Here is a 57671-nt window from a genome sequence, read left to right as displayed (position 1 = left end):
TGTACACGCTGGACTACTACCTCGAACTGGCCCAGAAGATCGTCGACGCCGGCGCCCACATCCTGGCGATCAAGGACATGGCCGGCCTGCTGCGGCCCGCCGCGGCCGCCAAGCTGGTGGCCGCGCTCCGCGAACGCTTCGACCTTCCCGTCCACCTGCACACCCACGACACGGCGGGCGGCCAGCTGGCGACCCTGCTCGCTGCCGTGGATGCCGGCGTGGACGCCGTGGACGTGGCTTCGGCCTCCCTGGCCGGCACCACCAGCCAGGTATCGGCATCGGCACTGGTGGCAGCACTGGCGCACACGCCCCGCGAGACCGGTCTCAGCCTGGACGCCGTCAGCTCCCTGGAACCGTACTGGGAAGCAGTCCGCCGGGTGTACGCACCCTTCGAATCGGGCCTGCCGGGCCCCACCGGCCGGGTGTACAAGCACGAGATTCCCGGTGGCCAGCTTTCCAACCTCCGCCAGCAGGCCATTGCGCTGGGCTTGGGGGAGCGGTTCGAAGCCATCGAGGACATGTACACGGCAGCCGACCGGATCCTGGGCCACCTGGTCAAGGTCACCCCGTCCTCCAAGGTGGTGGGCGACCTCGCCCTGCACCTGGTGGGCCTCAACGCCGATCCTGCGGACTTCAATGAGAACCCGCAGAACTACGACATCCCCGATTCTGTGATCGGGTTCCTGTCCGGCGAACTCGGCGACCCTCCCGGAGGATGGCCTGAGCCCTTCCGCACCAAGGCACTCCAGGGACGCAGCATCAAGGTCCGCGACGCCGAGCTCAGCGCCGAGGACAGCGCCGCGCTCAAGTCCGATTCCAAGACGCGCCAGCACACGCTGAACCGGCTGCTCTTCGACGGTCCCACCAAGGACTACCTGAAGAGCGTGGAGACCTACGGCAACATCTCCGTCCTCGACACCCGCGACTACCTCTACGGTTTCCAGCGCGGGGCCGAGCACGAAATCGAACTGGAACGCGGTGTCCGGCTGATCGCTTCCCTGGAAGCCGTCTCGGAACCCGACGAAAAGGGCATGCGTACTGTCATGTGCACGCTGAACGGCCAGTCCCGGCCGGTGGTGGTGCGTGACCGTTCGGTGGTCAGCAACGTCAAGGCCGCCGAGAAGGCGGACCCGGCACAGCCCGGCCACGTTGCCGCTCCGTTCGCAGGCGCCGTCACGATCACTGTGAAGGCCGGTGACACCGTGAACCCCGGCGATACCGTTGCCACGATCGAGGCGATGAAGATGGAAGCATCCATTACGACGCCGGTGGGCGGCAAGGTGGGCAGGCTCGCCATCTCCGCGGTGGAGCAGGTGCAGGGCGGGGACCTGCTCCTGGTTGTGGAGCAGTAGCCCGGTCCAGCAGTTAAGGCAATGAAAAGGTCCTCCCGGCAGCAGCCGGGAGGACCTTTTCGTCGTTAGTGCAGCAGTGCTTGGGTCAGGAGCGGGGCGCCGAGTACATCTCCTCGATGATGGTCTCGAAGTCCTTCATCACCTGTGCCCGCTTTACCTTCATGGACGGCGTCAGGTGTCCGGACGCCTCGGTGAAGTCGGCCGGAACGATCCTGAACGACTTGATGGCCTCGGCCTGGGACACAGACCCGTTGGCGGCGGTGATCAGGTCCTGCACCGCTGCCTTGACCACAGGATTGTCCCCTGCCTCCTCAAGGGAGGTGCCGGCCGGAAGTCCGTGCCGCTGGAGCCAGCCCGGCAGCGCCTCCTGGTCAAGGGTGACCAGGGCGCCGATGAACGGGCGGTTGTCACCCACAACCAGGACCTGCGAGACCAGGGCGTCGGCCCGGATCTGGTCCTCCAGCAGGGCGGGGATGACGTTCTTGCCGCCGGCCGTCACGATGATCTCCTTCTTGCGGCCGGTGATCCAGACAAAGCCCTCCTCGTCGAGCCGGCCGATGTCCCCGGTACGGAACCAGCCGTCGTCGAACGTGTCCGCGGTGAGGTCATCGCGCTTGTAGTAGCCGCGCATTACGCAGACGCCCTGGGTGAGGATTTCGCCGTCCTCAGCGATCTTTACGGCGTTGCCGGGCAGCGGCTTGCCTACGGACCCGATCTTGATCCGGGACGGGGTGTTGACCGAGATGGGGGCTGTGGTTTCGGTCAGGCCGTAGCCCTCGAGTACCTGCATGCCGATGCCCTGGAAGAAGTGGCCCAGGCGTTCGCCGAGCGGGCCGCCGCCGGACACGGCGTGGGCCACGTGGCCGCCCATCGCGGCGCGCAGCTTGCCGTACACCAGCTTGTCGAACAGCGCATGGCGGAGCTTGAGGCCCAGTCCGATGCGGCCTTCCTGGCGTGCTTTGGAGTACGCGATGGCGGTATCGGCGGCCCGGTGGAAGATGGGGCCCTTTCCGCCGTCCTCTGCCTTGGTCATGGCCGAGTTGTAGACCTTCTCGAAAACCCGTGGCACGGCCAGGATGAACGTGGGCTCGTAGCTCTGCAGGTCCGCGAGCAGGTTCTTGATGTCCGGCGTGTGCGCCACCGTGGTCCCGGCAGCCATGGCCAGGACGGAAATGAACCGTGCGAAGACGTGTGCCAGCGGAAGGAACATGATGGTCTTGGCGTCCTCGTGGACGATTTCGCCGATGATGGCCAGGGCGTTGTCCGAGAGCTCCACGAAGTTCCCGTGCGTCAGTTCGCAACCCTTGGGCCGCCCGGTGGTGCCGGACGTGTAGATGATGGTGGCGGTGTCAGCGAGGCCGGCAGCACTCCGCCGCGACTCGAGTTCGTCGTCGCTGACGCCGCGCCCGGCTTCGCGGAGTGCATCCAGGCCGTTGCCTTCAAGCTGCCAGACGTGCTGCAAGTCGGTGAGGCCTTCGGCGGTAACGGCCTGCAGGATGATGTTTTCGTGGTGAGCGGATTCGCCGAATGCGGCAACGGCTCCGGAATCGCCGAGGTTCCAGGCCACCTGGGACGGGGACGAAGTTTCATAGATCGGAACCGAGATGGCGCCCGCAAACCAAATGGCGAAGTCCACCAGGGACCATTCGTAACGGGTCCGGGACATGATTCCCACCCGGTCGCCGGCGCCCACGCCGCTGGCCATCAGACCCTTCGCGAGGGCATTGACGTCGGCCAGGAAGTCGGTGGCGGACACGTTCTGCCAGGAGCCTGATGCGTCAAGGCGGGAAAACAGCGCCGGGTTGCTGGCCTTCTCGGCCTGCCGCAGCAGCAGGTCTGTGATGTTGGTCTCCGGTGGAACAACAACAAGGGGCGGAACACTGAATTGGCGCACTATAGCTCCTTTGATATCCGTCGTCCCGCAGGGGGCATGCCACAAGCCTAGTATGCCGCCGCAGGACAGTGCTGTATCTAAAGTTACTGGCCAGTAACTTAGCCGTCAATGCGGGAGGGGCGTATCCGGAGCCAGCGTGCCCCGGCTCCGGGGGTGCGGCCGCGAGCCTAGAATTGGGGACTATGTACGCACCGCCCTCCGGCGACCAGGCCGGCCACCTCCGTCGATCCGCGCCGTGGAAGCGGCGGTCCGCCCCGTACCGCGCCACTTCAGGGCAGGGTAAAGGTTCCCGGGGGCGGGCACGCCTGGGCCGCCGCGGACTGGCGATCGGCATCGACATCGGCGGCACCAAGGTGGCTGCAGGTGTGGTGGATGAGGAAGGCCGGATCCTCAGCGAAGCCCGCCGCAGCACGCCCGGGACTGATCCCCGGGCTGTGGAACGGGTCATCGTGGAACTGGTCGAAGAGCTCGGCAGCGGGCGGCGGATCCGGTCGGTGGGCATTGGGGCCGCCGGCTGGATGGACCTCGACGGCGGCACCGTCCTTTTCAGCCCCCACCTCGCCTGGCGGAACGAGCCCCTGCGCGCCAACCTCCAGCAGCTCCTGCGGCGCCCGGTGCTGCTGGCCAACGACGCCGACGCCGCCGCGTGGGCCGAGTGGCGGTTCGGCGCCGGGCAAGGGGAAAGCCGCCTGGTATGCATCACCCTCGGCACCGGAATCGGTGGGGCCATGGTGATGGACGGCCGGGTGGAACGGGGCCGCTTCGGCGTGGCCGGCGAGTTCGGCCACCAGGTCATCATGCCCGGAGGCCACCGCTGCGAATGCGGCAACCGCGGATGCTGGGAACAGTATGCCTCCGGCAACGCCCTCGGCCGCGAAGCGAGGATCCTTGCCAGCAGCAACTCGCCCATGGCCCAGGACCTTCTGGCTGCCGTCGGTGGCCGCGCGGAGACCATTACCGGTGCCATCGTCACCGAACTCGCCCTGGCCGGAGATACGGCATCGCGCGAACTGATCGAAGAGGTGGGGGAGTGGCTCGGCCTGGGGCTTGCCAACCTCGCAGCGGCCCTCGACCCGGGACTGTTCGTCATCGGCGGAGGACTGTGTTCAGCAGGCGATCTCCTGGTGGAGCCCGCCAGGAAGGCATTTGCCAGGAACCTGACCGGCCGTGGCTTCCGGCCCGCCGCCGGTATCCAGTTGGCCCACCTGGGGCCCAACGCCGGCCTCATCGGTGCCGCCGACCTCTCCCGCGTTAGTAGCAGGGTCCGCAGCTGACCGCTCAGACCCGGGCGCCGTCGTCGTCCTCGTCCTTCTCCTGCGGGAGCTTCATGATGAGGTACACCGTCCCGGCAACAAATGCAGCAACAATGCCCCATATGGCCAACACGGGCGCGGACCGCCAGAACATCGCGGAAAGCAGCAGCGCAATGGGCCCGCCCACTGCGGCCAGCCAGGCCAGCATGGTCAGGGGGTCTGTCCCGGAAAGGCTGGGGGGCTCTTCCGGCACGAAGTCGCCTCCCTCATCCTCAACGCCGTAGTCGCGCGGGCCGGCCGGAGGCGCCTCCGGCGTTTCGTCATCCCCGGACCCTCCGCGTTGGCTGTCCCCGCGCTCGGCAGCCGAACGTTCCTCGGGTGCGGCACCGGACAGATTGAGCGGATCAAAATCGCGGAAGGACGCCGGCCCGGCCGGTTTGGCAACAGAATCCGGCAGGTTGCGCTCCGGCGGCTGCGTGTCAGCCTCCAGCCGTGCCACCAGGTCGAGCCAGACGGCGTCGTCCTGGTTGGCACCCTGGTCCGCGGATCCGGAATCAGGCCTGTTCATTTCCGGCCTCCCCGGACCCCGGTACGGGAGCCGGCACGCCGGGCGCCAACGCAGCAAGCGTTGCCCGGATGAAGTCCACCGAACCCTGGAATATCTGTTCGGCGTCGTTGTCCATGGTGGCCACGTGGTAGCTGTTCTCCAGACGGACCAGCTCCAGGGGTGCATGGGTCAGGCCGCGGCGCAGGACGGAGATACTGCTGTCCGACACCACATGGTCCACGGCGGACCGGTAGACCTGGACCGGTGCCGTGATGCGGGGGAGCAGCCTGGCGGTGTCCTTGAACATCTTGTTCAGTTCGTGTGCAGCGGCGACGGGAGTGCGCGGATAGGCACCTTCATCGATGCCCGCCTTCAGGATGTCGTTGGCGATGGCCGGGGTGCTCTTCATGACCAGCTTCAGGATCCCTGCCAACGGAGCGCGGGGGTCATCAATCACCAGCCCGGGGTTCACCAGGACCACGCCGGCCACCGGCCGCGTGGCGGCGACCCGCAGCGCAAGGGCGCCGCCCATGCTCAGCCCGGCAGCGAAAACGTGCTCGCATTCGGCATCGAGTTCCAGAAACGCATCATCCAGGGCGCCGTGCCATTGTTGCCACCGCGTGCGCGACAGGTCCTGCCAGCTGGTGCCATGGCCCGGCAGGAGCGGCATCCGCACCGCGAAGCCGGCCCCGGCAAGCGCCTTCGCCCAGCTGCGCAGGCTGTGCGGGCTGCCCGTGAACCCATGGGACAGCACTACACCGGCGCGTGGCCCGGTGCCGCTGCTGGCACTGCTGAAGGGACTGTGGTCCGGGCCGGCAGTCATGGGGTCTCCGAAGGGCTGGATTGGCGGGCGTGGTCACGGAAGAACTCGCTGGACCGGGCGAAGATTTCCGGCGCGTCAACGTCCAGCGTAGCCACGTGTCCGCTGCCCGCAAGTTCAACCACCTCCGTCACCCTGTCGCGCAGCCGTGCCCTCAGCAGTTCCAGGGAGGTGGGCGGTACCACCTCATCGGTCACGGATTTGAAGACCTGCACCGGTGCCGTGACCGCAGGCAGTTCCCGGAGTGTTGCGTTGAACAGCTTCTTGAGCTCGTGCACTGCCGCCAGGGGCGTCCTCGAGTAGTCGCCGTCTTCAGTGGCGGGCGCCGTTGAATGTTCCTCCGGAATGGGAATGGTGGTGCGCTGGAAGAACTTCAGCAGTCCGATCACCCGGACGCGCCGGTCATAAAAACTCAGGCCGGGGTTGACGATGCTCACGCCGGCTGTCTTATGCCTGGCGGCGGTCAGCAGGGCCACTGCACCGCCCATGGACAGGCCTGCTACGAAGCAGGTGGAGGTCCTGGCGGAGAGATCGAGGTAGGCCGCCTCGAAACTGCCGAACCAATCGCGCCACCCCGTTTGGGCGAGTTCCCGCCAGTGCGTTCCATGGCCGGGCAGCAGGGGGACGGTCACCGCGTAGCCCTGGGCTGCGAGATGCTCCGCCCACGGCAGCACGCTGAGCGGGCTGCCCGTGAAGCCGTGGCAAATGGCGATGCCGATGTCCGCATTGGGACCATGGCCGGGATAACTGAACGCGACGGGGCGAGGCGGTGTGCTGCTTTCAGTCATGCCTACATCGTGTCACTGTTCCGGATAAATCTCACTAGAGTAGGGTTGCATCTGAACTGCTGAAACAGGCCCGGAGCGGAGCCTGGGGCCGACCTTCCGAGAGGTTCACCGCGTGTTTTATTGGGTCATGAAGAGGATTTTCCTCGGTCCTGTTCTGAAGCTTCTTTTCCGCCCCTGGGTCAAGGGCCTGGACAACATTCCGGCCGAGGGCGCGGCGATCATCGCCTCGAACCACCTGTCGTTTTCCGACTCGATCTTCATGCCACTGATGGTCCGCCGCCCGGTGGTCTTCCTGGCCAAGTCCGAATACTTCACCGGCACCGGAATCAAGGGCCGCCTGACAGCGCTCTTCTTCCGGCTCACCAACCAGTTGCCCATGGACAGGTCCGGCGGCGCAGCCTCTGCTGCCTCCCTCAGCGCCGGCATGGACGTACTGACCAGCGGCGGCCTGCTGGGGATCTACCCGGAAGGGACCAGGAGCCCCGATTCCAAGCTGTACCGGGGCAAGGTGGGTGTCGCCAGGCTGGCCCTCCAGGCAGGGGTCCCCGTCATCCCCGTGGCGATGATCGGCACTGACAAGGTGCAGCCCATCGGAAAACGGCTCCCCAACATCCGGCGGATCGGAATGATTTTCGGTGAACCGCTCGACTTCAGCAGCTACCAGGACCAGGCCGAGGACCGTGGCACCCAGCGGACGGTAGCGGACCGCATCATGCTGGAACTGCAGCGGCTGTCCGGGCAGGAATACGTGGACGAATACGCTGCCGTGGTGAAGCTGCGCCTGGCCGGCAAGCCCGGCGAGCCGGCCGCCGCAGCGGAGCCCCTGGCGTCGCCGCCGGCTGGCGGAGACGACTCCGGCGGGGAGCCGGCGGCACACTGACCGGGTGCCCGGCGGATGGGTGTCCCGGCGCCGCCCATCCGTTGTGACGCAAGGGCCGGGAACCGTGACGGCACGGTGTCCAGCCGTCCTGCTCGGACGCTAGTCTTAGATGGTGACTCAGCTATCTGCAAACCCAGCCTTTCCCCTGTCCGGCAACTCCCAAAGCGGCGCCGCCACCTATCCCGGACTTGACGACTGGCGCGGGCTGCCCATCTCGCAGCAGCCCAGCTGGCAGGACACGGAGGTGTTCGATGCCTCCGTGAAGGAGCTTTCGGTGCTCCCGCCACTGGTTTTCGCCGGCGAAGTGGATGTCCTCCGGGAGCGCCTGGCCGCAGCAGCGCAAGGCAAGGCATTCCTCCTGCAGGGCGGCGACTGCGCGGAGACCTTCGAGGCAGCCACGGCAGACAAGATCAGCGCCCGCGTCAAGACCATTCTCCAGATGGCGGTGGTGCTGACCTACGGCGCGGCCATGCCCGTGATCAAAATGGGCCGGATGGCAGGACAGTTCGCCAAGCCCCGTTCCTCCAACGACGAAACCCGGGACGGCGTGACCCTTCCGGCCTACCGGGGCGACATCGTCAACGGATACGAATTCACCCCCGAGTCCCGCGGACATGACGCGTCCCGGATGCTGCGGGCCTACCACACCTCCGCGTCAACGCTGAACCTCATTCGGGCCTTCACACAGGGCGGTTTCGCCGACCTCCGGTCCGTCCACCAGTGGAACAAGGGCTTCACCGAGAACCCCGCGCACGCCCGCTACGAATCACTGGCGCGCGACATCGACCGCGCCATCAAGTTCATGGACTCCTGCGGCGCGGACTTCGAGGCACTCAAGCGAGTGGAATTCTTCGCCAGCCACGAAGCGCTGCTGCTCGATTACGAACGCGCACTGACCCGGATCGACTCGCGGACCGGCTTCCCCTACGACACGTCGGCCCACTTCCTGTGGATCGGGGAGCGGACCCGCGAACTCGACCACGCCCACGTCGACTTCCTGTCGCGGGTGCGCAACCCCATCGGCGTGAAGCTCGGCCCGTCCACCACCGGCGACGACGCCCTGCGGCTCATCGACAAGCTGGACCCGGAACGCGAACCGGGCCGCCTGACCTTCATCACCCGCATGGGAGCCGGCAACATCCGTGAAAAGCTGCCCGCCGTCGTCGAAAAGGTCACGGCGTCCGGCGCCCAGGTCCTGTGGGTCACCGACCCCATGCACGGCAACACGGTCACCTCACCTAACGGGTACAAGACCCGCAACTTCGACGACGTCATCGACGAAGTGCGCGGCTTCTTCGAGGTGCACCACGCACTGGGCACGGTACCGGGCGGCCTGCACGCTGAGATGACCGGCGACGACGTTGCGGAGTGCCTGGGCGGCGCGGACCCGATCGACCAGGACGCGTTCCTGGACCGCTACGAGTCTGTCTGCGATCCCCGCCTGAACCACATGCAGTCACTCGAAATGGCCTTCCTGGTGGCCGGGGCACTCGCCAAGAACTGACCGGAACACCCGTCGCAGCGCGTTCTCCGCGCTGCGACGGCGGTGTGGGCAGAGGCGCCGCGAAGCGCCCCTGCCCACAGCGGCCTACACCACTGTCAAGGTGATGACGGACCCTTCCGGAACTTCCGTGTCCACCGGATCCTGGTCCCTTACGGTGCCGAAGAATCCACCCAGGACCTTGTTAAGCCGGACCTCAAATCCAAGCTTCCGCAATGCTTGTTCGGCTTCCCCCGCCTGCTTGCCGATAAAGCTTGGGACCTCCACCATCCGGGGACCCTTCGAAATGGTCAAGGTGACCGTTCCGCCGCGGGTCAGCGTCCCGTTGGCAGGACTCTGGCTGACCACGGCGCCCTCCGGGACCTTCCTGTCGAAGACCTCGTCCTTGGCTACCTCCGCCTTCAGGCCCGCTGCCTCGATGGCGTCGACCGCCTGGTTTTCCGCCTTCCCCACCACAGAGGGAACGGCAATGGGCTCGGGGCCCTTGGAGACCACCATTGCCACTGCGGTGCCCCGCCGGGCAGGAGTACCGGCTGCAGGATCCTGGGCGAGCACAGTCCCCGCCGATGCCCCTTCGTCAAACTGTTCGGTAACTTTGCCCAGCGCCATTCCAGCGGCGTTGAGGGCGTTTTTGGCCTCGTCGAGGGTGCCGGCCGTCAGTTGCGGCAGGGGGTAAAGCTGGGGGCCCTTCGATACGCGCAGTGAAACCGGCTGGAACTTGCGGATCTCCGCTCCGGCCTGCGGGTCGCTGCCTACCACCCGGCCGCTGGGAACGGCATCGTCGAAGACGTCGCTGGTGGTCGAACGGAATCCTGCATCGCTCAGCAGTTGCTGGGCCTCCGCTACGGTCCTGTTGGCCACCGCCGGTATTGCTGCCGCCGCACCCGGACCCATCCCGAAGAACCAGCCCGCTCCGGTGGCAAGCAGCGCGGCAATAACCAGGACGATGATCCACAGAATGCCCCTCCGCCGTGGGTTGCCTTCGCGCAGGCTTCGAGCCGGTGTGGCGGCAGCCCGTGCGCGGGCCTTCTCATCGTCCTTTTCCGCCTTGCGCTGGGCCCGCTTGCTCAGTGCCGGGGGAGCCGGGGCCCAGGCCGGACTCTCGTCCTCGCCGGGCGGGGTGAGGGCGTGGCCGGGGCGCGGTGCCGGCACTGGGTTGCGGGCGGCCGTGGCAGGGCCTGCCGGCTGGTAGGGAGGCGGCACCGGACGGCCGGCGGGCATGACGGACGTCTGATTGCTGATGTGCGGGATGAACTCGGTATGGCTGGGCCCGGCGGAGGGATCCGCTGCGCCCGGCAGTCCCGTGGTCCCGGGAATTCCGTGAAGGGAAGCTCCCAGAGCTGCCGGTGGCTGCAGGTCGAGTTCGGAATCGGTCAGGTTGGTGCGGATGTGGCGGAGTTCCTGCAGCAGCGCGCTTCCGTCAACCGGGCGGTTCTCGGGATCGTTCGCAGTGCACCACTGCACGAGTTCATCCACTTCAGCTGCGAGGCCCGGAACGAGCGCGGACGGCGGACCCACCGTGCTGTTGACGTGCTGGTAGGCCACCTGGATGGGAACGTCGCCGCCAAAGGGCTGTTTGCCGGTCAGCATTTCGTAAAGCATGATGCCGACGGAGTAAACGTCACTGCGGGCATCGGCGGGCCGGCCCAAGACCAGCTCAGGGGAGAGGTAGGCAACCGTTCCAATCAGCGCGCCGCTGCTGGTGGACGTTGTCACGGCCCGGGCAAGGCCGAAGTCGCCCACCTTGATCCGGCCGTCGTCGGCGATGAGGACATTCTCGGGTTTGACGTCCCGGTGGATGAAGCCGGCGGCGTGCGCTGCCGCAAGGCCTTCCACCACCGGGTCGATCAGGGCCAATGCCAGCCGTGGCGGCAGGGCGCCCTTGTCAGTGATGACGTCCCGCAGGGTGTGTCCCTTGATGTACTCCATCACCAGGTACGTCGTGTGGCCGTCGTTGCCCTGGTCCAGGACCCCCACCACATGGGGATGGGACAGCTTCGCGGCGGCCTTGGCTTCACGGCCCAGCCTGCCCAGGAAACTTTCGTCCGCGGAGAAGTGCGGATGCAGCACTTTCAGGGCCACATCGCGTTCCAGCCGCTGGTCCTCGGCAAGGTACACAGTGGACATGCCGCCCCGCGCCAGCTTGGACCTGATGGCGTAGCGGTTATCCACCAGCGTTCCTACAAGGGGGTCAGACACGTTTTCCTGCACCCTCCGATCCTAGTTGCAATGGAACGGGTCCGGGCCGATAACCGGCCCGAACCCGTTCCATCAGCGGCTGCCGGCCCCGTGAAACCGGGCCGGCCAAGGCTTTAGCCGAAGTTCTTCTGGTGTGCCTTGATGGCTGCCACATAGGTTTTGGTGTCGTCGTACATCCCGTACTTACTGACCGAGTACTGGCCCTGGTAGTAGCCTGCGATGGCGGTGTCCCGGTCCTTGCTGGTAGCAAGCAGCTGGCGGATGATGGCAACTCCTGCGGTGGCGTTGTCATAGGGATCGAGCAGGTTCAGTTTGCGGCCCACCAGGTCCGAGGCCCATTGGCCGGAGCTGGGAATGACCTGCATGGTCCCGATGGCGTTGGCAGGGGAGACTGCGCGCTGGTTGAAACCGGACTCCTGGTAGGCGAACGCCAGGGCCAGTGACGGCTCGACACCCATGCGGCGGGCGGTGTCTGCCACGATGTTCTGCATCTCTGCCCGGGACGGGACCGGGGAAGCATTCAGCAGTGCTTTGTTTTCATTGGCGGAGTTCACCACCGCCGGCGGGTACGTGAACCCAAGGAAGGAACTGGGTACCAGCGGGGCGGCGGGCGCTGCCGGCTGCGCAGCAGCAGGCTGCGAGCCTGAGCCTGGGACATTCAGTTTGTTGCCCGGGTAAATGATGGAGCCGAGGTTCAGCCCATTAGCCGAAAGGAGCTCGGGCAGCTTCACCCCATGGCGCGATGCGATGGCGGACAGGGTGTCGCCCGCCTTGACGGTGTAGGAGCCGGCCGCCGGAGCCTGCGGGGCTGACGTGTTGGCGAGTGGGGCCGCCGGTGCCGCTGCGGCCGCGGGGGCAGCAGGTGCCTGCGAACTGGCGCCCACCTTGATCTTCTGGCCGGGATAGATGATGGACCTCATGTTGAGGTTGTTCCAGCTGAAGACATCCCCCAGGCTGACGTTGTGCCGGGCGGCAATGGCGCCCAATGTGTCACCGGACTTGACGGTGTAGGTGGCGCCAGCGACCGAAGCGGGTGCAGCGGCCGGCGCGGCGGGGGCCGGGGCTGCTGCGGCAGGACTGCCGGACAGCTTAATCTTTTGCCCCGGGTAAATGATGGTGTTCGCCTGGAGATTGTTCAGCCTGAGCACTTCCCCGGTGTTCAGGTTAAATTTTCCTGCGATAGCGCTGATGGTGTCTCCGCGGGCGACAGTGTATTCGGCAGGCGCAGAATTCTGTGCGGGTTTAAAGGCCGCCGGAATCATGGTGGAAACGGATGAGGCCGGAATGACCGTTGCCGTGGCCTTGGCTGCTGCCTGCGCGTTCATCGCCGCGGTCAGGGTCGCGGGGAGTGGTTTGGCCGGCTGCTGGGCAGTGGCCGGCTGTGCGAGGGCCAGGGACGACAGGACAACCGCCGGCAGTGCCGCCGTCGTCGCAGCAATCATCGGCAAGCTCGGCCTGGGGGGTTGCTTCGGCGAGCGGGACATCGTCATGTAAGGGATCCTCTTCTCAACTGCGGGTGCGGACGGGGGTGCCGCATTAGTGCTTGATACTACTGTTACTCGAGTGATCTTTGTTACGAGTGTGAACAGTGAGAATCTCTCATGAATTCGCGGTTAGCACAAGAATTCGCGCTTTTGCCGTAAGGAAGAATTTCGGAGTGTCCGCAGGCCGGGAGTATTGGGCCGATGCATCGACTAGGCGCCGGGCCGCGCACCGTGGCAACCTTGATCCGTGAGTAACGTAGAAAACCTCGTGGGCGAATGGTTGCCCCTCCCCGATGTCGCCCAATTGCTGAATGTTTCCATTACCAGGGTCCATGGCCTGATTGATGAGCGCGCCCTCGTGGCTGCGCGTGTGGGCGAACGGAAGATCCGCTCGGTACCGGCAGAATTCCTCCAGGACGGCCAGGTGGTGGACAGCCTTAAAGGCACCATTGTTGTCTTGGCCGACGCCGGCTATTCCGACGAAGACCTGATCATATGGCTGTTCACTCCGGACGAGTCGCTTCGCGGCCGGCCCATTGACGCCTTGCGTGAGGGACGAAAGACCGAGATCCGGCGCCGGGCGCAGACCCTGGCCTGGTAAGTGCTGTCCTCAGGAGGCCCGGCTGACAGTAGCCTCGGCCAGCCTCCTGAGTGCGGTCTTGGGCAGCTCATCCAGCTGGAGCGCCTCCAGGGCCTCGTAGGCCGCATTGCCGTATTCCCCAATCAGCACTTCGGTGGCCTGCAGCGCTCCTGAGTCTTCGATGATCCGGCGGATTTCCTGGACGTCCCCGTCATCCAGCTGCGGGCTCCCCAGCCTGGAGTCGATGAAGGCGGACTCCGCCGGCGAAGCCTGGTCCAGGGCCAGCGCCACCAGCACGGTGCGCTTGCCTTCACGCAAGTCATCTCCGGCCGGTTTGCCCGTGGTGAGGGGGTCCCCGAAAACTCCCAGGACGTCGTCGCGAAGCTGGAATGCCTCACCCAAGGGAAGGGCGAAGGCTGAATAGCCGCGCAGCAGGTCGTTGGTGGCGCCGGCCAGGGCGCCGCCCAGGGCCAGGGGGTGCTCCGTGGAGTACTTGGCGCTCTTGAACCTGATGATCGACTGCGCCCGGCTGACGGCGCCCGCGCGGTCGCGGACCGGGCCGGCCACCTCTTCCAGGATATCCAGGTACTGCCCCGCCATGACTTCGGCCCTCATAAGGTTGAAGATCAACCGTGCCCGGCTTCCCGACGCCGCCCGTTCGCCGATATCCGTGAATGCCTCTTCACTGAAGGAAAGGCACAGGTCGCCGGCGAGGATGGCTGCTGCCTGCCCGAACCGCCCGCTGTCCAGGGCCCAGCCCTGGGCCTCGTGCAGTTGGCTGAACCTGCGGTGGACGCTGGGGCCGCCACGGCGGGTATCCGAGCGGTCAATGATGTCGTCATGGATCAGGGCGGCGGCCTGGAAGAGTTCGAGGGCGGCTCCTGCCGTCACCACCTCAGCGGCGCCGGGGTCTCCACCCGCCCCGCGCCAGCCCCAGTAGCACATCAGGGCGCGCAGCCGCTTGCCGCCGGTGACGAGGTTCGAGATTGAACCCATGATGGGATCGATGTCCGGGGAGATGCCGGACATGATCCCCTGGCGGGACGTGAGGAAGCCCGTCAATTCCCCGGCCACCGAGGCCACAAAGTCGGCCTGTTCGTTCCTTAACTGCTCGGCGCCAGTCACTTGGCGGACTCAGCAGCCACGTTGGCACCGATGGTGAAGGTTGCCACTCCGGATGCCTCAACCACCGAAAGGTTGACGGTCTCGCTGTCACCGCGGACAAAGTCCTTGGAGGCCACGGCCCCCACGGAGTCCCCGGGCACCGCCTTGAAACCCTGCGCTTCCAGCGCCTTCGTGTAGAAGTCGACGACGGCGGACGTGGGTCCGGTGACAGTCGCCACCAGCGCGGCGGTTGCGGGCGCGGACGACTTGTCAAAGCTGCTGGATACGACAGTCGCGTTCGGCATCAGTGGGAGGAGCTGCTGCGGGAAGCCGTCAACAAGCGCCCCCACAGTTGCCGAAGTGCTGGGGGAGGCGCTGGGGCTGGCCGACGCAGTAGTGGTTGCATGTGCTGTCGCGGGCACAGTGGCGGGGGAGGACGGTGACGGCTGTGCCGGTGACGGGGTCGGGCTGCAGGCTGCCAGGGCCAGTGCCGCGCCTGCGGCAAGAACGGCCAGGCCAGCCGGTTTGAAGTTTCCAATGACCGTCACAGGGACTTTCCTCCTGGTGTTGATGCCGGATTCAGCCTCCAGTTTAGTCAGTACCTACGGATAGGATTGCAGCCGTGGGGCCCGACGCTAGAAACCAACCAGCCGCAGCACGCCTTCCGGGCGGCAGGCGCAAGTGCATCATGCACGTGGACATGGACGCCTTCTTCGTCTCGGTCGAACTCCGGACACGCCCCGAACTTCGCGGCAAGCCAGTGATCGTCGGCTTTCCGGGGGAGCGCTCAGTGGTCCTGTCCGGCTCCTATGAGGCGCGCGCCTTTGGCGTTAAATCAGCCATGCCCATGGCCGTCGCTGCCAGGATGTGCCCGCAGGCCGTCATCATCGAACCGCGGCACAAGCTGTACTACGAAGTCTCGGCGCAGCTGATGGCCATATTCGAATCCGTGACTGAACTGGTGGAGCCGCTCAGCGTAGATGAAGCCTTCCTTGACGTCACCGGAGCAATTCGCAGGCTGGGGCCCCCGAGGGACATAGGTGAACTCATTCGGCGCCGGGTCGCCTCGGAGCTCGGCATCACGGCATCTGTGGGCATCGCCGAATCGAAGTTCGTGGCGAAGATCGCCTCCACCCGCTGTAAACCGGACGGCCTGCTGCTCATCGGCCCCGATCAAACCGTGCCGTACCTGCACAGCCTGCCGGTGGGGGCGCTGTGGGGTGTCGGGGCAAAGACAGCTGAAGTCCTGGCACGGATGGGAATCCGGACGGTGGCGGATGTGGCCGCCACTCCCGTTTCCACTCTCCGCCGGATGCTCGGCGCCGGCGGTGAGCACGTGCACCGGCTGTCCTGGGGTATCGACCCCAGGGCGGTTACGCCCGTGCGGCTGGAAAAGAGCATCGGAGCGGAAGAGACTTTTGCCGTTGACACATCCGATGACGCCCTCCTCCACCGCGAACTCCTTCGGCTGTCCCACCGCACGGCCGGACGCCTGCGAAGCTCCGGCATGGTGGCGAGGACCGTGGCCTTGAAACTGCGCTTTGCGGACTTTTCCACCATCACCCGCAGCCGCACCCTGCAGGCTCCCGTGGACAGTGCACAGCTGATCTATGCGGTGGCGGTCCAGTTGCTGGAGTCAGTCGGGCCCCGTGCCATGTCCGTCCGGCTGGTGGGAGTGCGTGCCGAGCAGCTGGAGGACACGGCAACAACCTCAGTGCAGCTAACCATCGACCGGCGGGATGAGAATTGGCGCGCCGCGGAACAGGTCCTGGACGAGGTCACCCGAAAATTCGGTTCCAAATCGGTGCTTCCTGCCCGCCTCATGGAACCCGGAAGCGGTGCGGGTTAAAACGGACCAAAAGACGGCCGTCCCCGTGTTTCGGAAGAAATCGCCGTCTTTCAGAACGGACCGCAACAAACTATCCTTAGAGATACATAGTTTTTGAGTGATTGGACTACTGCCGGACCGTTTTGGACATGCTTCCGCTCCGGCGGCTTTGCGCCCGGTTCAACTTCCTGCCCAGGCGGGAAGATGGGAACCGAACAGGTGCACCAGCCGTTAAGGGTGCAGGAGTAATTTCTGGGACCAGCCCGGACGTTGGCCTACGAAGGAGGTCGTGATGCCGCTGTCGGAGCACGAACAAAAGCTGCTTGAGCAGTTGGAGAAGCAGCTTCACGAGGACGACCCGAAGTTTGCGAACTCCATGGGGTCGGACCCCGGGCGTTCGTGGTCAACCAGGCATGTGGTGATCGGCGTCCTTGGTGCCTTGGCAGGCGTGTTCCTGCTGCTGGTTGGCGTCACGCTGCAGAGCATCTTCGTCGGTGTCCTTGGCTTTATCGTCATGGGTGGCGGCGTGTATTTTGCGACGATGCGCAGTTCTTCGGCAGCCAAGGATGGCGCCAAGGGCAGTACCGGCAAGCCGGGCAAACCGCGGAGTTCCTTCATGAGCAACCTCGAGGAGCGTTGGGACGAACGCCGGCGCGGTGAGCCCTAGGTCCTGCCGGTAACCGGGCCCCACCCGGAGCCTCCACTTCGCTCCCCGGCAGGGGAGCCAACAACAGAAAGACCCGCTGCGGCGGGTCTTTTCCTTTAACGCTGTTTGCTGCCAATTCAGGCAGTTGCCCGGTTCCCTGATTCCCGCTATGCCCTGGAAAACCACTCCACTTCCCACCACCGGTTGAAAATGGCGCCATTCCGCGGCCGGTATCCCAATTTCCTGGCCCACCACACCCCATTTTGCGTTGACTGTGGGGGAAAGTGGAGTAATGTGGAGGGCATAAGAGGGTGGTTGCAACATAGGGGATGTGCATTTCCTGATATCGGACAGGCGGTGGGCCAGTGTTTCTGGGCACTCACTCGCCGCGCCTGGACGAGAAGGGACGGATCATTCTCCCTGCGAAGTTCCGTGAGGAGCTTGCAAGCGGGCTGGTGCTCACAAGGGGCCAGGAACGTTGCATCTACGTCTTCAGTGAGAAGGAATTTGCGCGGGTCCACGAGCAGATGCGGGAGGCACCAATCTCCTCCAAGCAGGCACGTGACTATATCCGTGTCTTTCTCTCTGGGGCCTCTGACGAGGTACCTGACAAGCAGGGGCGCGTGACAATTCCTCCCGCGCTCCGGGAGTACGCAGGACTCGGAAGGGAACTGGCCGTCATTGGCGCAGGCTCCCGTGCCGAGATCTGGGACGCCCAAGCCTGGAATGAATACCTCGCGGAGAAGGAAACAGCCTTCTCTGAAACGGACGATCCCATTCCGGGCATTCTCTGAATCCCGGAGCGGTAAGCAGGAGTTTCACGCAGGAAGTTTCCTGGATGAGATCTCCAGCCGGCCGATCGGCCAGCCAACCTGACTCACTTCCCCGGAGCCAGGCAGGCGGGACGGTAGGTGCGGATGGGGATCTGATCCCGGAAGCGGAACCAGCGACCACAACGGCGAGAAGGGACGAGGCATGAACGAACAACCGAAGCCAACGTCCGAACGCCATGTGCCGGTCCTTCGGGACCGGTGCATCAATTTGTTGGCCCCAGGATTCGATGCCGCACGGCAGCAGGGCAACGCCCCGATCGTCATCGACGCCACGCTGGGGATGGGCGGGCACTCCGAAGCCATGCTCCAGCGTTTCCCGGACCTCCACCTGATCGGCATTGACCGTGACGAGGAAGCGCTCGCCCTTGCGGGGGAGCGGCTTGCGCCATTCAGCGCACGGACGGACCTGGTCCACGCCGTTTACGACGAAATCCCCGAAGTCCTCGCGGACCTTGGCGTCACCGAAATCTCCGGTATCCTGATGGACCTTGGGGTCTCGTCGCTCCAGCTCGACGAGCGGGAGCGCGGCTTCGCCTACTCCTTCGACGCTCCCCTGGACATGCGGATGGACACCAGCCGCGGCCAGACCGCTGCGGACGTCGTCAACACGTACAGCGAGGACGAGCTGGTCCGGATCATCCGGAAGTGGGGCGAGGAGAAGTTCGCGGGCCGCATCGCGAACCGGATCGTCGCTGCACGTGGCGAGAAGCCATTCACCACCACCGGAGAGCTGGTGGAGCAGATCCGTTCGGTCGTCCCTGCCGGAGCAGCCAAGTCCGGTGGGCATCCGGCCAAGCGGACCTTTCAGGCGTTGCGAATCGAAGTCAACGAGGAGCTCGACGTCCTGGAGCGCGCCGTCCCGGCCGCCGTGGAGGCGCTGGCAATGGGGGGACGAATCGTGGTCATGTCCTACCACTCCCTGGAGGACAAGATCGTCAAGGGCGTCCTCCAGGGCCGCTCCAAGTCTTCCGCCCCGCTCGGGTTCCCGGTGGAACTGGAAGAGCATAAACCCGAACTCAAAATCCTGACCAAGGGCACCGAGGTGCCCACCGCCGTCGAAATCGCCGAGAACCCCCGTGCCGCCTCAGCCAGGCTCCGCGCGGCGGAACGAATCAGAGCCAGGAGAGCTGCATGAGCACCGCTGCCGTCAAGAACTTTCCCGCCGCTCCCGGCAATCCGGCGCAGCGCGAGGAACGGAAGAGCCGTACCCCGCTGTCCGTGGTGCGCAGCATGCCCCGCAAGAGGCGTGCTCCTTTCGTCGTGCTCTGCTTCGCGATGCTTGCAGTAGCCCTGGTGGCAGTCCTGGTCCTGAATATCTCGGTATCCACTGCGCAGTACCAGCTGGTGGAACTGCGCGGCAAGCAGAGCACGCTGACCAAGCAGAACCAGGACCTCACCCAGCAGGTGCAGAACTTCGAGGCCCCGCAGAATCTTGCGGCCAAGGCCAAGGACCTGGGAATGGTGGCTTCAACCGTCAAGGGCCAAATCGACCTCTCCACCCTTTCCGTCACCGGCAAGGCGACGCCGGCTGTTAAGGGTGCCACCGAAGGTGCCGTCATTCCGGCCCCCGCCGTCCCGGGGCAGCTGATCGTGGTGCCGCCGGCTTCAACGGGTGAACCTCTGGCAAGCCGCAAGCCGGCAGCAGAAACCCCGTCCGCCGCCGCGGCTCCCGCCGCTGGGGCGCCCGCAGCGGCAGCACCGGCCCGCCAGGCCTCCGCGGCCGAGCTCAACGGCGGCACAGTTCCCGCACCGCAGCAAAAGGTGCCCGGACAGTAACAGCGGTACTGGCAGGCACGAGGGACGAACAGCAAGGAAGATCAGTGGCGCAGAGGACCGGTAAGGCAGTGAACGGCAAAGCGCCCAACCCCACCAAACGGTTGCGCCTGGGCCTGGGCATCATGCTTTCCCTCCTGCTGGTGGTTGGCGGAAAGCTGTTCCTGGTCCAGGGCCTGGACGTCGGTGGCATGGCTGAGGCTGCCCTCAACAAGCGAATGACCGAAACGGTCCTGCCTGCGGAGCGCGGCAGCATCCTGGACGCCAACGGCACGGTCCTGGCCAACAGTGTGATCCGCTACAACGTGGTGGTGGACCAGCAGCTCAATACCAAGACCGAGACCTACCGGCGCCTGGATAATGTCGACGGCAAGGAAAAGCTCGTCGAAGTCAGCCGGGACCAGGGCCTCACCGAGCTGGCAGCGGTCCTGGGCATGGACAAGGACGCCATCGTCAAAGCCGTTACCGGTGAATCGCGCTACTACATCGTGGCCAAGGACGTGAAACCGGACGTCGAGGACCGCATTTCCAAACTCCAGGTGCCCGGCATCGTGACCGAAGGCGTCAGCAAGCGTGTCTACCCCAATGGCTCCGTAGCGGGCGGCATCATCGGCTTCCTGCAGGAGGGCGGCAGCGGACAGGCCGGCATCGAACAGACGCAGGACGACCTCCTGAAGGGGTCGGATGGCAAGCGCCTGTTCGAAATCGGGGCGGACGGCCTCCGGATCCCGGTGGGCGTGGACGAGTTGACCGCACCGCAGGACGGCAAGAACGTCAAGCTCACCATCAACTCCGACCTCCAGTACTTTGCGCAGCAGGCCATCCAAAGCCAGGCGGACAAGCTCAGCGCCGAATGGGGCGTCATCATTGTGATGGACGTCAAGACCGGCAACCTGGTGGCCATGGCGGACACCAACTCCCCGGATCCGAACAACCCTGGCCTGGTGGCGGCCAAGGACCGCGGCGTCCGAGCCGTTACCGCAGCCTACGAGCCGGGTTCCGTGGAGAAGATGCTGACCGCAGCGGCCCTGATCGAGGAAGGCAAAGCCAACCCGCTCAGCGAATACACGCTGCCCCCCTCGTATACGGTCAACGGCCAGACGTTTACCGATTCCTTCTCGCACGGCACCGAGAAGCGCACCCTGGCGGGCATCCTCGGCTACTCCATGAACACGGGCACCGTGATGGCCGGCCAGGCCCTGAGCAAGGAACAGCGCCACGACTGGTTGCAGAAGTTCGGCATTGGCCAGGCACCGGACATCGGGCTCCCCGCTACCGCCTCCGGAATTCTCACCCCCGCAGACCAGTGGGACGGACGGCAGGAATTCACCGTTCTCTTCGGGCAGGGCGTGTCCCAGTCCACCCTCCAGACCGTGCGGGCATTCCAGTCGGTGGCCAACAACGGGGTGATGCTCCAGCCGCGCCTGATCGACTCGTATGTTTCCGCCGACGGAACCGAGGAAAAGGTGCCGGCAGCACCCCCTACCCAGGTTGTCTCTGACAGCACCGCCCAGCAGGTCCAGGACATCCTGGAAAGCGCCGTTACCGAGGGCCAGATCAAGGATGCCTCCATTGACGGCTACCGGGTGGGTGCCAAAACCGGCACCTCGGAATCGCCCTGCGACGACGGCAAGTCCGGTTTCTGCGGCTACACCGCCTCCATGGTGGGCATGGCGCCGATGGATGATCCGCGGTTTATTGTTGAGGTGGTACTCCAGCGGCCCAAGGGCAGCATCTACGGAATTACCAACGGGCCGGTCTTCCGGTCGGTCATGAGCCAGGCACTGCGGACCTACAACGTCCAGCCGTCCACCGGCGAACCGGCCAGGCTGCCCCAGTTCGCCAAGTAGCACCCCGGCGCCACCACGCTGCAGCAGCGCCCGCTGCGGCCACAGCCGGGCACGGTCCACTAGCACCATCGGAGATTCCTTGTCAGAGTTCACGCCGTCCCACAGCAGCGCCCTTCCGGCCGCTCCTGCCAGCAAAGCCAGGTTCCGGCCCACCGCCGTCGAACCGGTCCGTCTGGAGAGCATCGGCGCCGCCGTAGGCGTCGCAGTTCCCGGACATGCAGCAGACGTCACGGTCACGGGAATCACCCTGAACTCCCGGGCCGTCGAAGCCGGCGACCTGTACGTAGCCCTCCCCGGCGCGTCCCGCCACGGCGCGGACTTCGTGGCACAGGCCGTGAAAGCCGGGGCGGTAGCCGTCCTGACCGACGACGCCGGCGCGCGCCTGCTGGCGTTGGGCAACGACACCCCGGTGGCGGTCCTCGTGGTGGACAAACCCCGCAACGTGGTGGGCCCGCTGTCCGCGGCCATCTACGGCAGCACCGATGGCGCCGACGAGGACTTCACGCTGTTCGGCGTGACCGGCACCAACGGCAAGACCACCACCACGTACTTCATCAACTCCCTGCTGCGCGCCCTCGGCACCCGGTCCGGCCTGATCGGGACCATCGAGATCCTCGCCGGCACGGAGCCCATTCCAAGCCTGCTGACTACCCCCGAGTCCACTGAAGTGCACGGGCTGCTGGCACTTATGCGCGAACGGGGACTGGGCGCGGCAGCCATGGAGGTTTCCTCGCACGCCATTTCGTACCAGCGCGTGGACGGCGTGCTGTTTGACGTGGCCGGATTCACCAACCTGACGCAGGACCACCTGGACCTGCACGGCACCATGGATGACTATTTCGCCACCAAGGCCGACCTCTTCACGCCGGCGCGCGCCCGCAGGGCAGTAGTCACGGTCGACGACGAGTGGGGCCGCCGCCTGGCCGGCACCGCCGGCATTCCGGTCACCACGCTCAGCACGGACGGGCGGGCAGCCGCGGACTGGGCCGTGGCCGCCACCGAACCCCGGGGCCTCGGCACCGCTTTCACGCTCAAAGGTCCCGACGGCGCCGAACTTCGCCTGCACACGGGACTGCCCGGCAGCTTCAACGTCGCCAACGCCGCCCTGGCGGCGGTCATGGTCCTCACCGGCGGGGTGGACACCGCTGTGCTCCAGGACGCCCTGGACACGGCCGACCCATTCACCGTTGCAGTCCCCGGACGCATGCAACTCGTCGCCGAGCAGCCCGCCGCCGTCGTCGATTTCGCCCACAACACTGATGCGCTGGCCCGTGCCCTCGAAGCCGTCCGCCCGCCGGCTCCGGGCTCACGGCTGATCGTCGTCTTCGGTGCCACCGGCCAGCGCGACCAGGGCAAACGCCCCGCGATGGGCGCGGTGGCTGCCCGCCTCGCGGACACCGTCATTATCACTGACGACGACCCCCACGACGAGGACGCAGCCGCCATCCGCGCCGACGTCCTGGCGGGTGCAGAAGACGCGCGCAGCAGCGAATCGCTGCCCTGCGAGATCCTGGAGGTCTTCCCCCGGGATGAGGCCATCCGGCGCGCAGTAGAGCTCGCAGGCCCGCTGGACAGCATCCTTGTGGCCGGCCGTGGCCATGAAGTCTGGCAGGAAGTCAAAGGCGTCAATCTGGCCCTTGACGACCGCGTGGAACTGCGCACCGCCTTGACAGCCAGGGGATTCAACGTTCTCCAAGACGACCGGATAGAGTCCTAGACCGAGATGATTGCTTTTACTGCGGCCGAAATTGCCGACATCACCAAGGGGCGCCTGGACGCCGATCCCGGAATTACGCCTACATCGGTAGTGACGGACTCCCGCGAAGCCACACCGGGTTCGCTGTACGTCGCCAAGCCCGGAGAACACGCAGACGGGCACGACTTCATCGCCGCAGCGTTCGAATCCGGTGCCGTCCTGGCGCTCGTGGAGCGCCCGGCGGCCAGGCCTGACGGCAGTTCCTACCCATCGGTACTGGTGGATGACGCCGTCCTCGCCATGGGTGCATTGGCCGCGGAGTCCGTACGGCGCATCCGTGCCGCCCGCGCCGCGGCCGGCCAGGAACTCACCGTCGTCGGCATCACCGGCTCAGCCGGCAAGACCACCACCAAGGACCTGCTGGCGGGGCTGTTTGCCTCCCAGGGGGCAACGGTGGCACCGAAAGGCTCCTACAACGGCGAGGTGGGCGTCCCTCTGACCGTCTTCCTGGCGGACGAGGGCACGCGCTATCTCGTGATCGAAATGGGCGCGACGGGGATCGGCCACATCCGGTACCTCGCGGACATGGTGAAGCCGGACATCGGAGTAGTTCTCGCGGTCGGAACCGCCCACGCCGGCGAATTCGGGGGAGTGGCGAACATCGCCCTCGCCAAGGGGGAGATGGTCGAAGGCCTCTCCGCCGGCGGGACCGCGATCATCAACCTCGACGACGACAGGGTGGCCGCCATGCGCGGCCGCACCACGGCCACCGTGCTCGGCTTCAGCGCCGAAGGACGCGACGGAGCCGCCGTGCAGGCCCTCGGCGCCGACACCAACGAACAAGGCAACCCGGAATTCGATCTCCAGCTGCCCGGCGGCGACGGCCCGCACCATGTGGCCAGCAAGCTCATCGGGTCGCACCACACCGGCAACCTGCTGGCCGCGGCGGCTGCGGCCTTCGCCGCCGGCATGGCCGGCGCAGACATCGCCGCCGGCTTGAGTAACCAAAGTGCGGCAAGCCGCTGGCGGATGGAACGCACCGAACGTGCGGACGGCGTCACGGTGATCAACGATGCCTACAACGCCAATCCCGAATCCATGCGGGCGGCGTTGCGCACGCTCGCCGATCTTGGGCGCGGCAGGCGGACCTGGGCGGTGCTTGGGGCGATGCTTGAACTCGGCGACGACTCCATCCGGGAGCACACCGCCGTGGGCACGCAGGTGGTCCGGCTCAACATCTCCAGGCTGGTGGTGGTGGGCCGGGAAGCGCGGGCCCTCTATGTCTCAGCCGTCCAGGAAGGCTCCTGGGGTGACGAATGCCTGTTCGCAGAAACCCCTGACGAGGCCTACGAGCTCCTCAGTACCGGGCTCGAGCCGGGCGATCTGGTCCTCTTCAAGTCCTCCAACAGCGTGGGCCTGCGCCATCTGGGCGATCGGATAGCATTACCCCCACAAACCCCCCTGAACGCCGATGAAAGGAGCACACAGCTGTGATTGCACTTTTGATCGGCGCCGGGCTGGCCCTGCTCTGCGCCCTCGTCGGAACCCCGCTGTTCATCAGGCTGCTGGTCCGCCGCGGCTACGGCCAGTTCATCCGCGATGACGGACCCACGTCCCACCACACCAAGCGCGGAACGCCCACCATGGGCGGCACCGTGGTGGTGGCCGCCGTACTGCTCAGCTACGGGCTCACGCACCTCATCATGTTCCTGATGAACCCGGATTCCCCGGGGCCGTCCGCCTCCGCCCTGATCCTGCTGTTCCTCATGGTGGGCATGGGCCTCGTCGGGTTCCTCGACGACTTCATCAAAATCTCGCGACAGCGAAGCCTGGGCCTGGACGCCAAGGCGAAACTGATCCTGCAGGCCGCCGTCGGCGTCATCTTCGCCGTACTGGCACTGAACTTTCCGGACGAATCCGGGCTTGCGCCCGCCTCCACCAAGATCTCGCTGGTCCGTGACCTGCCGTGGCTCGACCTCGCCTTCGGCGGAACCGTCCTCGGGGCGATCCTCTTTGTGGTCTGGTCCAACCTGATCGTCACCGCCGCCACCAACGGCGTCAACCTCACTGACGGCCTTGACGGGCTGGCGGCCGGCGCCTCCGTCATGGTCTTCGGCGCCTACACCCTAATGGGGATCTGGCAGAGCAACCAGGCCTGCGGTTCGCCGCGGGAAGCCGGCAGCGGCTGCTACTCCGTCCGCGACCCCCTGGACCTCGCCCTGCTGGCGGCCATCATGAGCGCAGCCCTGGTGGGCTTCCTCTGGTGGAACACTTCGCCGGCCAAGATCTTCATGGGCGACACCGGTTCCCTGGCGATCGGCGGTGCCATCGCCGGGTTCGCGATCCTCTCGCGCACCGAACTGCTGCTGGGCATCATTGGCGGACTCTTCGTCCTCATCACCCTCTCCGTCATCATCCAGGTGGGCTACTTCAAGGCCACCGGCGGCAAACGTGTCTTCAAGATGGCTCCCCTGCAGCACCACTTCGAACTCAAGGGCTGGGCAGAAGTCACCGTGGTGGTCAGGTTCTGGATCCTCGGCGGCCTCTTCGTCGCCGTTGGGCTGGGTATCTTCTACGCTGAATGGGTTGTGCTGCTGTGACCGTTTCCCCCCGCCTGGAAAATCTCGTTACCTGGGACTCAGACTGGTCCGGGCTGCGCGTGGCAGTCACCGGCATCGGTGTCTCCGGCTTTGCCGCCGCGGACACCCTGATCGAACTGGGCGCCCGGGTAGTGGTGGTCGACGCCGCCACCAGCGACACCGCCAAGGCTTCGGCCGACACCCTGAAAATCGTCGGCGCCGCCGATGTCCTTCTCGGCGAAGAAGCTGTTACCCGCATTCCACGGATCGACGGTGAACTGCCGGAACTGATCGTCACCTCGCCGGGGTGGCGTCCGGACCAGGCCCTGCTGGCAGCAGCGGCCCGCGCACACATCCCGGTCTGGGGCGACGTCGAACTTGCCTGGCGGGTCCGCCGGCGCGAGGGACGCAAGACCGCCGACTGGCTCGCCATCACCGGCACCAACGGCAAGACAACCACTGTGGGCCTCACCGAATCCATGCTGCGGGCCGCAGGGCTGAAGGCCATCGCGGTGGGCAACGTAGGCAAGCCCATCCTTGACGCCATCCGGGAACCCGTCGAATACGACGTCTTCGCCGTCGAACTCTCCAGCTTCCAGCTGCACTGGGCGGAATCCCTGTCGCCGCTGGCCAGCGTTTGCCTCAACGTTGCCGAAGACCACGTGGACTGGCACGGCTCCTACGACTCCTACCTGGCGGACAAGGCCAAGGTCTACGAACAGACCCAAAAGGCCTGCATCTACAACGCCGAGCAGTTCGAAACCGAACGCATGGTGGAGAACGCCGACGTCGTGGAAGGGTGCCGCGCCATCGGCTTCACCACCGTCACTCCCGCGGTCAGCATGCTGGGAGTTGTGGAGGGCCTCCTGGTGGACCGCGCCTTCATCGAAGAGCGGCGGGACAGCGCCGCGGAGCTCGCCGCCATGGCCGACCTCGGTCCGATCGCTCCCCGGCACATGGTGGCCAACGCGCTTGCCGCCGCCGGACTGGTCCGCGCCTACGGAGTCGACGCCGCAGCCGTCCGCCAGGGGATCCGGGACTACGTTCCCGGCGACCACCGCATCCAGCCGGTAGCCCGCCACGAAGGCGTGCTGTGGGTCAACGATTCCAAGGCCACCAACCCCCACGCTGCCGCAGCCTCACTGGCGGCTTTCTCCAACGTCGTCTGGATTGCCGGCGGCCTCTCCAAGGGCGTCACCTACGACGACCTGGTCCGCGAGCAGGCGCACCGCCTCAAGGCCGTGGTGCTGATCGGAACCGACTCCTCCGAGCTTGCCGGTGCCCTCCAGCGACACGCGCCGGATGTCCCCGTGATCGCGGCGGCCCCGGGTGACACTGAAGAGATGCAGACTGCTGCAGCGGAAGGTGCCACCGGTACCCGTTCCCCCCTTGCCGGGGAACAGGTCATGTCCCTGGCCGTTGCGACAGCAGCCCAGCTGGCCGGCTCCGGCGATACTGTGCTGATGGCTCCGGCAGCTGCTTCCATGGATCAGTTCTCTTCCTACGCACACCGCGGCAACACATTCATCGAAGCTGTCCGCGGGCTGGTGGAAGGGCAGGCCAAGACCGGCGAGGAGTAAAAATGGTCAGCACGCCCACGCGCCGGCAACCAGCCGGGCGGCCAGGCCGTCCGGCCGGCACCGGCTCCACAGCTACGAAGGCGCAGCGCCCGGCACCTGTTACGGTCCGGCTCAAAAAGGCCTACCGCAGTTTCTGGTCAGCCCTCGAGGGCAACGGAACGTCCCGTAACGGCTCCACGTATTACCTCATCCTCGGCTCCACCCTGGCGCTGACGGCGATCGGGATCATGATGGTCCTGTCGGCCTCCAGCGTAGAGTCCATTGCCGCAGGAAAATCGCCCTATGGTGACGCCCTGAAGCAGGGCATGTTCGCGGGCATCGGCATCTTCACCATGTTCGTCCTGTCCCGGATCAACGTGGTCTGGCTCAAGCGCCTCGCCTGGCCCGCAATTATCGCCGCCATGGTCCTGCTGGCCCTGGTGCAGGTGGTGGGCGCGGAAGTCAACGGCAACAAGAACTGGATCGACCTCGGCGGCATCACCTTCCAGCCCTCCGAGGCGTCAAAGCTCGCCCTGGCACTCTGGATGGCCACAGTGCTGGCCATGAAGGCCAAACTGCTGCGGCGCTGGCAGCACGTCTTTGTCCCGGCCATCCCGGTGGCCGTCATCGTCATCGGCCTGGTGCTGATCGGCAACGACCTCGGCACTGCCATGATCATCATGATGATCGCCGCCGCGGCGCTGTTCTTCGCGGGCGTACCCCTGTACTTCTTCGGCATCGCCGGGCTGCTGGGCGCCGCCGGCGCGGCAGTCATGGCCATCACCAGCTCCAACCGCATGTGCCGCATCACCTCCTGGTGGACGGGCGAATCCTGTGCCGACGGCATCGACGCCAACTACCAGGCCACCAACGGTCTCTACGGGCTGGCTTCGGGCGGCTGGTTCGGCGTGGGGCTGGGACAAAGCCGGCAGAAGTACAGCTGGATCCCCGAAGCCCACAACGACTTCATCTTCGCCATCATCGGCGAGGAACTGGGCCTGGTGGGCACCGTCGTCGTACTCATCCTTTTCGCGATCCTCGGCGCGGCCATCTACCGCGTGGTGGTGGCCCAGGAAGACACCTTCCACCGCGTCCTGGCGGGCACCATCATGGTGTGGCTCCTGGGCCAGGCCACCGTGAACATGTCCGTGGTGACCGGCCTTATGCCCGTGATCGGCGTACCCCTGCCCTTCATCTCCTATGGCGGCTCCGCGCTGCTGATGTCCCTCTGCGCCATTGGCGTGGTGCTTTCCCTGGCCAGGGAACAGATGGCGCCTGCCATCCGTCCCAAACGGATGCTGAAGTTCAAGGCCACGGGGCGGGAGAAAGCCCCCCGGAACAAGAAGACTGCTAGAAAGCGTGCCTGATCCCACATGAACCCGAAGAACCCATCCATCGTCCTGGCCGGCGGCGGCACAGCCGGCCATATCAGTCCCCTCCTTGCCATCGCCGCGGCCGTGAAGACCGCTTCGCCGGGCGCCGGCATCCTTGCGGTCGGCACACCGTCCGGGATGGAAACCCGCCTTGTGCCGGCGGCAGGGGTTGAACTGGCGACGATCGACCGGGTCCCGTTCCCGCGCAAACCGTCGGCCGACCTGTTGCGGCTTCCTGCCAGGCTCGCCGGCGCAGTCCGCCAGGCCGGCGACATCCTGGACCGGGCTGGCGCCGACGTGCTGGTGGGTGTGGGCGGCTACGTATGCACGCCGATGTACCTCGCGGCCCGGAAGCGGCGGATCCCCATCGTCCTCCACGAGGCGAACGCCCGCCCCGGGCTTGCCAACAGGGTGGGCGCACGCATGACTTCGCGGGTGGCCGTCGCTTTCGAAGGGACGCCGCTGCGGCACGCGGTGCATGTCGGCATGCCCATGCGGACAGAAATCTCGGGCCTGGACCGGAACGCTGCGCGGACCGCCGCCCGGGAGGCCCTCGGACTTGATCCGCAGCAGCCCACCCTCATCGTCACCGGCGGATCCTCCGGTGCCCAAAGCATCAACCGCACCATCGCAGCGTCCGTGGGGCAGCTGGCTGCCGCGGGGATCCAAACCCTGCACATCACCGGGCGCGGCAAGTCGGTCCTGGACGGAGCCGGCCAGCCGCTGGCCGCGCCGGGCTACCGCCAGGTGGAATACGTGGACGGGATGGAACTCGTCTACTCTGCGGCAGACGTGCTGCTGGCCCGCTCCGGCGCTGCGACCGTCTGCGAGGTGGCCGCTGTTGGCGTGCCGGCCGTCCTGGTGCCGTTGCCGATCGGGAACGGGGAACAGGCCCTGAACGCCGCCGGCCTGGTGGCCGCCGGCGGCGCCCTGCTGGTCCAGGACCGCGACTTTACCGACGAATGGCTGGCCAAGGAGCTCGTCCCGCTGGTCACCGATAAGGCACGGCTGGCCACCATGGAAGCCAACTCCTACAGGCTGGGTGTCCGTGACGCCGACCGGCGGATGGCTGCCCTCATCCTGGAAGCGGTGTCCGCATGAGCAACCATGACCTTTCCGGCAGCGAATCCCAGGGCTCCCTGGCATCCCTGGGCCGGGTCCACTTCATCGGGGTGGGCGGAGTCGGCATGTCCGCCGTCGCCAGGATCATGGTGGCGCGCGGCGTCCCCGTCAGCGGATCCGATGCCAAGGACCTTCCCGTCATGCGCGACCTCGCAGCAAAGGGTGCCAGGATCGCCGTCGGTTACGGGCCAGGCAACCTGGGCGATGCCCAGACCGTTGTGGCGGGGTCGGCGATCAGGGCGGACAACCCCGAGCTGGCCGCGGCCCGGCAGGCCGGGCTGCCCGTGCTGCACCGCTCCGAAGCGCTGGCGGCCACGATGGGGGAGGACACGGTGGTGACCATTGCCGGCACCCACGGCAAGTCCACCACCACGTCCATGGTCACGGTTTTGCTCCAGGGCGCCGGTCTGGACCCATCTTTTGCCATCGGCGCCAACGTCCCTTCCCTGGGGGTTAATGCCGCGCACGGCACGTCAGGGATCTTTGTGGCGGAAGCCGACGAATCGGATGGTTCGTTCCTGAACTACCGGCCGCAGATCGCCGTGGTGACCAACGTCGAAGCCGACCACCTGGACCACTACGGCACAGCCGAAGCCGTATACGAGTCGTTCGACAAGTTCGCCGCCCTGCTGCCCGCCGGCGGACTCCTTGTGGCCTGCGCCGACGACCCCGGCGCACGGGCATTGGCCGAGCGCACCCGCCAGGCGGGCAACACTCGCGTCCTGCTGTATGGCACCGCCGGCGACGCCGACCTGAAGCTTCACGACGACGGCCCCGGCAGGGTTGCGGTATCCACCGCGGAAGGGCGGTTCGACCTCGCGCTGCAGGTACCCGGCCGGCACAATGCGCTGAACGCGGCGGCCGCGTTCGCCGTGGCACTTGAACTTGGGGTTGCACCCGGCGCTGCCGCGTCAGCACTGGCCTCCTTCTCCGGCGCGTCCCGACGGTTCGAACTGAAGGGCGAAGCCCGCGGCGTGCGGGTGTTCGACGACTACGCCCACCATCCCACCGAGGTCCGCGCTGCCCTGACCGCCGCGCGCTCAGTCGCGGGGGAGCACAAGGTGCACGTGCTGTTCCAGCCGCACCTGTTCTCCCGCACCCGGGAATTTGCCCGCGAGTTCGCCGAGGCTTTGGAGTTGGCGGATACCGCGCTGGTCCTGGACATCTACCCTGCCCGCGAGGACCCCATCCCCGGCGTCACCAGCAAGCTCATTGCCGACCATATGGCCGGCCGGGGACGCCTGGTGAGCGCAGAAGAGGCCGTGGCCGCCGTCGCGGACGCGGCCGCGGACGGGGACATCGTGCTGACCGCCGGCGCCGGCGACGTGACCGGATACGGTCCGCGGATCGTGGAGGCCCTGGGTGGCTAGCACGCGCCGTCCCACCTACACCCCGACCGGCCGTAAAGGCCCGGTAACCGGCGGGCGGAGCCAGACGGATCCCGCAGGCTCCCCGGATGCGGACGAGGTGATTTCGGCGTCGCGGAACGTACCGGTCCAGACGTCGGAGAAGGCCGCCGCCCGCACCAGCGGGACAGGCGGCAGGAAAGCGCCCGCAGCTGATTCCGGCCCGGCCGCCAACGTCCTCGCCTTCCCTGAACCCAGGGGAAAGCGGCGCAGGCGGAGGTTGCTTCTGGTGCTGTGCACTGTGTGTGCACTGGTGGCTGCCCTCCTGGCCGCTGCCGTGTACTCGCCGGTGCTTGCGCTGCGCACCATTACCGTGTCCGGCACGTCACTGCTGACGCCTGCCCAGGTTCAGGCGGCGCTCGAACCGCTGCAGGGGAAGCCCCTGCCGCAGATCGGCGACGACGACGTCAGCCGGCTCCTCGAGCCACTGGTCCAGGTCAAGTCCGTGTCTGCCGAGGCCAGGCCGCCCTCCGGGCTTGCTGTCACCGTGCACGAGCGGGTGCCCGTGGCTCTTGTCAAGCAGGGGGAGCAGTACCAGTTGGTGGACGTGGACGGCGTGCAGCTGGCCACCACCGCGGACCCGGCGTCCGTATCCCTGCCGCTGATCGACGGCGGCGCCGGTGCCATTGGACAGGACCTGTTCAAGGCCACCGCTGCTGTGCTGGGCGCCCTTCCCGCGGATGTCCTGGCGAAGTTGTCGAACGCTTCCGCCAAGTCCGTTGACGCGGTGGAGCTCAAGCTGGTTGATGGCCAGATCATCGTGTGGGGCAACGCCTCGGAGAAGGAACTCAAAGCCAAGGTGCTGGCTGCGCTGCTGAAGGTTCCGGCGGATCCGAAGAACCCCGTACAGGTCTACGACGTCAGCGTTCCGCGGCATCCGGTGACACGGTGAGCCGCTTTCTTTCCCGGTATTAATCCGACACGCGGACCCGGTTATTGAATGTGGGAACCAGAGGAAATACCGTCACAGACATGAGTTACTTGACATAACTATAACCTTCAACTCGAAGGTTAAGGTTACAGGCTTCAAGCTCACCATCAGTTTTTCGCAATAAGACACGAACAAGGGACACGTAACGTGGCAGCTCCGCAGAATTACTTGGCCGTCATCAAAGTCGTCGGCATCGGCGGCGGTGGCGTGAACGCAGTCAACCGCATGATCGAGGTCGGCCTCCGAGGTGTTGAATTCATCGCCATCAACACCGACGCCCAGGCACTGCTGATGAGCGACGCCGACGTCAAGCTCGATGTAGGCCGGGAACTGACCCGCGGCCTCGGCGCCGGCGCCAACCCGGAGGTGGGCAAGCAGGCCGCCGAGGACCACGCCGACGAAATCGAGGAAGTGCTGCGCGGAGCCGACATGGTCTTCGTGACCGCCGGCGAAGGCGGCGGAACCGGCACCGGCGGCGCGCCCGTCGTCGCCCGCATTGCGCGCTCCCTTGGCGCCCTGACCATTGGTGTCGTTACCCGTCCCTTCACATTCGAAGGCCGCCGCCGCGCGGGCTCCGCCGAATCCGGCATTGACGCGCTGCGCGACGAAGTGGACACCCTGATCGTGATCCCCAACGATCGCCTTCTTTCCATCAGCGATCGCAACGTCTCGGTCCTCGACGCCTTCCGCTCAGCCGACCAGGTGCTGCTGTCCGGCGTCCAGGGCATCACCGACCTCATCACCACCCCGGGCCTGATCAACCTCGACTTCGCCGACGTCAAGTCGGTCATGCAGGGTGCCGGCTCCGCGCTCATGGGCATCGGCTCCGCCCGTGGCGAAGACCGCGCCGTGAAGGCCGCCGAGCTTGCCATCGCTTCGCCGCTGCTGGAGGCCTCCATCGACGGCGCCCACGGTGTGCTGCTGTCCATCCAGGGCGGCTCGGACCTCGGCCTGTTCGAGATCAACGAAGCCGCGCGCCTGGTCCAGGAAGTTGCCCACCCCGAAGCGAACATCATCTTCGGTGCCGTGATCGATGACGCCCTCGGCGACGAGGCGAGGGTCACCGTCATCGCAGCAGGCTTCGACGACGTCAAGGCCACATCGCCCTCCATGGACCAGTCCCAGCCGCAGGCGCAGGCTGCGCCGCAACGGCCCGCAGCACCTGCGCCGTCGCAGGCGCCGTCCGCCGGCAACAACCAGGGCGGCAGCTACCAGTCAAACGTCCAGCCGGTCCACGCAGGCGTCGGCGCGGCCGGCCTGAGCAACTGGGGCCAGCAGCGCCCCACTGCGGTACCCGCAGATTCCGGTTTCGACGTGGACCTGCCGTCCGTAGTGGAGCCGGACCTTACCGGCAACCACCAGGACGACCTGGATGTCCCCGACTTCCTGAAGTAGGCAGCGGCTTGTTCCACTGGCGGGCCGGCATCCTTCCGGGGGTGTCGGCCGCTTTTACGAACAGCGACGCCGGCAACCTGGCGCTCCACGTCGGAGACGATCCCGAAGCGGTTCGGCAACGCCGGGCACGGCTCGAACAGGAGATCGGCGTCAGCGCCGGCAGCCTCCGGTTCATGAACCAGGTCCATGGAACAGACGTGGTGCTGATGGATGCCGTCAGTCCCGCCCCCGAGGCGGACGCGATGGTGTCACGCGGCACTCCGCTGGCCGTGATGGTGGCAGACTGCATCCCCGTGATCCTGGCCGGTGTGTCAACCGATGGACCAGTCCTGGCCGTGGCCCACGCCGGCCGTCCCGGCCTTGCCAGCGGAGTCATCCCCGCGGCACTGGAGCGCATGGCCTCGTTGGGGGCCACCGGCATCCGGGCCTGGCTTGGACCCTCGATTTGCGGACGCTGCTACGAAGTCCCCGGTGCCATGCAGGAGGAAGTAGTTGCCGCAGTGCCTGCCACCCGGAGCACAACCTCCTGGGGCACTCCCGGCCTCGACCTGCCGGCCGGTGCGCGGAGCCAGCTGGAAAACGCCGGCGTGACTGTTGAATACAGCGGGCCCTGCACCCTCGAGACGCCGTCACTGTACTCCTATCGCCGGGACCGCCACACCGGCCGCTTTGCAGGCTTGGTGTGGTGCCATGAATGACCCCGCAACAGCTGGTGATCCCCGCCTCCGCGAACTTGCCGGGCGGCTGGAGGCCGTACGGGAGCGTATCGCGAGGGCAGTCGGGTCGGCCGGGCGCGAAGGCCAGCCGCCCAGGCTGATCGTGATCACCAAGTTCCATCCAGCAGATGACATCCGCCGCCTCGCCGCCCTGGGCGTCACCGACGTCGGCGAGAACAGGGACCAGGAGGCCGCGGCCAAGGCGGCCGAGCTGGCTGAGGCCGGCCTGGCCTGGCATTTCGTCGGCCAGCTGCAGACCAAGAAGGCAAAGTCCGTGGTGCGGTATGCAGCTGCTGTCCACTCGGTGGACCGGCCCCAGCTCGTTGATGCGCTTGCCAAAGCGGTGCTCAACGAACAGGACGCCACAGGGCGGGCGCCGCTGGACTGTTTCATCCAGGTCAGTCTTGAGGACGACGCCGGGGCGCACCGGGGCGGCGCGTTGCCCGCCGACGTTTCGGCGCTGGCCGATCGGATCGCCGTTGCGGAAGGGTTGCGCCTGGCCGGTGTCATGGCGGTGGCCCCGCTCGGTGCCGCGCCCGAACCGGCCTTCGAGAAGCTCGCCGGGGTCTCGGAACGGCTGGTGCAGGCCCACCCGGCGGCATCCGGCATTTCGGCCGGTATGAGCCAGGACCTCGAAGCTGCGATCAAATTTGGGGCGACACACCTGCGGATCGGTTCCGATATTCTCGGATCGCGTCCGGCCGTGCGGTAGCGTCGGGACTGTTGGAAGTTGGGCGGGGGACTCCAGTGCTGTCAAGTCATTGGGCGGCCCGCTTACGGGACACGATTAGGAGTCGACCATGGCCGGCGCTCTGCGCAAGACAATGATCTATCTTGGGCTCGCCGACGGCGATGAGCATTACGAGTCCGAGCAACTGAACACACGTAAGGATGAGGACGAAACAATGGAAGCAGACCGCGAGGAACGCCGTGCACCTGCACCCGTCCGCGAGGTCAGCCGTGAAATGTCCTACACCCCCGAAGAGGAATACCGCGCCCCAGTGACCCCCATCAAGCGTGCGGCCTCCAGCCGCGAAGAGACCTCAGGCCTCCGCCAGATCACCACTATCCATCCCCGCTCCTACAACGATGCCAAACTCATCGGTGAGAGCTTCCGGGACGGCATTCCGGTGATCATGAACGTCACCGACATGGGTGAGTCGGATGCCAAGCGGTTGGTGGACTTCTCCGCCGGGCTGGTGTTCGGCCTGCGCGGCAGCATCGAACGGGTCACCAACAAGGTGTTCCTCCTGTCGCCGTCCTACGTTGAGGTCATTGGCGACGACAAGAAGGCAAGCGACACCCAGGCCAGCTTCTTCAACCAGAGCTGACCCGCAAACGTTGAACGGATGCCAGGCAGGGACACCTGTCTGGCATCTGTGCTGAAATAGGAACAACACATCGGCGCCACCGCGGCATCGGCTTTCTTGAACATGGAGATATGGGTTAAGGCATGGGAATTGTTTTCGGACTTGTCTATCTCGCGCTCCTGCTGTTTTTTGTTGCCCTGATCATCCGCCTGGTATTCGACTGGGTGCAGATGTTCGCCCGGGAATGGCGGCCGCGCGGCGTTGCCCTGGTGGTGGCGCACGCTGTGTACTCCATCACGGACCCGCCCCTGAAAGTGCTCCGCCGGCTGATCCCGCCGCTGCGTTTGGGCGGCATCTCGCTGGACCTTGGATTCCTGATCCTCTTCATCGCGGTCAGCATTGCGATGGGAATCACCAGAAGCTTCGCCTGATTCAGAGATTTACACCCATGCAACGCAGGTCGGTGCCACCGGGACCGGCTAGTGTGAAGCAGGGAAACTCGAGTTTGACACTCCAGTGTTGAATTAGAGATAGCAGACCAAATTTAGGTACCGTAGTTTTGACGGCCGGAAGGCCTACTGACTAACCAGACCAGTGAGGTGACCAGATGGCTTTGACGCCAGAAGACGTTGTCAACAAGCGCTTTCAGCCGACCAAGTTCCGCGAGGGCTACGACCAGGACGAAGTTGATGACTTCCTGGACGAGATCGTCGTTGAACTTCGCCGCCTGAACCAGGAGAACGACGAGCTCCGCAAGAAGCTCGCTGAGGCTGGTTCCAGCGTTCCGGCAACCGCCGCTGCCGCCCCCGTGGTGGAGAAGGTTCCCGCGCCCGTCAAGGCTGACAAGGACGAAGCCCGCGAGAAGGCCGAAGCTGAGGCCAAGGCTGCCGAGGCGAAGAAGAAGGACGTCCAGCCGGCCGCTCCCGTCGCCGCAGCCCCCGCTGCTGCAGCGGCCTCCACGTCCACCCCCTCCGCTGAATCCGCTGCCGGCCTGCTGGCCATGGCGCAGCAGATGCACGATCGCCACGTCGCTGACGGCCAGTCGCAGAAGGACAAGATCATCGCCGAGGCGCAGATCGAAGCCAGCAGCCTCGTCAACGACGCCCAGGAAAAGTCCCGCAAGATCCTTGGCGCACTTGAGCAGCAGCGCTCCGTCCTGGAACGCAAGGTGGAGCAGCTCCGCGGCTTCGAGCGCGACTACCGCTCACGCCTGAAGGCCTACATCGAAGGCCAGCTGCGCGATCTGGATGCCCGCGGCTCCGTGGCGACGCCGGAAGTCAGCGAAGCCAACTAGCACGCACAGCACGTATTCTGAAAGCCGGTGGCTGAGGATTCCTCGGCCACCGGCTTTTGGCATTGACCCCGGTTTTACGAATGAAAGCACCATGACTGACGAACTTGCCGCCGGCGCTGCACGCCCTGTCCCGCCGTCACCCCGCCCACGACGCGGGGTGCTGCTGTCCTTCTTCGCCGGATTCGCAGTATTTGCCTACATCTTCGACCAGCTGACCAAGATGTGGGTGACGTCCTCCATGGTGGAGGGCGAACGCATCCCGGTCCTGCCGCCGCTCCTGCACTGGTACTTCATCCGAAACTCCGGCGCAGCCTTCTCCATCGGCGAGAACGTCACGTGGGTGTTTTCCATTATCATGGCCGCCGTCGCTGTCGCCATCCTCTTCCAGGTCCGGAAGCTGGGGTCTGTCTGGTGGGCCCTTGCGCTGGGCCTGCTGCTGGGCGGGGCGCTCGGCAACCTCACGGACCGGCTCTTCCGCGAACCCTCGTTCGGCATGGGCCATGTGGTGGACTTCATCCAGCTGCCCAACTTCGCCATCTTCAACATCGCCGATTCTGCGGTGGTCTCTGCCGTGGCCATCATCTGCATCCTGACTCTTCGCGGCATTTCCCTGGATGGAACCCGGGTGCATGCCGAGCGAAAGGGCACGGACGCTGATGCCTGAGCCGATCATCGTCACGGAGGAATACGGCGGCACCCGGGCAGATGCAGGGCTTGCAGCCATCATGGGCATTTCACGCTCAGCAGCCGCCGCCCTGATCGCGGAAGGGCACGTGCTCAGCCGGGGCAAAGCCCTTGGCAAGTCAGCGAAACTGGCGGCCGGCGACACGCTGGAGGTCACTATTCCGGAGCGGCGCGATCCGCTGGAAGTCGTGGAGGAAATTGTGGAAGGCCTGAAGATCCTGCTGGACGACGACGATTTCGTCGTCGTCGATAAACCGGTGGGGGTTGCGGCGCACCCTTCTCCGGGCTGGGTGGGGCCCACCGTGGTGGGTGGCCTGGCCGGTGCCGGCTACCGCATCTCCACGTCGGGTTCGCCGGAACGGGCCGGGATTGTCCACCGGCTCGACGTCGGGACGTCCGGCGTGATGGTGGTGGCCAAGTCCGAGAGGGCCTACACAGCCCTCAAGCGTGCGTTCAAGGAGCGCACGGTGGACAAGGTGTACCACGCCGTGGTCCAGGGCCTGCCGGATCCCCTGACCGGAACCATCGATGCCCCCATCGGCCGCCACCCGGGGCACGACTGGCGGTTTGCCGTGACGGAAGAGGGCCGGCCATCCGTGACCCACTATGAGGTGCTGGAAGCCTTTGGCAAGGCGTCCCTCGTGGAAGTGCACCTCGAGACCGGCCGCACGCACCAGATCCGCGTCCATTTCTCCGCACTCCGCCATCCCTGCGCGGGCGACCTCACCTACGGCGCGGATCCGCGCCTGGCTGCAACCCTTGGGCTCACGCGGCAGTGGCTCCATGCCCGGGAACTCGGCTTCGACCACCCTGTGACGGGTGAGCGGGTGCGCGTGACCAGCGACTATCCGCAGGACCTGGCCTTCGCCCTCGACGTGCTCGCCTCGGGACAGGCCTGAGCGGCATCTTCCTGGCAGGGCCGTAACCGGGCAGCGCATAGAATAGTCCGGTGACTTCCAGCAATGATTCGTTTGTCCACCTGCACACCCACACCGAATATTCCATGCTGGATGGAGCCGCCCGGCTGGGGGAGCTGTTCGACGAAACCGAACGGCTGGGCATGCCGGCGCTGGCCACTACGGACCACGGCTACCTGTTCGGTGCGTTCGACTTCTGGCAGAAAGCCCAGGCAAAGGGCATCAAACCGATCATCGGCGTCGAAGCCTATGTGACGCCCGGAACCGCCCGCGGGGACAAGACCCGCGTCCGTTGGGGCGAGGAAAACCAGCGCAAGGACGACATCTCCGGTGGCGGTTCGTATACCCACATGACGCTCCTGAGCTACAACAACGTGGGCATGCGGAACCTGTTCCGCGCATCCTCCATCGCGTCCCTGGACTCCGTCTTCGGAAAGTGGCCGCGGCTCGACCGGGAACTGCTCAACACCTACTCCGAGGGCCTGATCGCCACCACCGGCTGCCCCTCCGGCGAGGTCCAGACCCGGCTGCGCCTTGGCCAGTACCGCGAAGCCGTGGAAGCCGCAGCGGAGTTCCGGGACATTTTCGGTGCTGAGAACTACTTCTGCGAACTGATGGACCATGGCCTGGACATCGAGCGGCGCGTCACCGGTGACCTGCTGCGCCTTGCCAAGGAACTAAACCTGCCGCTGGTGGCCACCAATGACCTCCACTACACCCACGAGCACGACGCGAAGGCGCACGAGGCGCTGCTGGCCATCCAGTCCGGTTCGACCCTGCTGGAGCCCACCTACGACAACGGCGGCTCCCGGTTCGCGTTCTCCGGCAGCGGCTACTACCTGAAGTCCCCGCAGGAAATGCGCGAGCTCTTCCGCGACCACCCCGAGGCCTGCGACAACACGCTGCTCATCGCCGAGCGGTGCGAAGTGTCGTTCAACACGAACGCCAACTTCATGCCGCGGTTCCCCTGCCCGCCGGGTGAGGACGAAACCTCCTGGCTGGTCAAGGAAGTGGACCTGGGCCTGCAGTACCGGTACCCCAAGGGCATCCCGGACGAGGTCCGCAAGCAGGCGGACTACGAGCTGGGCGTCATCACCTCGATGGGCTTCCCCGGCTACTTCCTCGTGGTGGCGGACTTCATCAACTGGGCCAAGAACAACGGCATCCGCGTCGGCCCCGGCCGTGGCTCCGGTGCCGGTTCCATGGTGGCGTACGCCATGCGAATTACGGACCTCGATCCGTTGCGGCACGGCCTGATCTTCGAACGCTTCCTCAACCCGGACCGCGTTTCCATGCCCGACTTCGACGTCGACTTCGATGACCGGCGCCGCTCCGAAGTCATCGACTACGTGACGCGCAAATACGGTGACGAGCGCGTGGCCATGATCGTGACCTACGGCACCATCAAGACCAAGCAGGCGCTCAAGGACTCCTCGCGCGTGCTGGGCTACCCGTTCAGCATGGGGGAGCAGCTCACCAAGGCCCTGCCCCCGGCCGTCATGGCCAAGGACATTCCGCTGGCGGACATCCAGAATCCGGAATCAAAAAGGTACAGCGAAGCAGGGGACTTCCGGCAGCTTGTCAGCACGGATCCGGAGGCCGCCAAGGTCTTCGAGACGGCCCTGGGCATCGAGGGCCTGAAACGCCAGTGGGGCGTGCACGCCGCCGGCGTCATCATGTCCTCGGACCCGATCATCGACGTCATCCCCATCATGCGCCGCTTCCAGGACGGCCAGGTGATCACGCAGTTCGACTACCCCACGTCCGAGGGCCTGGGCTTGATCAAGATGGACTTCCTGGGCCTGCGGAACCTGACGATCATTTCCGACGCCCTCGAGAACATCAAGATGAACCGCGGCATCGACCTGGACCTCGAGAACCTGGAGCTCGACGACGCGCCGTCCTACGAGCTCCTGGCCCGCGGCGACACCCTGGGCGTGTTCCAGCTCGACGGCGGACCCATGCGGTCCCTGCTCAAGCTGATGAAGCCTGACAACTTCGAAGACATTTCCGCTGTCCTTGCGCTCTACCGGCCCGGTCCCATGGGCGCCAACGCCCACACCGACTATGCGCTCCGTAAGAACGGCATCCAGGAAGTCATCCCTATCCACCCCGAACTGGAGGAACCCCTCAAGGAGATCCTCGGCGGGACCTACGGCCTGATCGTGTACCAGGAGCAGGTTATGGCCGTGGCGCAGAAGCTGGCCGGCTACTCGCTGGGCCAGGCAGACATCCTCCGCCGCGCCATGGGCAAGAAGAAGAAATCGGAACTGGACAAGCAGTTCGCCGGCTTCTCCCAGGGCATGCAGGACAACGGCTACTCCATGGCGGCCGTGAAGACCCTCTGGGACATCCTGCTGCCGTTCTCGGACTACGCGTTCAACAAGGCCCACTCGGCCGCCTACGGCGTCATTTCCTACTGGACCGCCTACCTGAAGGCGCACTACGCACCCGAATACATGGCTGCGCTGCTGACGTCGGTGGGTGACGACAAGGACAAGTCGGCCATCTACCTCAACGAGTGCCGTCGCATGGGCATCACCGTCCTGCCACCGGACGTCAACGAATCGGCCCTGAACTTCACCCCTGTGGGCACGGACATCCGCTTCGGCATGGGCGCAATCCGCAACGTCGGCGTCAACGCGGTGGAGGCCATGGTTGCCGCCCGCGAGAGCGAGGGCGCTTACACGTCCTTCAAGGACTACCTGATGAAGGTACCGGCGGTGGTCTGCAACAAACGGACCATCGAGTCGCTGATCAAGTCCGGCGCCTTCGACTCCCTGGGCCACCACCGCCGCGCGCTGGCCATGATCCACGAAGAAGCCATCGACTCCGTGATCACGCTGAAGCGCAACGAGGCGATCGGCCAGTTCGACCTCTTCGCGGGCTTCGAGGAGGCCGAGTCCGAAGCGTCGTTGAGCATCGAGATCCCGGACCTGCCTGAGTGGGAGAAGAAGGACAAGCTCTCGTTCGAGCGCGACATGCTGGGGCTTTACGTCTCGGACCACCCGCTCCAGGGCCTGGAAGGGGTCCTGAGCCAGCACGCGGAAATGAGCATCACCACCATCCTGGGTGAAGACGGGCCGCAGGACGGCGCCATCCTCACGATCGCGGGCATGATCACCTCGCTCAGCCGCAGGATTGCCAAGGCCAGCGGCAACGCCTACGCACGCGCCGAGGTGGAGGACCTGGGTGGTTCCATCGAGGTTATGTTCTTCGGCCAGGTCTACGGACCCATCGCGTCAGTGCTCGCCGAGGACCTGATCGTGGTGGTGAAGGGCCGCCTGCAGAAACGCGACGACGGCGCCATCGCCCTGAACTGCATGGAACTGTCCGTCCCGGACCTCAGTGAAGGCCTGAACGGCCCCGTGGTCATCACCATGCCGACGCACAAGGCCACCGAGGCTGTGGTGACCGAACTCGGCGACGTGCTCCGAACCCACCGGGGCAATTCCGAGGTCCGGCTGCACCTCCAGGGCGACACCCGCACCGAGGTCATGGGCCTGCCCGTGCACCTGCGGGTCAACCCGAGCCCCTCGCTGTTCGGCGACCTGAAAGTCCTCCTGGGCCCGGCCTGCCTGGATGCCTAGGTGATCTTCCCGAAGGGAAGCACGACGGCGGAGGCCGCCTTCCGCCGTCGTCCGACCTTCTGCGGGAGGTGTGTTGGCCGGGGCTAGATTTCGTAGTCGAGGGGGACAGGCTGGCCGTAACCCCCGGCGTGGTACAGCAGGGGCGTGCCTTCGCCGCCCACCTGGCCGTCGACCACCTGGACCACCACCACGGCGTTGTTTTCGAAGGACAGGCGCATCTGCACTTCGCCGATCAGCCAGCCCGCAACGTCCTTCAGCACGGGTACCCCGTGCGGCCCCGTTGCCCAGTGGTCGCCCTCGAATCGGTTTCCGGCGGCCGAAAACCGTGCGGCCAGCTGCTGGTTTTCGAGCCCCAGCATGTGGACCCCGATATACGTGGTGTTGGCCACAGCCGGCCAGGAACGCGAACTGCGGGCCATGTTGAAGGTGAAGCGTGGCGGCTGGGCAGACAGCGAAGCCACTGACGTTGCCGTGAAGCCGTAGGGCTCGTCCTGGTAGTTGACCGTGATGATGGCCACCCCGGCCGCGTGGCGCCGGAACATTTCCCTGAACGTCCGTTCGAACGGCGCGCTGTTGTCGGTCACCCGTAACTCCTGAATGGTGGATGGGCAGTTGCTTGTTCCCTAACCCTATTGTCCGCCTTCCCCCGGAGAGCAACATTCCGACACAGGCGGGAGGTCAACAACCCGTGGCTGGGCGGCGGTCTGCCGGCAGGAACATTTGTTAAGGTTTGTGGCATGACACTTATACCCCGCCGGGACCGGCCGCGCCTGCCGTGGGCCCTCTTCGCCGTTCCTGCGGTTGCCGGCGTTCCCGCCGGAATCCTGTGGTGGCTGCTGGCACCGGGCGGCCTCAACCTGATCACCCGGGACCCTGCGCTGGCTACCGGCTCCAACACCTCCGTCTGGCTGCCGCGGGACCTTACGCTCGCCGGGCTGATGGTCCTTGCCGGCTGCCTTCTTGCGGTGTTCCTGGCCGACCGCCGGCGCCCCCGGCCGGAGGCATCGTTGGTGCTGGGCCTGGCCGGAGCGCTGGTTGGCAGCCTCCTGGCCTGGCAGGCAGGGATGTTGGCCGGACGGCTGTGGGGCACTCCGGTGGACACGTCCCTGAATGCAAGCCTGGCATTCTCCCTCCGCGCACTGCCGGTGCTGCTCCTGTGGCCGGCAGCCACCGCCATTTCCGTATTTGTCTTGGAGCTCCTGGAACAGCTTGGCCGGAAGCCCGGCGCCGGGAACCCGCTGGAGGAGGCCGCTGGCAGCAGCGGCCGCGGCGCCCCGTAAAATAGTCCGGTGACCATTTCATCGGAGTTCCCCGCCACCCCCGCCACTGCCGTGAACTTCCGGACGGTGGACGTCCGGGGCCGCAACCTGACCCTCGCCGGGCTCCGCGCGGCAGTCCCCCGCGCACAGGGACAGACGGTGGCCAACGCCGAGGAGAAGGTTCTCGACATCATCGGCGCCGTCCGCGCGAGGGGGTTCGAGGCGCTGGCTGAGCTGGCGCTCCGGTTCGACGGTGTGGAGCAGTCCCACCCCCGGGTGCCCGCGGAGGCCCTCGACTCGGCCCTGGACAACCTGGACCCCGCCGTCCGGAAGGCGCTCGAGGAATCCATCCGGCGTGCCCGCATCTTCGCCGACGGCCAGCGTCCCCGCAATGTTGACGTCGAACTCGGCGACGGCGCCCTGGTCAGCCAGAACTGGGTTCCGGTGGCACGGGTGGGTCTCTACGTGCCCGGCGGCCTGGCCGTCTACCCGTCGTCGGTCATCATGAACGTGGTGCCCGCACTGGCCGCCGGCGTGGAATCCATCGCCCTGGCGTCGCCGCCGCAGAAGGAGTTCGGCGGGCTGCCGCACCCCACCATCCTTGCTGCAGCCGCCCTGCTGGGAATCACCGAGGTCTACGCCATTGGCGGCGCACAGGCGATCGCCGCCTTCGCCTACGGCGTTGATGCGACGGAGGCCGGCCCGGCCCTGGAGCCCGTGGACGTGGTGACGGGGCCAGGCAACATCTTCGTCGCTACTGCCAAGCGCCTGGTGAAGGGTGTGGTGGGCATCGATTCCGAGGCAGGCACCACCGAGATCGCCATCCTCGCTGACTCCACCGCGCAGCCTGCCCTGGTTGCTGCCGACCTGATCAGCCAGGCAGAACACGACCCCCAGGCGGCGTCGGTCCTGATCACGGATTCGGAGGACCTCGCCGCTGCCGTGCGCGCGGAGCTGGACGTGCAGGCCGCGTCCACCAGGCACTCCGACCGGGTCCGTGAGGCCCTGTCCGGCCCGCAATCCGGCGTGGTGCTGGTGGACGGCCTGGAACAGGGCATCGCGGCCTGTGATGCCTATGCCGCCGAGCACCTGGAGATCATGACCAAGGACGCGTCCGCCGTTGCGGCGCGGATCAGGAACGCCGGGGCAATCTTCGTGGGGGACTACAGCCCCGTCAGCCTTGGCGACTACTGCGCCGGCTCCAACCACGTGCTCCCCACCAGCGGAACCGCGGCCTTTTCCTCCGGCCTGAACGTCACCACGTTCCTGCGGGCCATCCAGGTGGTGAACTACAGCCGGGACGCCCTTGCCGAAGTCAGCAGCCACATCGTGAACCTGTCCCGCGCGGAGGACCTGCCCGCCCACGGTGACGCGGTCACGGCACGTTTCCCGGGCGCCGCCGGCTAAGCCCCCAAAAGTGCTCTGGCACTACATGTAGTTGTTGCATCCACTACATGTAGTAATGACACGCTTGTTATTCACCTGCCGGCCGCCGTAAACTGGAGGCTGCGGCAGCGATGCCGCCAACCTGTGCCACCATAGTCTTCACCTGCCGACTGCCGATTCCACAGTCCCCAAAGGGACCCTGCGAGAGAGGGACGCCATGTACTGTCCGTTCTGCCGCAATCCCGACTCCCGGGTGGTGGACAGCCGGATGGCCGACGACGGGTCCGCCATCCGCCGGCGCCGGCAGTGCCCGGAGTGCGGGCGCAGGTTCACCACCGTGGAAACCACCAGCCTGTCGGTCATCAAACGGTCCGGTGTGGGCGAGCCCTTCAGCCGCAGCAAGGTCATCAACGGCGTCCGCAAGGCCTGCCAGGGGCGCCCTGTGAGTGAGGACGACCTCGCCATGCTGGCGCAGGAAGTGGAAGAGCAGATCCGCGCTTCCGGCGCCGCGGAAATCGACGCCCATGAGGTGGGCCTGGTAATTCTTGGTCCGCTGCAGAAGCTGGACGAGGTCGCCTACCTTCGCTTCGCGAGCGTCTACCAGGCCTTCGAATCCCTTGAGGACTTTGAGTCAGCCATCGCCCAGCTCCGCCACGAGGCGCAGGAAGATGCCACGGAAAGTCCTGTTACGCCGCGAAAGCCGGAAAAGACTTCCCTCTAAGACTTCCGGCGGCAGCTGCGGAGGGGAAGCCGCAGCTGCCGCCGGTACCTCACCCGCTCGGCGCGGCCTCACCAGCCATGAACGTCCAGTGCGGCGGCCCTGCGGATCATCAATACGCAGTGCACCTATACGCAGAACACTAAAAGTCTGAACACGAAAACGCAGAACACCCCTCCCGGATCCGGAAGGGGTGTTCAGCGTTAACCGTAAGGGGCCCGGCGTCGCGGTGCAGCCTACTTGGTGAGCTTGTGCTGCAGCGCTATCTCCACGGCGGCGCCCACAATCCCGGCTTCGTTCCGGAGCACCGCCGGGACAATCGGGGTGCGGAGCTTGAGGTTGGGCAGGTATTCGTCGGCACGCTTGGAGATGCCGCCGCCAACAATGAACAGTTCGGGGGAGAACAGGAACTCAACGTGGGAGAAGTAGCGCTGCAGCAGCACGCTGTATTCATCCCAGGACAGCCCGTCCCGCTCACGTGCCACGGCGGACGCCTTGGTCTCTGCATCGAAACCGTCCACCTCCAGGTGGCCCAGTTCGGCGTTCGGGACGAGCTTGCCGTCGAAGATGAAGGCCGAGCCGATGCCGGTGCCAAGCGTGATGACCAGGACGGTTCCCTTGACGCCTTCGCCCGCGCCGTAGCGGGCTTCCGCGAGTCCGGCGGCATCGGCGTCGTTGATTACCTCAACCGGGCGGCCAAGCCGGGCGGTGAGGAGGGCATCGATGTCCGTGTCGAGCCAGCTCTTGTCCACATTCGCGGCGGAGTGGACCACTCCATGCTGGATGATGCCGGGGAAGGTCACGCCGACCGGCGAGCCGGCCTCCGGGGCCTCGGGACGCGCTGAGAGCTCTGCCACCACCAGTGCCACGGCCTCGGCCACGGCCTCGGGGGTGGCCGGCTGCGGCGTGGGAACCCGGAACCGGTCGCCCAGGAGCTTGCCCTTTTTCAGGTCGACGATGCCGCCCTTGATTCCCGTGCCTCCGATGTCGATGCCGATCAGCGGGGCGTTCTTGTGCAACTTCTCGTCTTTCTTGGCCAATGGGTTTCCGTTCGTGGCAGGGGACGGGCAGGGAATAGGGTGCCGGGCGGCTTGCAGCTCTCGCAGGCCGGTGCGGCCGCAGGGCGGCGCGCTACGGCAGGGTGAGGATTTCGGCGCCGCTTTCGGTGACGAGGAGGGTGTGCTCGAACTGGGCGGTGCGCTTGTGGTCTTTGGTGACAACGGTCCAGTCGTCGGCCCACATGTCCCATTCCACGGTGCCCAGGGTGAGCATCGGTTCGATGGTGAAGACCATGCCGGCTTCGATGACGGTGTTGTAGGCCGGGGCGGCGTCGTAGTGGGGGATGATCAGCCCGGTGTGGAAAGCCTCGCCCACGCCGTGCCCGGTGAAGTCACGGACCACACCGTAGCCGAAGCGCTTGGCGTAGGACTGGATGGCGCGGCCAATGACGTTGATTTCGCGGCCAGGGGCAACGGCTTTGATGGCCCTGTTCAGGGATTCCTGCGTCCGTTCCACCAGCAGCCGGGAATCTTCATCCACGTCGCCCACCAGGAAGGTGTAGTTGGTGTCGCCGTGGACGCCGTTGATGAAGGCGGTGATGTCGATGTTGATGATGTCGCCGTCCTGGACCACCGTGCTGTCCGGGATGCCGTGGCAGATGACCTCGTTCAGGGAAGAGCACAGGGACTTGGGAAAGCCGCGGTAGCCCAGCGTGGAGGGGTAGGCGTTGTGGTCGAGGAGGAACTCATGGCCCACCTTGTCCAGTTGGTCGGTGGTGACGCCGGGCTCAATGTGCTTTCCCACCTCGACGATGGCCTGCGCTGCGATCTTCCCCGCGACGCGGATCTTCTCGATGGTCTCCGCGGATTTTACTTCGGAGCCGGTGAATTTGGCAGGGGCGGGTTTGCCCACGTACTCCGGGCGGGGGATGGACGCCGGGACGGGACGCTGCGGGCTGACGGTACCGGGGGTGAGGGTGCCGATGGGTGCAGTCGAGGCGAGGGAAGGCATAGATTGATCATATAAGGCACCACAGAACGCCTAACAACCGCGAAGCCGGGCATGCCGCCGTAAGAATCAACGTTACGCGGATCACGTTCCGGAAGCGCCGGCCGAACCGAGGGAGCAGCAATGCCTGAGTACTGGTACAACGTCAATACCCACGAGGTCGAAGAGGACAGGCTTTCCGACTGGAGCCAGCTGATCGGGCCCTACAAGACGAGGGAAGAAGCCGAGCACGCGATTGAAAAGGTCCGCGCCCGCAACGAGTCCTGGGAAAAGGGCGACGACGACTGACGGGCAGGTGCCCGCCCTGAAGCAGGTGCCGGCCTAGAAGGAGTGCTCGGGGCCGGGAAACTGCCCGGTCCGGACGTCGTTGCCGTACTCCGTGGCCGCGTCGAGCAGCGTGCTGCGCAGGTCCGCGTACTGCTTGACGAACTTTGCCATCCGGCCGCCGCGGAGTCCGGCCATGTCCTGCCAGACGAGCACCTGGCCGGTGGTTTCCTTGCCCGCGCCGATGCCCACGGTGGGAACGTCGACGGCGGCGTCCACGGCCGCCGCGGTTTCGGCCGGGACCATTTCCATGAGGACACAGAACGCCCCCGCCCCGGCCAAAGCGACGGCGTCGTCAATCAGGCGCTGTGCATCGTCGCCGCGGCCCTGGACCCGGTAGCCGCCCAGGGCATGTTCGCTCTGCGGGGTGAAACCTATGTGGGCCATCACGGGAACACCGGCCTGGACCATGGCCCGGACAGTGGGGGCGTAGTAGGCGCCGCCTTCGATCTTGACCGCCTGGACCAGGCCCTCTTTCAGGAAGCGCACGCCGGTGGCCACCGCCTGCTCCACTGAAACCTCGTAGCTGCCAAAAGGCAGGTCCGCCACCACCAGGGCGCGTTTGGCGGTGCGCGCGACCGCCCGGCACAGGGGGAGGAGCTCGTCAACGGTGACGGGCAAAGACGTTTCGTTCCCAAAGACGTTGTTGGAGGCGGAGTCGCCCACCAGCAGGACTTCGATCCCGGCGGCGTCAAAAATTTCGGCCGTGTACTGCTCGTAGGCGGTCAGCATCGCGAACCGTGTTCCGTCCCGCTTGGCCTGCTGCAGGTGGTGGATACGTACCTTGGCCGGCTTCCGCTCTGCTGCGGGCGCCGGCTGCGCAGGGCCAGTGCCGTAGGGGGCGGGTACTTCGGCGGACGCGCGTGATTCGGAGCTGTTGGAGGCCATGGGACGAGCGTAGTGCGGTACCCACCGTCCTAGCTACCGCGGGGGCGGGCGCCAAAGGTGATAACCGTCATAACCGAGGGTGTCGGCCGGCTGGCGGGAACGGCCAAACCGGCGCCGCGGACCGCCGCGGACCGTGCGCCAGGTTAATGCTGTGTTACGTGCGGCGCAGGCTCAAGCATCGGCGTCGAATGCTTAGTACAGTGTTGGTGAACTGCTGCCGGCTTTCCCCTTGCGTGGACCCGGAGCATGGACGTTGACCGGAGAAGAGGCCATCATGGACCGCCAGCAAGAATTTGTCCTGCGCACAATCGAAGAGCGCGACGTACGTTTTGTGCGGCTGTGGTTCACCGACGTCGTGGGATCGCTGAAGTCCGTGGCGCTGGCGCCGGCGGAAGTTGAAGGGGCATTCGAGGAAGGCCTTGGCTTCGACGGTTCCTCCATCGAGGGCCTGGCGCGCGTTTTCGAGTCGGACATGCTGCTGCAGCCGGACCCGGCGACCTTCCAGATCCTGCCATGGCGCGGTGAGACCGAACAGACCTCGCGGATGTTCTGCGACATCCTGACGCCTGACGGTGAGCCGTCTACAGCGGACCCCCGCAACGTCCTTAAGCGGACCCTGGCCAAGGCCGCAGACATGGGCTTCACCTGCTATACGCACCCGGAGATTGAGTTCTACCTCCTGAAGTCCCAGGAACTGGGTGCGGACGGCGCGCCGGTGCCTGTGGACGAGGGCGGTTACTTCGACCACGTGCCCGGTGGCGTGGCTCAGGACTTCCGCAGGACCGCTGTCACCATGCTTGAGTCTGTGGGGATCTCGGTGGAATTCAGCCACCACGAGGGCGGCCCCGGCCAGAACGAGATCGATCTCCGCTACGCCGACGCCCTCCAGACCGCGGACAACATTATGACGTTCCGCACTGTTATTAAGGAGGTGGCACTCCAGCAGGGAACCTACGCCACCTTCATGCCCAAACCGTTCACGGCCCACCCGGGTTCGGGCATGCACACGCACTTCTCCCTGTTCGAAGGTGACAGCAACGCATTCTTCGAGGCCGGTGCCGAGTACCAGCTGTCCAAGACGGCCCGCCAGTTCATTGCAGGCATCCTCAAGCACGCGCCCGAATTCACCGCCGTCACCAACCAGTTCGTGAACTCCTACAAGCGCCTCTGGGGCGGTGGCGAAGCACCGAGCTACCTGAGCTGGGGCCACAACAACCGTTCCGCGCTGGTGCGCGTACCCCTGTACAAGCCGGGTAAGGGCCAGTCCGCCCGGATCGAATACCGCGGCATCGATTCCGCCACCAACCCGTACCTGGCGTACGCCGTGCTGCTGGGCGCAGGCCTCAAGGGCATCGAGGAAGGCTACGACCTCCCGGCCGCAGCGGAGGACGACGTCTGGTCGCTGAGCTCGGCAGAGCGCCGGGCCATGGGCCACGACCCCCTCCCGGCCAGCCTGCATGACGCCATCCGGGCCATGGAGGACTCTGAACTGATGCCGCAGATCCTGGGCGAGCAGGTTTTCGAGCACTTCCTCCGGAACAAGCGGGCCGAATGGCAGGACTACCGCCTGCAGGTGACGCCCTACGAACTGCAGCGCAATCTCGGCATCCTTTAGGCCGCGGGCGTGAGCCTGGCACGCCGCCTCATCGCGGCCGGATTTAGCGACCTTGAAAAAGGCGAACGCTTCCTGGCGGCCCGTGAGCTGGAAGGGCTGGACCAGGAGAAGCTGTTCGCCGGGCTGCAGCTCGCTGCCAGCCCGGACACGGCTTTGCAGTCCCTCGTTCGGCTGATCGAAAAACACCCCGGCCTGCGCGACATCGCCGGGGCGGATCCCGAAACCAGCGAACCGCTGTACCGGGTACTCGGCGCCTCGGAGGCCCTGGGCGAGTTCCTGATCCGGCACCCCGAACACCTCACGGCGTTCAATGTCCGCACCAGTCCGGAGCCCCTCCCCGCCGACCCCGCGGAGCTGCGGTCCACGCTGCTGCAGTCGGTGGGCGCCGATCCCCGCGCCGCGCGCCCCGTTGCTGCCGCGACGGGCGCGGAGGCCTACGCTGCGCTGCGGACGGCGTACCGCAGGGGAGTGGTGGACCTGGCCATCAAGGATCTCTGCGCCGCGGACCCGCTGGACTTCCTGCCGTCCGTGGGCGGCGAGCTGGCCGACCTCGCCGGCGCGGCCATCGAAGCCGCGCTAGCCGTGTCGCGGGCCGAGGCGGCAGAACAGTTCGACGCCGCCGACGTCGCCGATGTTGGCCTGGCGGTCATCGGGATGGGCAAGTGCGGCGCCCGCGAGCTGAACTACATCTCCGACGTCGACGTCATCTACGTCATCGATGCCGGGCAGCTGGAGGACGCTCACGCCAACACCATCGGAACCGCGCTGGCCAGTGGGATCTCCCGGGCCATCTCCTCCGTGGCGCGCGAACCCGGACTCTGGGAAGTCGACGCGAACCTCCGGCCTGAAGGTAAATCCGGGCCGCTGGTACGCACCCTGGCCTCCCACGAGGCCTACTATGCGCGCTGGGCCGAAAGCTGGGAGTTCCAGGCATTGCTGAAGGCTCGCACCATCGCCGGGGACGCCCGGCTGGGCCGCCGGTACGAGGAAGCGGTGGCCCCGCTGATCTGGAATTCGGCAGGCCGCGACGGGTTCGTCGAGTCCGTCCAGGCCATGCGCCGGCGGGTGACCGAGCACATCCCCGCCGCCGAGGAGCAGCGGCAGATCAAGCTGGGCCGCGGCGGCCTGCGCGACGTGGAGTTCACGGTCCAGTTGCTGCAGCTGGTACACGGCAAGGCAGATGAGACATTACGACGGCGGGACACCACGTCGGCGATCGCGGCACTGTCGGCGGGCGGTTACATCGGGCGCACGGACGCCGCAGCCTTCGACAACGCCTACCGGTACCTTCGGCTCCTGGAGCACCGGATCCAGCTGTTCCAGTTGCGCCGCACCCACCTGATGCCGGTGGCCGAACCGGCGCTGCGTGCCCTGGCGAAGGCCGTGCTTGGCCCGTTCTCCAATGAGCGGCCGCACCCGGATGCCCTCCTGGCCGCCTGGCAAAAGACCAAACGGTCCGTCCGGGAACTCCACGAACGGATCTTCTACCGGCCGCTGCTCAACTCGGCGGCCAAGCTCAGCAGTGAGGATGCCAGGCTCACCCCCGAGGCCGCGCAGGCCCGGCTGGCAGCGCTTGGATACAGTGACCCGCAGGGCGCGATGCGGCACATCGAAGCTTTGACGGCCGGTGTCAGCCGGCGGGCCGCCCTGCAACGCCAGCTGCTCCCGATCCTCCTGGACTGGCTCGCCGAGGGCGTGGATCCCGACGCCGGCCTGCTCGCCTTCCGCCGGGTCAGCGAGGCCCTGGGAACCACCCACTGGTACCTTGGCCTGCTCCGCGACTCCAACGCCGCCGCTGAGCGGCTCTGCCACATGCTCTCCAACTCGCGGCTCATTGCCGACCTGCTGGAAGTGTCCCCGGAGTCGGTTGCCTGGCTGGGGCAGGACAAGGACCTTGTTCCGGTGTCCTTCGAAGCGCAGTGGCAGGAAATTACGTCCAAGATGTCACGGCACGCCGATCCGGAAAGCGCCATGCGCCTGATCCGGCTCATCCGCCGGCGGGAAATCCTCCGGATCGCCATCGCCGACTCGGCAGGGCTGCTGGACCAGGACCAGGTGGGCTCCGCACTCGCGGATAACGACCGGGCCGCGGTCCTGGGTGCCCTGCGCGTGGCCGAGGGGATCGTGTCCGCCGGCGGACCCCTGAAGACCGCCGTGCTGGTGGTTGCCATGGGGCGGCAGGGCGGACGGGAAATCGGGTACGGTTCCGACGCCGATGTCATGTACGTCCACCGGGCCCTGCCGGGTTTTTCCGAGGCTGAGGCCCAGGAACAGGCGGGCAGGATCGTCGCCAAGGTGTCCAGCCTGCTGACCCAGCCGTTGAAGCCGGCCATTATGGCCGAACGCGTCCTGCAGATGGACGCTGACCTTCGGCCGGAAGGCAAGAACGGGGCAATGGTCCGCTCCCTCGAATCCTTCGCCGAGTACTACCGGCGCTGGTCACTGATCTGGGAAGCCCAGGCGCTGCTCCGCGCGCGTCCGATGGCCGGTAACGACGGCCTCGCGGCCGACTTCCTGGCCCTGATCGACCCCATTCGCTATCCGGAGTCCGTTGCGGGGCAGGACGTCCGGGAGATCCGCAGGGTGAAGGCCCGGGTGGAGTCGGAACGGTTGCCCCGCGGCGCCGATCCCGCCCGGCACCTGAAGCTGGGCCGCGGCGGCCTGAGCGACGTCGAATGGCTGGTCCAGCTGCTCCAGCTCCAGCACGCCGGCGAACACCCGGAGCTGCGGACTACGTCCACCCTTCCGGCGCTGGAGGCCGCGGCTGCGCTTGGGCTGCTGTCCCGGGACGACTCCGAAACGCTGGCGCAGGCCTGGCGGCTGGCGAGCAGGATCAGGTCCGCAAACGTCATCTGGAACGGCAAGGCGTCCGACCTTCTGCCCTCATCCCGCCGCGACCTGGAAGCGGTGGCGCGGTGGTGCGGCTACGAGCCCGGCCACGCCGCAGCCCTCGAGGAGGATTACCTCCGGGTCAGCCGCCGGGCACGTGGAGTCTTTGAGCGCATCTTCTATGGGCACTGACGGGTTCCTTGGGGCCGTCTGGATCATCCCGCTGCGGGACCTGGATGCGGACGCCCAGGCAATCCACCTGGACGCTGTGGCAAGGCTTCAGCTAGGGCCCGGCCAGGAGAGATTTGTGGGGGATCCGTTGCGGATGGCCCTCACCGGCCTGGCCGAAGAGGGGCGGCATCCCTTCGTGATGGAGGCCGGCGGGCGGGCCATAGGCGTGCTCACCCTGCAATCCGGGGCAGCCACCCTGGCCGGCTGGCCGGATGACGGCTCCGCCTGGCTGCTCCGCGGCTTCCTCGTGGACCGGCGCCAGCAGGGCAAAGGCCTGGGGACGCTGGGAGCCGCCGCCGCCGTGGTGGCGGCAGGAAAACTCGAGCGCCGGCACCCAACCGGTGCATCCGGCGTCGTACTCTCCGTCAACGAGGCCAACGGGCCGGGGCTGGCCGCGTACCTGAAGGCCGGCTTCGTGGACCACGGCCGGTACACCGGCGGATCTGCGGGGCCGCAGCGCACCCTGTTCATGCCGTTCGCCAAGCCACAATGAGGTAACACCGGCGGGCCCTTATTGCGCTGGGAAACCGTTTAATCGATGATGTGGAATGGCGGTGTTCTTCAACCTTGTTGGGGGGAAGGCTCGAACAGTCTTCGTCTCGGGGGACATTCGTCAGGAGGCCTGGCTCCCGGTCTCAGCACGTCTGGAGCCGGGCCTCCACCTTTTAATCATTCCGGGCATCCGGCCCGGGAACGCGAAAGGCGGCCACCGGATTACCGGTGGCCGCCTTTCGTTGCCTCAGCGGGCCTGGCAGTACTGCCAGGCGGAGTGGAGACTAGACGCCGTAGTAGAGCTCGAACTCGTAGGGGTTCGGGCGCAGGGACAGCGGGCGGATCTCGTTCTCGTACTTGTAATCGATCCAGGTGTCGATCAGGTCCTGGGTGAAGACGCCGCCGGCCTGCAGGAACTCGTTGTCCTCGCGCAGTGCTTCCAGGGCTTCTTCCAGGGTGCCCGGAGCCTTGGGGATGTCCTTGGCTTCCTCGGCGGGCAGCTCGTAGAGGTCCTTGTCGATCGGTGCCGGGGGCTCGATGCGGTTGCGGATGCCGTCAATGCCGGCCATCAGCTGGGCAGCGAACGCCAGGTACGGGTTCGAGGAGGGGTCCGGAGCGCGGAATTCGATGCGCTTGGCCTTCGGGTTGGAGCCCGTGATCGGGATGCGGATACCGGCGGAGCGGTTGCCCTGCGAGTAGACCATGTTGACCGGAGCTTCGAAGCCCTTAACCAGGCGGCGGTAGGAGTTGACCGTCGGGTTGGTGAAGGCCAGGACGGCGTCGGCGTGCTTCAGCAGGCCGCCGATGTACCAGCGGGCAGTGTCGGACAGGCCGGCGTAGCCCTTCTCGTCGTAGAACAGCGGATCGCCGTTGCTCCACAGCGACTGGTGGCAGTGCATCCCCGAGCCGTTGTCACCGAAGACCGGCTTCGGCATGAAGGTGACCGACTTGCCCCAGGCGTCCGCGGTGTTCTTGATGACGTACTTGAACTTCTGCAGGTCATCGGCAGCGTGGGTCAGGGTGGTGAACTTGTAGTTGATCTCAGCCTGGCCGGCGGATCCAACTTCGTGGTGGCTGCGCTCGACCTCGAGGCCGGCCTCATCCAGGGCAACACACATGGCGTCGCGCAGGTCGGCCTGCTTGTCCGTGGGGGAAACCGGGAAGTAGCCGCCCTTGACGGGGGTCTTGTAACCGAGGTTTCCGCCCTCTTCCTCACGGCCGGTGTTCCAGTGCGCTTCTTCGGAGTCGATCTTGTAGAAGCTGCCCTGCGGGGAGGACTGGTACTGGACGTTGTCGAACACGAAGAACTCGGCCTCGGGAGCGAAGAACGCGGTGTCAGCGATGCCGGTGGAAGCCAGGTACGCTTCGGCCTTCTCGGCCACGCCGCGGGGATCGCGGTGGTAGGGATCGCCGGTGCGCGGGTTCACGATGGAGAAGTTCAGCGCGAGGGTCTTTTCCATGCGGAAGGTGTCCAGGAACGCGGTGGTCACATCGGGGATCAGCTGCATGTCCGATTCGGCGATGCCCTGGAAGCCACGGATGGAAGAACCGTCGAAGAGCTGGCCGTTGACGAAGAAGTCAGCGTCAACGCTCTTAGCCGGAACGTTGAAGTGCTGCTGGACGCCGGGAAGGTCGGTGAAGCGGATATCGACGAACTTTACATCTTCGTCCTTGATGAACTTGAGGACTTCGTCCGCAGTCTTGAACATCTATGCTCCTAACGCATATGTAAATATCTGGCCTCAGCCATATGATCCAGCGCAATCCGAAAGCAGGGAAGACGCAAGGTTTTCCCTGCTGTGGCCCTGCCGCAGATACCTGCCGGGGAGATTGCTTGAAACTGCTAACAGCCTATGGACGCGGCATTTCCCGTCCGTGTCCACATTGTTTCGGGCAGGTTACAGAATGCCCTGTTATGACCACGCTATCGGGTGTCCACACTGTGGTCTAACCCCATCCGCGATGTGGGCGCCGCGCACCGGGCCGGCGTGGGGGATGGAGGCCGGTAAACTTGGACGGTGGTAGATCGCAAAGACCTTGGCTCATGGCTCACCGGGCCGGACACGTCCGGCATTTCCAAGTATCCCGGTGAGCGCCTGGGCCTGCCCGAATCGGGGCCGGGGTCCATCGCCCGGGCCGGCCGGCGGATCGTTGCCATCATGATCGACTGGGGCATTGCCCTGCTCATCAGCAACTTCGCGTTCGCCGGCGACTCATGGGCTACCCTGGGAATCTTTGCCCTTGAGCAGACCCTCCTGGTGGGCACGCTCGGATACAGCATCGGCCACCGCGTGGTGGGCATCTCGGTGGTGCGGCCCGGCGGCGGGACACCTGGACCGTTGGCCGCCTTGGTGCGGGCCGTACTGCTGTGCCTGGTGGTCCCTGCCGTGATCTTTGATCCCGACCAGCGCGGCCTGCACGACAAAGCGATGAACACCCTGCTGATCCGCCGCTGAGCAGACGGGGGCGGTTGCCCTAGACTTGGCTCTCCTCCGAGACCTTGGACCGGCCGGTCTCGGGGGATGCTGCGACGGCGTCGGCAGCAGCCAGCAAACCCCGCTTATCAGCCCAGCGTTCGAAGAGAATGGTGGCGAACGGGAAGACCGCTGAGAGCCCGGCAAAGAGCGCCACAGTGAACGGCCAGCGCTGCAGGCGCCAGAGCACCAGCGCCGCCACGCCGTAGCCAACAAACAGCGCTCCATGGATAGGTCCGGCCACCTGTACGCCGATCTCGGTGGTGCCGGCAATCCATTTGAAGTACATGCCGATCAGCAGGGCTGCCCAGCTGAAAGCTTCGGCGACGGCGAGGATGCGGAAAGCGCGGATGGCGGCGTTGCGGAGGGGCATGGGATGTCCTGTCCTGTAGGGCTGTCGTCATCGTTGGTTGGCGGGGCGGCGTTACCCGTTCGAGCGCCTGGCACTTTGCTGGCGTGCGGAAATGGCCTGTGCAAGAAAAACGCCCCGGCTGCCGGAAGGATCCGGTGGCCGGGGCGCTGTTCAGGCCTAGCGTCCGCGGTTGGGGCGGGCTTTGTAGGGGTCGATGCCCTTGGGGATGGGGAGCCGGTTCCCCAGGGACGCAATGCGCTTTGAAACGGCATTTACTTCAAGCTTGGTCAGTTCCTTCTTCAGCTTGCCCATCTTTTTTGCCACCTGGCTGATGGGCACCTGGCCCTCGCCGCGGCCGCTTTCGATGACGTGCACCGTTACGTTGGGCAGGATCCGGGCCAGGCGCTTGCGCTCGGCGTCCAGCAGCGGCTTCACCCGGAGCGTGGGGCCTTCGCTGACCAGGACGACGCCGGGACGGCCGATGGCGCGGAACACGGCATCCTGCGTGCGCGGGTTGACGGCGACAGGCTGTTCCTCGGTGATCCAGCCGCGGCGGAGGGTACCCAGTGCTGCGCCGGAGGCGCCCGGCTGGTTTTCGATCTGGGCGAAGGCCGCCCGTTCCGCGCGCCGGGACAGGATCAGCGTGGCGCCGAGCAGGCCCAGCGGGATGCCGATGATCAGGCCGGTGATCCAGTTGTCCAGCCAGAAACCCACCAGGAAGCTGACGGCCACAACGCCCAGGAAGACCAGCAGCATCAGCCACGGGACCATGGGGTCGTGGCGGCGGGTCATGTTGAAGACCTCGCCGATCTGCTTGAGGCGGCTGGGCTTTTTGGCCTTCGCCTCTTTCGGCTTGCGGGAGAACAGGCCGCGCTTTGCCGCGCTGGAGTCCGCCGGGGTGGAGTTGCTGGAGTCAGGGGATTTCGCCATAGTGCCTCAATTCTACGTGACCAAAGCCGAAGGGCCGGACGCCGGAAAGATCCGGTGTCCGGCCCTGGGCGGCTGCGGCTGCCGGGTCAGGAACGGGCGGCCAGGAGCGTGCTGGCTTCCTGGCGGGTGGTGCCGGAGTCCTGGATGCCGTCGGCGATGTGGGCGAGTTCGGCGGGGATGTCGCGGCCTTTTTTGCGCATGGCGGTGGCCCAGAGGCGGCCGGCGCGGTAGGAGGAGCGGACCAGGGGGCCGGACATGACGC

General features: G+C 66.1%; 51 protein-coding genes and 1 pseudogene (1 of these 52 running past the window's edge). 36 read left to right on the top strand and 16 right to left on the bottom strand.

All coding sequences use genetic code 11. From position 1 onward, the window contains the following. Positions 1-1352 carry the 3' portion of a pyruvate carboxylase gene (locus tag AC1DBN_RS17375; RefSeq protein WP_477723774.1) on the top strand. 2047 nt of this gene lie to the left of the window's left edge, so 1352 of the gene's 3399 nt are visible here — the last part of the coding sequence; the start codon falls outside the window, past its left edge; its stop codon occupies positions 1350-1352. 85 nt (positions 1353-1437) lie between these two features. On the opposite strand, the gene AC1DBN_RS17370 is transcribed toward AC1DBN_RS17375, so the two are convergent. Continuing rightward, on the bottom strand, positions 1438-3246 hold the full coding sequence (locus AC1DBN_RS17370; protein ID WP_477723773.1) for an AMP-dependent synthetase/ligase: 1809 nt from the start codon (positions 3244-3246) through the stop codon (positions 1438-1440). A 182-nt stretch (positions 3247-3428) separates the two neighbouring features. On the opposite strand from AC1DBN_RS17370, the gene AC1DBN_RS17365 reads away from it, so the two are divergent. Next, positions 3429-4520, top strand: coding sequence for an ROK family glucokinase (locus AC1DBN_RS17365; protein WP_314216343.1), 1092 nt, complete (start codon positions 3429-3431; stop codon positions 4518-4520). A gap of 4 nt (positions 4521-4524) precedes the next feature. On the opposite strand, the gene AC1DBN_RS17360 is transcribed toward AC1DBN_RS17365, so the two are convergent. From AC1DBN_RS17360 to AC1DBN_RS17350, 3 genes are read right to left on the bottom strand one after another with little or no spacing between them, the layout of a single operon-like run. Next, a complete protein-coding gene (locus AC1DBN_RS17360) occupies positions 4525-5067 on the bottom strand; it encodes a hypothetical protein (RefSeq protein WP_477723772.1) in 543 nt (180 codons plus the stop codon). Continuing rightward, positions 5054-5869 carry an alpha/beta hydrolase gene (locus AC1DBN_RS17355; protein WP_477723771.1) on the bottom strand — a complete coding sequence of 272 codons (816 nt, stop codon included), beginning with the start codon at positions 5867-5869 and terminating at the stop codon, positions 5054-5056. Before AC1DBN_RS17355 ends, AC1DBN_RS17360 begins: the two co-directional genes overlap by 14 nt. Beyond that, a complete protein-coding gene (locus AC1DBN_RS17350) occupies positions 5866-6654 on the bottom strand; it encodes an alpha/beta hydrolase (protein WP_314216339.1) in 789 nt (262 codons plus the stop codon). Before AC1DBN_RS17350 ends, AC1DBN_RS17355 begins: the two co-directional genes overlap by 4 nt. Positions 6655-6766: 112 nt before the next feature. On the opposite strand from AC1DBN_RS17350, the gene AC1DBN_RS17345 reads away from it, so the two are divergent. Beyond that, positions 6767-7534: a lysophospholipid acyltransferase family protein gene (locus tag AC1DBN_RS17345; RefSeq protein WP_477723770.1), complete on the top strand. Its 768-nt coding sequence runs from the start codon at positions 6767-6769 to the stop codon at positions 7532-7534. Positions 7535-7643: 109 nt separating this feature from the next. After that, complete coding sequence (locus AC1DBN_RS17340; protein ID WP_091719463.1) at positions 7644-9038, top strand: class II 3-deoxy-7-phosphoheptulonate synthase; 1395 nt, start codon at positions 7644-7646, stop codon at positions 9036-9038. Between the two features lie 84 nt (positions 9039-9122). Here the strand turns inward: AC1DBN_RS17340 and AC1DBN_RS17335 are convergent, their stop codons facing one another. Both AC1DBN_RS17335 and AC1DBN_RS17330 read right to left on the bottom strand, forming a co-directional pair. After that, positions 9123-11246, bottom strand: a complete 2124-nt coding sequence (locus AC1DBN_RS17335; protein WP_477723769.1) for a Stk1 family PASTA domain-containing Ser/Thr kinase — start codon at positions 11244-11246, stop codon at positions 9123-9125. A gap of 101 nt (positions 11247-11347) precedes the next feature. After that, a complete protein-coding gene (locus AC1DBN_RS17330) occupies positions 11348-12724 on the bottom strand; it encodes a lytic transglycosylase (RefSeq protein WP_477723768.1) in 1377 nt (458 codons plus the stop codon). 241 nt (positions 12725-12965) lie between these two features. Between AC1DBN_RS17330 and AC1DBN_RS17325 the strand changes: the two genes are divergently transcribed. Further along, positions 12966-13319 (top strand): Rv2175c family DNA-binding protein, encoded by a 354-nt coding sequence (locus AC1DBN_RS17325; RefSeq protein WP_172829943.1) that lies wholly within the window; start codon positions 12966-12968, stop codon positions 13317-13319. Between the two features lie 9 nt (positions 13320-13328). Here AC1DBN_RS17325 and AC1DBN_RS17320 read toward each other — a convergent pair whose 3' ends face one another. Both AC1DBN_RS17320 and AC1DBN_RS17315 read right to left on the bottom strand, forming a co-directional pair. Further along, positions 13329-14423 (bottom strand): polyprenyl synthetase family protein, encoded by a 1095-nt coding sequence (locus AC1DBN_RS17320; RefSeq protein ID WP_477723767.1) that lies wholly within the window; start codon positions 14421-14423, stop codon positions 13329-13331. Continuing rightward, a complete protein-coding gene (locus tag AC1DBN_RS17315; protein ID WP_477723766.1) occupies positions 14420-14950 on the bottom strand; it encodes a hypothetical protein in 531 nt (176 codons plus the stop codon). Before AC1DBN_RS17315 ends, AC1DBN_RS17320 begins: the two co-directional genes overlap by 4 nt. A gap of 140 nt (positions 14951-15090) precedes the next feature. On the opposite strand from AC1DBN_RS17315, the gene dinB reads away from it, so the two are divergent. The 23 genes from dinB to dnaE all read left to right on the top strand — a co-directional run bounded on the left by dinB (position 15091) and on the right by dnaE (position 41904). Next, positions 15091-16251 (top strand): DNA polymerase IV, encoded by a 1161-nt coding sequence (gene dinB / locus AC1DBN_RS17310; protein WP_091719474.1) that lies wholly within the window; start codon positions 15091-15093, stop codon positions 16249-16251. Positions 16252-16522: 271 nt separating this feature from the next. Then, positions 16523-16897, top strand: coding sequence for a DUF3040 domain-containing protein (locus tag AC1DBN_RS17305; RefSeq protein WP_091719476.1), 375 nt, complete (start codon positions 16523-16525; stop codon positions 16895-16897). Between the two features lie 344 nt (positions 16898-17241). Further along, the gene (gene mraZ, locus AC1DBN_RS17300) at positions 17242-17670 is read left to right on the top strand and encodes a division/cell wall cluster transcriptional repressor MraZ (RefSeq protein WP_009358613.1); all 429 of its coding nucleotides are present in this window, start codon (positions 17242-17244) and stop codon (positions 17668-17670) included. Between the two features lie 181 nt (positions 17671-17851). Beyond that, the gene (rsmH, locus tag AC1DBN_RS17295; protein ID WP_477723765.1) at positions 17852-18844 is read left to right on the top strand and encodes a 16S rRNA (cytosine(1402)-N(4))-methyltransferase RsmH; all 993 of its coding nucleotides are present in this window, start codon (positions 17852-17854) and stop codon (positions 18842-18844) included. Beyond that, on the top strand, positions 18841-19485 hold the full coding sequence (gene ftsL / locus AC1DBN_RS17290; protein ID WP_314216326.1) for a cell division protein FtsL: 645 nt from the start codon (positions 18841-18843) through the stop codon (positions 19483-19485). Before rsmH ends, ftsL begins: the two co-directional genes overlap by 4 nt. A 44-nt stretch (positions 19486-19529) precedes the next feature. Then, a complete protein-coding gene (locus AC1DBN_RS17285; RefSeq protein WP_091719482.1) occupies positions 19530-21332 on the top strand; it encodes a peptidoglycan D,D-transpeptidase FtsI family protein in 1803 nt (600 codons plus the stop codon). A gap of 79 nt (positions 21333-21411) precedes the next feature. Then, on the top strand, positions 21412-23049 hold the full coding sequence (locus tag AC1DBN_RS17280; RefSeq protein WP_314216325.1) for a UDP-N-acetylmuramoyl-L-alanyl-D-glutamate--2,6-diaminopimelate ligase: 1638 nt from the start codon (positions 21412-21414) through the stop codon (positions 23047-23049). Between the two features lie 6 nt (positions 23050-23055). After that, positions 23056-24522, top strand: coding sequence for a UDP-N-acetylmuramoyl-tripeptide--D-alanyl-D-alanine ligase (locus AC1DBN_RS17275; protein ID WP_314216324.1), 1467 nt, complete (start codon positions 23056-23058; stop codon positions 24520-24522). Further along, a complete protein-coding gene (gene mraY / locus AC1DBN_RS17270; RefSeq protein ID WP_056077552.1) occupies positions 24519-25628 on the top strand; it encodes a phospho-N-acetylmuramoyl-pentapeptide-transferase in 1110 nt (369 codons plus the stop codon). Before AC1DBN_RS17275 ends, mraY begins: the two co-directional genes overlap by 4 nt. Continuing rightward, positions 25610-27187 (top strand): UDP-N-acetylmuramoyl-L-alanine--D-glutamate ligase, encoded by a 1578-nt coding sequence (gene murD / locus AC1DBN_RS17265; RefSeq protein WP_314216322.1) that lies wholly within the window; start codon positions 25610-25612, stop codon positions 27185-27187. The genes mraY and murD overlap by 19 nt, the downstream gene beginning before the upstream one ends. 2 nt (positions 27188-27189) lie before the next feature. Beyond that, positions 27190-28533, top strand: coding sequence for a putative lipid II flippase FtsW (ftsW, locus tag AC1DBN_RS17260; RefSeq protein WP_314216321.1), 1344 nt, complete (start codon positions 27190-27192; stop codon positions 28531-28533). Between the two features lie 6 nt (positions 28534-28539). Beyond that, entirely contained in the window at positions 28540-29640 is a 1101-nt protein-coding gene (murG, locus tag AC1DBN_RS17255; protein ID WP_314216320.1) for an undecaprenyldiphospho-muramoylpentapeptide beta-N-acetylglucosaminyltransferase, read from the top strand. After that, positions 29637-31031, top strand: coding sequence for a UDP-N-acetylmuramate--L-alanine ligase (gene murC / locus AC1DBN_RS17250; RefSeq protein WP_314216318.1), 1395 nt, complete (start codon positions 29637-29639; stop codon positions 31029-31031). Before murG ends, murC begins: the two co-directional genes overlap by 4 nt. Beyond that, positions 31024-31959 (top strand): cell division protein FtsQ/DivIB, encoded by a 936-nt coding sequence (locus AC1DBN_RS17245; protein ID WP_477723764.1) that lies wholly within the window; start codon positions 31024-31026, stop codon positions 31957-31959. The genes murC and AC1DBN_RS17245 overlap by 8 nt, the downstream gene beginning before the upstream one ends. Before the next feature lie 186 nt (positions 31960-32145). Continuing rightward, entirely contained in the window at positions 32146-33393 is a 1248-nt protein-coding gene (gene ftsZ, locus AC1DBN_RS17240; RefSeq protein ID WP_314216314.1) for a cell division protein FtsZ, read from the top strand. Positions 33394-33401: 8 nt separating this feature from the next. Beyond that, positions 33402-34091 (top strand): purine nucleoside phosphorylase YfiH/LACC1 family protein, encoded by a 690-nt coding sequence (locus tag AC1DBN_RS17235; protein ID WP_314216312.1) that lies wholly within the window; start codon positions 33402-33404, stop codon positions 34089-34091. Beyond that, positions 34084-34821, top strand: coding sequence for a YggS family pyridoxal phosphate-dependent enzyme (locus AC1DBN_RS17230; RefSeq protein WP_314216309.1), 738 nt, complete (start codon positions 34084-34086; stop codon positions 34819-34821). The genes AC1DBN_RS17235 and AC1DBN_RS17230 overlap by 8 nt, the downstream gene beginning before the upstream one ends. Positions 34822-34909: 88 nt before the next feature. Continuing rightward, positions 34910-35440, top strand: coding sequence for a cell division protein SepF (locus AC1DBN_RS17225; RefSeq protein WP_314216307.1), 531 nt, complete (start codon positions 34910-34912; stop codon positions 35438-35440). A 122-nt stretch (positions 35441-35562) separates the two neighbouring features. Beyond that, a complete protein-coding gene (locus tag AC1DBN_RS17220; RefSeq protein ID WP_056077522.1) occupies positions 35563-35850 on the top strand; it encodes a YggT family protein in 288 nt (95 codons plus the stop codon). Between the two features lie 176 nt (positions 35851-36026). After that, the gene (locus AC1DBN_RS17215; protein WP_015936787.1) at positions 36027-36713 is read left to right on the top strand and encodes a DivIVA domain-containing protein; all 687 of its coding nucleotides are present in this window, start codon (positions 36027-36029) and stop codon (positions 36711-36713) included. A gap of 91 nt (positions 36714-36804) precedes the next feature. Beyond that, a complete protein-coding gene (lspA, locus tag AC1DBN_RS17210; RefSeq protein ID WP_477723763.1) occupies positions 36805-37377 on the top strand; it encodes a signal peptidase II in 573 nt (190 codons plus the stop codon). After that, positions 37370-38296, top strand: coding sequence for an RluA family pseudouridine synthase (locus AC1DBN_RS17205; RefSeq protein WP_314216302.1), 927 nt, complete (start codon positions 37370-37372; stop codon positions 38294-38296). The genes lspA and AC1DBN_RS17205 overlap by 8 nt, the downstream gene beginning before the upstream one ends. A 50-nt stretch (positions 38297-38346) precedes the next feature. Continuing rightward, positions 38347-41904, top strand: coding sequence for a DNA polymerase III subunit alpha (gene dnaE / locus AC1DBN_RS17200; protein WP_091719512.1), 3558 nt, complete (start codon positions 38347-38349; stop codon positions 41902-41904). An 83-nt stretch (positions 41905-41987) separates the two neighbouring features. Here the strand turns inward: dnaE and AC1DBN_RS17195 are convergent, their stop codons facing one another. Then, entirely contained in the window at positions 41988-42488 is a 501-nt protein-coding gene (locus AC1DBN_RS17195) for a flavin reductase family protein (protein WP_091719514.1), read from the bottom strand. A gap of 153 nt (positions 42489-42641) precedes the next feature. Here AC1DBN_RS17195 and AC1DBN_RS17190 point away from each other — a divergent pair, with 153 nt between their 5' ends. From AC1DBN_RS17190 to nrdR, 3 genes are all read left to right on the top strand, one after another. Continuing rightward, positions 42642-43184, top strand: a complete 543-nt coding sequence (locus AC1DBN_RS17190) for a hypothetical protein (protein ID WP_091719516.1) — start codon at positions 42642-42644, stop codon at positions 43182-43184. A gap of 9 nt (positions 43185-43193) precedes the next feature. Further along, complete coding sequence (gene hisD, locus AC1DBN_RS17185) at positions 43194-44570, top strand: histidinol dehydrogenase (protein WP_477723762.1); 1377 nt, start codon at positions 43194-43196, stop codon at positions 44568-44570. Between the two features lie 196 nt (positions 44571-44766). Beyond that, on the top strand, positions 44767-45270 hold the full coding sequence (gene nrdR, locus AC1DBN_RS17180; RefSeq protein WP_314216297.1) for a transcriptional regulator NrdR: 504 nt from the start codon (positions 44767-44769) through the stop codon (positions 45268-45270). A gap of 233 nt (positions 45271-45503) precedes the next feature. On the opposite strand, the gene ppgK is transcribed toward nrdR, so the two are convergent. Both ppgK and map read right to left on the bottom strand, forming a co-directional pair. Beyond that, positions 45504-46307, bottom strand: a complete 804-nt coding sequence (ppgK, locus tag AC1DBN_RS17175) for a polyphosphate--glucose phosphotransferase (protein ID WP_314216296.1) — start codon at positions 46305-46307, stop codon at positions 45504-45506. A gap of 91 nt (positions 46308-46398) precedes the next feature. After that, positions 46399-47277, bottom strand: a complete 879-nt coding sequence (gene map, locus AC1DBN_RS17170) for a type I methionyl aminopeptidase (protein ID WP_314216295.1) — start codon at positions 47275-47277, stop codon at positions 46399-46401. A gap of 120 nt (positions 47278-47397) precedes the next feature. Here map and AC1DBN_RS17165 point away from each other — a divergent pair, with 120 nt between their 5' ends. Further along, the gene (locus AC1DBN_RS17165; RefSeq protein WP_157693445.1) at positions 47398-47562 is read left to right on the top strand and encodes an SPOR domain-containing protein; all 165 of its coding nucleotides are present in this window, start codon (positions 47398-47400) and stop codon (positions 47560-47562) included. A gap of 33 nt (positions 47563-47595) precedes the next feature. Here the strand turns inward: AC1DBN_RS17165 and panB are convergent, their stop codons facing one another. Next, a complete protein-coding gene (gene panB, locus AC1DBN_RS17160; protein WP_314216293.1) occupies positions 47596-48486 on the bottom strand; it encodes a 3-methyl-2-oxobutanoate hydroxymethyltransferase in 891 nt (296 codons plus the stop codon). A gap of 274 nt (positions 48487-48760) precedes the next feature. Here panB and AC1DBN_RS17155 point away from each other — a divergent pair, with 274 nt between their 5' ends. The 3 genes from AC1DBN_RS17155 to AC1DBN_RS17145 are packed head-to-tail and all read left to right on the top strand — an operon-like array spanning position 48761 to position 53654. Continuing rightward, positions 48761-50101: a glutamine synthetase family protein gene (locus AC1DBN_RS17155; protein WP_091723936.1), complete on the top strand. Its 1341-nt coding sequence runs from the start codon at positions 48761-48763 to the stop codon at positions 50099-50101. Between the two features lie 9 nt (positions 50102-50110). After that, positions 50111-53122 carry a bifunctional [glutamine synthetase] adenylyltransferase/[glutamine synthetase]-adenylyl-L-tyrosine phosphorylase gene (locus AC1DBN_RS17150; protein WP_314216291.1) on the top strand — a complete coding sequence of 1004 codons (3012 nt, stop codon included), beginning with the start codon at positions 50111-50113 and terminating at the stop codon, positions 53120-53122. Then, positions 53112-53654: an N-acetyltransferase family protein gene (locus AC1DBN_RS17145; protein ID WP_477723786.1), complete on the top strand. Its 543-nt coding sequence runs from the start codon at positions 53112-53114 to the stop codon at positions 53652-53654. The genes AC1DBN_RS17150 and AC1DBN_RS17145 overlap by 11 nt, the downstream gene beginning before the upstream one ends. A 283-nt stretch (positions 53655-53937) precedes the next feature. Here the strand turns inward: AC1DBN_RS17145 and glnA are convergent, their stop codons facing one another. Then, positions 53938-55362, bottom strand: coding sequence for a type I glutamate--ammonia ligase (gene glnA / locus AC1DBN_RS17140; protein ID WP_091719531.1), 1425 nt, complete (start codon positions 55360-55362; stop codon positions 53938-53940). A gap of 309 nt (positions 55363-55671) precedes the next feature. Between glnA and AC1DBN_RS17135 the strand changes: the two genes are divergently transcribed. Beyond that, complete coding sequence (locus AC1DBN_RS17135; protein WP_477723761.1) at positions 55672-56109, top strand: RDD family protein; 438 nt, start codon at positions 55672-55674, stop codon at positions 56107-56109. 19 nt (positions 56110-56128) lie between these two features. Here the strand turns inward: AC1DBN_RS17135 and AC1DBN_RS17130 are convergent, their stop codons facing one another. The 3 genes and pseudogenes from AC1DBN_RS17130 to AC1DBN_RS17120 all read right to left on the bottom strand — a co-directional run. Then, positions 56129-56500: a DUF3817 domain-containing protein gene (locus AC1DBN_RS17130; protein ID WP_477723760.1), complete on the bottom strand. Its 372-nt coding sequence runs from the start codon at positions 56498-56500 to the stop codon at positions 56129-56131. 156 nt (positions 56501-56656) lie between these two features. Further along, positions 56657-57409: a DUF4191 domain-containing protein gene (locus tag AC1DBN_RS17125; RefSeq protein ID WP_015936805.1), complete on the bottom strand. Its 753-nt coding sequence runs from the start codon at positions 57407-57409 to the stop codon at positions 56657-56659. Positions 57410-57495: 86 nt separating this feature from the next. Beyond that, positions 57496-57671, bottom strand: a pseudogene (locus AC1DBN_RS17120) (lipoyl synthase); the annotation flags it as partial.

Source organism: Pseudarthrobacter sp. 10T415 (assembly GCF_056394175.1).
Note: the sequence above shows the minus strand (reverse complement) of the source record. Positions and strands in the feature narration are given on the sequence as shown.

What these genes read in the sequence shown, in the direction of transcription:
- dinB (WP_091719474.1), top strand. Translation starts at nt 15,091, where the DNA reads ATGCACGTGGACATGGACGCCTTCTTCGTCTCGGTCGAACTCCGGACA.
- AC1DBN_RS17165 (WP_157693445.1), top strand. Translation starts at nt 47,398, where the DNA reads ATGCCTGAGTACTGGTACAACGTCAATACCCACGAGGTCGAAGAGGAC.
- AC1DBN_RS17360 (WP_477723772.1), bottom strand. Translation starts at nt 5,067, where the DNA reads ATGAACAGGCCTGATTCCGGATCCGCGGACCAGGGTGCCAACCAGGAC.
- AC1DBN_RS17145 (WP_477723786.1), top strand. Translation starts at nt 53,112, where the DNA reads ATGGGCACTGACGGGTTCCTTGGGGCCGTCTGGATCATCCCGCTGCGG.
- murD (WP_314216322.1), top strand. Translation starts at nt 25,610, where the DNA reads ATGGGTTGTGCTGCTGTGACCGTTTCCCCCCGCCTGGAAAATCTCGTT.
- AC1DBN_RS17190 (WP_091719516.1), top strand. Translation starts at nt 42,642, where the DNA reads ATGACACTTATACCCCGCCGGGACCGGCCGCGCCTGCCGTGGGCCCTC.
- AC1DBN_RS17275 (WP_314216324.1), top strand. Translation starts at nt 23,056, where the DNA reads ATGATTGCTTTTACTGCGGCCGAAATTGCCGACATCACCAAGGGGCGC.
- panB (WP_314216293.1), bottom strand. Translation starts at nt 48,486, where the DNA reads ATGGCCTCCAACAGCTCCGAATCACGCGCGTCCGCCGAAGTACCCGCC.
- AC1DBN_RS17365 (WP_314216343.1), top strand. Translation starts at nt 3,429, where the DNA reads ATGTACGCACCGCCCTCCGGCGACCAGGCCGGCCACCTCCGTCGATCC.
- ftsL (WP_314216326.1), top strand. Translation starts at nt 18,841, where the DNA reads ATGAGCACCGCTGCCGTCAAGAACTTTCCCGCCGCTCCCGGCAATCCG.
- AC1DBN_RS17155 (WP_091723936.1), top strand. Translation starts at nt 48,761, where the DNA reads ATGGACCGCCAGCAAGAATTTGTCCTGCGCACAATCGAAGAGCGCGAC.
- AC1DBN_RS17225 (WP_314216307.1), top strand. Translation starts at nt 34,910, where the DNA reads ATGGCCGGCGCTCTGCGCAAGACAATGATCTATCTTGGGCTCGCCGAC.
- ftsW (WP_314216321.1), top strand. Translation starts at nt 27,190, where the DNA reads ATGGTCAGCACGCCCACGCGCCGGCAACCAGCCGGGCGGCCAGGCCGT.
- nrdR (WP_314216297.1), top strand. Translation starts at nt 44,767, where the DNA reads ATGTACTGTCCGTTCTGCCGCAATCCCGACTCCCGGGTGGTGGACAGC.
- AC1DBN_RS17230 (WP_314216309.1), top strand. Translation starts at nt 34,084, where the DNA reads ATGAATGACCCCGCAACAGCTGGTGATCCCCGCCTCCGCGAACTTGCC.
- lspA (WP_477723763.1), top strand. Translation starts at nt 36,805, where the DNA reads ATGACTGACGAACTTGCCGCCGGCGCTGCACGCCCTGTCCCGCCGTCA.
- glnA (WP_091719531.1), bottom strand. Translation starts at nt 55,362, where the DNA reads ATGTTCAAGACTGCGGACGAAGTCCTCAAGTTCATCAAGGACGAAGAT.
- AC1DBN_RS17220 (WP_056077522.1), top strand. Translation starts at nt 35,563, where the DNA reads ATGGGAATTGTTTTCGGACTTGTCTATCTCGCGCTCCTGCTGTTTTTT.
- AC1DBN_RS17340 (WP_091719463.1), top strand. Translation starts at nt 7,644, where the DNA reads ATGGTGACTCAGCTATCTGCAAACCCAGCCTTTCCCCTGTCCGGCAAC.
- AC1DBN_RS17355 (WP_477723771.1), bottom strand. Translation starts at nt 5,869, where the DNA reads ATGACTGCCGGCCCGGACCACAGTCCCTTCAGCAGTGCCAGCAGCGGC.
- murG (WP_314216320.1), top strand. Translation starts at nt 28,540, where the DNA reads ATGAACCCGAAGAACCCATCCATCGTCCTGGCCGGCGGCGGCACAGCC.
- AC1DBN_RS17125 (WP_015936805.1), bottom strand. Translation starts at nt 57,409, where the DNA reads ATGGCGAAATCCCCTGACTCCAGCAACTCCACCCCGGCGGACTCCAGC.
- rsmH (WP_477723765.1), top strand. Translation starts at nt 17,852, where the DNA reads ATGAACGAACAACCGAAGCCAACGTCCGAACGCCATGTGCCGGTCCTT.
- map (WP_314216295.1), bottom strand. Translation starts at nt 47,277, where the DNA reads ATGCCTTCCCTCGCCTCGACTGCACCCATCGGCACCCTCACCCCCGGT.
- AC1DBN_RS17205 (WP_314216302.1), top strand. Translation starts at nt 37,370, where the DNA reads ATGCCTGAGCCGATCATCGTCACGGAGGAATACGGCGGCACCCGGGCA.
- AC1DBN_RS17130 (WP_477723760.1), bottom strand. Translation starts at nt 56,500, where the DNA reads ATGCCCCTCCGCAACGCCGCCATCCGCGCTTTCCGCATCCTCGCCGTC.
- murC (WP_314216318.1), top strand. Translation starts at nt 29,637, where the DNA reads ATGAGCAACCATGACCTTTCCGGCAGCGAATCCCAGGGCTCCCTGGCA.
- AC1DBN_RS17305 (WP_091719476.1), top strand. Translation starts at nt 16,523, where the DNA reads ATGCCGCTGTCGGAGCACGAACAAAAGCTGCTTGAGCAGTTGGAGAAG.
- AC1DBN_RS17330 (WP_477723768.1), bottom strand. Translation starts at nt 12,724, where the DNA reads ATGACGATGTCCCGCTCGCCGAAGCAACCCCCCAGGCCGAGCTTGCCG.
- AC1DBN_RS17215 (WP_015936787.1), top strand. Translation starts at nt 36,027, where the DNA reads ATGGCTTTGACGCCAGAAGACGTTGTCAACAAGCGCTTTCAGCCGACC.
- AC1DBN_RS17350 (WP_314216339.1), bottom strand. Translation starts at nt 6,654, where the DNA reads ATGACTGAAAGCAGCACACCGCCTCGCCCCGTCGCGTTCAGTTATCCC.